At 71.6% G+C, this 56,658-nt stretch carries 54 protein-coding genes (2 of these 54 cut by a window edge); 35 read left to right on the forward strand and 19 right to left on the reverse strand.

Annotated features, from left to right (window positions below):
- Positions 1-195 carry the 3' portion of an MOSC domain-containing protein gene (locus tag ACIF8S_RS10910; protein WP_399998701.1) on the forward strand. It extends 348 nt beyond the left edge of the window, so 195 of the gene's 543 nt are visible here — the last part of the coding sequence; its start codon lies beyond the left edge, outside the window; the stop codon is at positions 193-195.
- Positions 196-337: 142 nt separating this feature from the next.
- On the opposite strand, the gene ACIF8S_RS10915 is transcribed toward ACIF8S_RS10910, so the two are convergent.
- Together ACIF8S_RS10915 and ACIF8S_RS10920 are read right to left on the reverse strand one after the other, a co-directional pair.
- Positions 338-763, reverse strand: a complete 426-nt coding sequence (locus ACIF8S_RS10915) for a hypothetical protein (protein WP_399998702.1) — start codon at positions 761-763, stop codon at positions 338-340.
- Positions 764-845: 82 nt separating this feature from the next.
- Positions 846-2,057 carry a pyridoxal phosphate-dependent aminotransferase gene (locus tag ACIF8S_RS10920; RefSeq protein ID WP_399998704.1) on the reverse strand — a complete coding sequence of 404 codons (1,212 nt, stop codon included), beginning with the start codon at positions 2,055-2,057 and terminating at the stop codon, positions 846-848.
- Positions 2,058-2,447: 390 nt separating this feature from the next.
- Between ACIF8S_RS10920 and ACIF8S_RS10925 the strand changes: the two genes are divergently transcribed.
- On the forward strand, positions 2,448-3,383 hold the full coding sequence (locus ACIF8S_RS10925) for a trypsin-like peptidase domain-containing protein (RefSeq protein WP_399998705.1): 936 nt from the start codon (positions 2,448-2,450) through the stop codon (positions 3,381-3,383).
- A gap of 22 nt (positions 3,384-3,405) precedes the next feature.
- Here the strand turns inward: ACIF8S_RS10925 and ACIF8S_RS10930 are convergent, their stop codons facing one another.
- Positions 3,406-5,016 carry an amidohydrolase family protein gene (locus ACIF8S_RS10930; protein WP_399998706.1) on the reverse strand — a complete coding sequence of 537 codons (1,611 nt, stop codon included), beginning with the start codon at positions 5,014-5,016 and terminating at the stop codon, positions 3,406-3,408.
- Between the two features lie 11 nt (positions 5,017-5,027).
- The gene (locus ACIF8S_RS10935) at positions 5,028-6,293 is read right to left on the reverse strand and encodes an amino acid deaminase (protein ID WP_399998707.1); all 1,266 of its coding nucleotides are present in this window, start codon (positions 6,291-6,293) and stop codon (positions 5,028-5,030) included.
- Positions 6,294-6,427: 134 nt separating this feature from the next.
- On the opposite strand from ACIF8S_RS10935, the gene ACIF8S_RS10940 reads away from it, so the two are divergent.
- The 6 genes from ACIF8S_RS10940 (at position 6,428) to ACIF8S_RS10965 (ending at position 12,470) form a co-directional block, all read left to right on the forward strand.
- Positions 6,428-7,501: a sugar kinase gene (locus ACIF8S_RS10940; RefSeq protein WP_399998708.1), complete on the forward strand. Its 1,074-nt coding sequence runs from the start codon at positions 6,428-6,430 to the stop codon at positions 7,499-7,501.
- The gene (locus ACIF8S_RS10945; RefSeq protein ID WP_399998709.1) at positions 7,498-8,256 is read left to right on the forward strand and encodes an IclR family transcriptional regulator; all 759 of its coding nucleotides are present in this window, start codon (positions 7,498-7,500) and stop codon (positions 8,254-8,256) included. The genes ACIF8S_RS10940 and ACIF8S_RS10945 overlap by 4 nt, the downstream gene beginning before the upstream one ends.
- Positions 8,257-8,269: 13 nt before the next feature.
- Entirely contained in the window at positions 8,270-8,680 is a 411-nt protein-coding gene (locus tag ACIF8S_RS10950; protein WP_024886653.1) for a RidA family protein, read from the forward strand.
- A 123-nt stretch (positions 8,681-8,803) separates the two neighbouring features.
- Entirely contained in the window at positions 8,804-10,291 is a 1,488-nt protein-coding gene (locus ACIF8S_RS10955) for a GntP family permease (RefSeq protein WP_399998710.1), read from the forward strand.
- 101 nt (positions 10,292-10,392) lie between these two features.
- Positions 10,393-10,980: a hypothetical protein gene (locus ACIF8S_RS10960; protein ID WP_399998712.1), complete on the forward strand. Its 588-nt coding sequence runs from the start codon at positions 10,393-10,395 to the stop codon at positions 10,978-10,980.
- A gap of 167 nt (positions 10,981-11,147) precedes the next feature.
- A complete protein-coding gene (locus ACIF8S_RS10965) occupies positions 11,148-12,470 on the forward strand; it encodes an Nramp family divalent metal transporter (protein WP_399998713.1) in 1,323 nt (440 codons plus the stop codon).
- Between the two features lie 39 nt (positions 12,471-12,509).
- On the opposite strand, the gene ACIF8S_RS10970 is transcribed toward ACIF8S_RS10965, so the two are convergent.
- Both ACIF8S_RS10970 and ACIF8S_RS10975 read right to left on the reverse strand, forming a co-directional pair.
- Positions 12,510-13,799, reverse strand: coding sequence for a hypothetical protein (locus ACIF8S_RS10970; RefSeq protein ID WP_399998714.1), 1,290 nt, complete (start codon positions 13,797-13,799; stop codon positions 12,510-12,512).
- Between the two features lie 64 nt (positions 13,800-13,863).
- Entirely contained in the window at positions 13,864-14,373 is a 510-nt protein-coding gene (locus ACIF8S_RS10975) for a SigE family RNA polymerase sigma factor (RefSeq protein ID WP_399998715.1), read from the reverse strand.
- Positions 14,374-14,559: 186 nt separating this feature from the next.
- On the opposite strand from ACIF8S_RS10975, the gene ACIF8S_RS10980 reads away from it, so the two are divergent.
- Positions 14,560-15,201 (forward strand): YfbM family protein, encoded by a 642-nt coding sequence (locus tag ACIF8S_RS10980; protein WP_399999013.1) that lies wholly within the window; start codon positions 14,560-14,562, stop codon positions 15,199-15,201.
- 3 nt (positions 15,202-15,204) lie between these two features.
- Here ACIF8S_RS10980 and ACIF8S_RS10985 read toward each other — a convergent pair whose 3' ends face one another.
- Positions 15,205-16,914, reverse strand: a complete 1,710-nt coding sequence (locus ACIF8S_RS10985; RefSeq protein WP_399998717.1) for a chitinase — start codon at positions 16,912-16,914, stop codon at positions 15,205-15,207.
- Between the two features lie 438 nt (positions 16,915-17,352).
- Between ACIF8S_RS10985 and ACIF8S_RS10990 the strand changes: the two genes are divergently transcribed.
- The 14 genes from ACIF8S_RS10990 (at position 17,353) to ACIF8S_RS11055 (ending at position 28,963) form a co-directional block, all read left to right on the forward strand.
- Positions 17,353-18,186, forward strand: coding sequence for a hypothetical protein (locus ACIF8S_RS10990; RefSeq protein ID WP_349798457.1), 834 nt, complete (start codon positions 17,353-17,355; stop codon positions 18,184-18,186).
- Positions 18,187-18,256: 70 nt separating this feature from the next.
- Entirely contained in the window at positions 18,257-18,964 is a 708-nt protein-coding gene (cpaB, locus tag ACIF8S_RS10995) for a Flp pilus assembly protein CpaB (protein ID WP_399998718.1), read from the forward strand.
- Between the two features lie 9 nt (positions 18,965-18,973).
- Positions 18,974-20,227 (forward strand): CpaE family protein, encoded by a 1,254-nt coding sequence (locus tag ACIF8S_RS11000; protein WP_399998719.1) that lies wholly within the window; start codon positions 18,974-18,976, stop codon positions 20,225-20,227.
- Between the two features lie 209 nt (positions 20,228-20,436).
- Complete coding sequence (locus ACIF8S_RS11005; protein ID WP_399998720.1) at positions 20,437-20,766, forward strand: pilus assembly protein; 330 nt, start codon at positions 20,437-20,439, stop codon at positions 20,764-20,766.
- 1 nt (position 20,767) lies between these two features.
- Positions 20,768-21,151, forward strand: coding sequence for a TadE/TadG family type IV pilus assembly protein (locus tag ACIF8S_RS11010; RefSeq protein WP_399998721.1), 384 nt, complete (start codon positions 20,768-20,770; stop codon positions 21,149-21,151).
- 97 nt (positions 21,152-21,248) lie between these two features.
- Positions 21,249-22,586, forward strand: coding sequence for a CpaF family protein (locus ACIF8S_RS11015; RefSeq protein WP_399998723.1), 1,338 nt, complete (start codon positions 21,249-21,251; stop codon positions 22,584-22,586).
- A gap of 11 nt (positions 22,587-22,597) precedes the next feature.
- Complete coding sequence (locus ACIF8S_RS11020) at positions 22,598-23,542, forward strand: type II secretion system F family protein (protein WP_399998725.1); 945 nt, start codon at positions 22,598-22,600, stop codon at positions 23,540-23,542.
- Between the two features lie 20 nt (positions 23,543-23,562).
- The gene (locus tag ACIF8S_RS11025; protein WP_145827136.1) at positions 23,563-24,450 is read left to right on the forward strand and encodes a DUF5936 domain-containing protein; all 888 of its coding nucleotides are present in this window, start codon (positions 23,563-23,565) and stop codon (positions 24,448-24,450) included.
- A 227-nt stretch (positions 24,451-24,677) separates the two neighbouring features.
- On the forward strand, positions 24,678-25,982 hold the full coding sequence (locus ACIF8S_RS11030; protein ID WP_399998726.1) for a sensor histidine kinase: 1,305 nt from the start codon (positions 24,678-24,680) through the stop codon (positions 25,980-25,982).
- The gene (locus ACIF8S_RS11035; RefSeq protein ID WP_399998728.1) at positions 25,972-26,772 is read left to right on the forward strand and encodes a response regulator; all 801 of its coding nucleotides are present in this window, start codon (positions 25,972-25,974) and stop codon (positions 26,770-26,772) included. The genes ACIF8S_RS11030 and ACIF8S_RS11035 overlap by 11 nt, the downstream gene beginning before the upstream one ends.
- 141 nt (positions 26,773-26,913) lie before the next feature.
- Complete coding sequence (locus tag ACIF8S_RS11040) at positions 26,914-27,111, forward strand: hypothetical protein (protein WP_349798058.1); 198 nt, start codon at positions 26,914-26,916, stop codon at positions 27,109-27,111.
- The gene (locus tag ACIF8S_RS11045; protein ID WP_399999014.1) at positions 27,108-27,722 is read left to right on the forward strand and encodes a pilus assembly protein TadG-related protein; all 615 of its coding nucleotides are present in this window, start codon (positions 27,108-27,110) and stop codon (positions 27,720-27,722) included. Before ACIF8S_RS11040 ends, ACIF8S_RS11045 begins: the two co-directional genes overlap by 4 nt.
- A gap of 33 nt (positions 27,723-27,755) precedes the next feature.
- Positions 27,756-28,340, forward strand: a complete 585-nt coding sequence (locus ACIF8S_RS11050; protein ID WP_399998729.1) for a hypothetical protein — start codon at positions 27,756-27,758, stop codon at positions 28,338-28,340.
- An 8-nt stretch (positions 28,341-28,348) separates the two neighbouring features.
- A complete protein-coding gene (locus ACIF8S_RS11055; protein ID WP_145827140.1) occupies positions 28,349-28,963 on the forward strand; it encodes an OmpA family protein in 615 nt (204 codons plus the stop codon).
- Positions 28,964-28,966: 3 nt separating this feature from the next.
- Here ACIF8S_RS11055 and ACIF8S_RS11060 read toward each other — a convergent pair whose 3' ends face one another.
- Entirely contained in the window at positions 28,967-29,344 is a 378-nt protein-coding gene (locus tag ACIF8S_RS11060) for a DUF192 domain-containing protein (RefSeq protein ID WP_399998731.1), read from the reverse strand.
- Positions 29,345-29,467: 123 nt separating this feature from the next.
- Here ACIF8S_RS11060 and ACIF8S_RS11065 point away from each other — a divergent pair, with 123 nt between their 5' ends.
- The 10 genes from ACIF8S_RS11065 (at position 29,468) to ACIF8S_RS11110 (ending at position 40,349) form a co-directional block, all read left to right on the forward strand.
- The gene (locus ACIF8S_RS11065; protein ID WP_399998733.1) at positions 29,468-30,097 is read left to right on the forward strand and encodes a hypothetical protein; all 630 of its coding nucleotides are present in this window, start codon (positions 29,468-29,470) and stop codon (positions 30,095-30,097) included.
- 46 nt (positions 30,098-30,143) lie between these two features.
- Complete coding sequence (locus ACIF8S_RS11070; protein WP_399998734.1) at positions 30,144-30,779, forward strand: hypothetical protein; 636 nt, start codon at positions 30,144-30,146, stop codon at positions 30,777-30,779.
- Positions 30,780-30,908: 129 nt separating this feature from the next.
- Entirely contained in the window at positions 30,909-31,565 is a 657-nt protein-coding gene (locus tag ACIF8S_RS11075; protein WP_399998735.1) for a hypothetical protein, read from the forward strand.
- Positions 31,553-32,584 carry a hypothetical protein gene (locus tag ACIF8S_RS11080; protein ID WP_399998736.1) on the forward strand — a complete coding sequence of 344 codons (1,032 nt, stop codon included), beginning with the start codon at positions 31,553-31,555 and terminating at the stop codon, positions 32,582-32,584. Before ACIF8S_RS11075 ends, ACIF8S_RS11080 begins: the two co-directional genes overlap by 13 nt.
- A 63-nt stretch (positions 32,585-32,647) precedes the next feature.
- Positions 32,648-33,523: an LLM class flavin-dependent oxidoreductase gene (locus tag ACIF8S_RS11085; RefSeq protein ID WP_399998737.1), complete on the forward strand. Its 876-nt coding sequence runs from the start codon at positions 32,648-32,650 to the stop codon at positions 33,521-33,523.
- Positions 33,524-33,661: 138 nt separating this feature from the next.
- Positions 33,662-34,513 carry a class I SAM-dependent methyltransferase gene (locus tag ACIF8S_RS11090; RefSeq protein ID WP_399998738.1) on the forward strand — a complete coding sequence of 284 codons (852 nt, stop codon included), beginning with the start codon at positions 33,662-33,664 and terminating at the stop codon, positions 34,511-34,513.
- A 758-nt stretch (positions 34,514-35,271) separates the two neighbouring features.
- Positions 35,272-36,045, forward strand: coding sequence for an isoprenyl transferase (locus ACIF8S_RS11095; RefSeq protein WP_399998740.1), 774 nt, complete (start codon positions 35,272-35,274; stop codon positions 36,043-36,045).
- A 335-nt stretch (positions 36,046-36,380) separates the two neighbouring features.
- Complete coding sequence (locus tag ACIF8S_RS11100; protein WP_024886683.1) at positions 36,381-37,706, forward strand: PhoH family protein; 1,326 nt, start codon at positions 36,381-36,383, stop codon at positions 37,704-37,706.
- Between the two features lie 420 nt (positions 37,707-38,126).
- A complete protein-coding gene (locus ACIF8S_RS11105) occupies positions 38,127-38,825 on the forward strand; it encodes a transglycosylase SLT domain-containing protein (protein ID WP_399998742.1) in 699 nt (232 codons plus the stop codon).
- A gap of 147 nt (positions 38,826-38,972) precedes the next feature.
- Positions 38,973-40,349, forward strand: a complete 1,377-nt coding sequence (locus ACIF8S_RS11110) for an AI-2E family transporter (RefSeq protein WP_399998743.1) — start codon at positions 38,973-38,975, stop codon at positions 40,347-40,349.
- A 119-nt stretch (positions 40,350-40,468) separates the two neighbouring features.
- Here the strand turns inward: ACIF8S_RS11110 and ACIF8S_RS11115 are convergent, their stop codons facing one another.
- Both ACIF8S_RS11115 and ACIF8S_RS11120 read right to left on the reverse strand, forming a co-directional pair.
- On the reverse strand, positions 40,469-41,002 hold the full coding sequence (locus ACIF8S_RS11115; protein ID WP_163089316.1) for an alkyl hydroperoxide reductase: 534 nt from the start codon (positions 41,000-41,002) through the stop codon (positions 40,469-40,471).
- Between the two features lie 6 nt (positions 41,003-41,008).
- Positions 41,009-41,563: a peroxiredoxin gene (locus tag ACIF8S_RS11120; RefSeq protein ID WP_399998745.1), complete on the reverse strand. Its 555-nt coding sequence runs from the start codon at positions 41,561-41,563 to the stop codon at positions 41,009-41,011.
- Between the two features lie 133 nt (positions 41,564-41,696).
- Between ACIF8S_RS11120 and ACIF8S_RS11125 the strand changes: the two genes are divergently transcribed.
- On the forward strand, positions 41,697-42,641 hold the full coding sequence (locus ACIF8S_RS11125) for a LysR substrate-binding domain-containing protein (RefSeq protein ID WP_399998746.1): 945 nt from the start codon (positions 41,697-41,699) through the stop codon (positions 42,639-42,641).
- Positions 42,642-42,665: 24 nt separating this feature from the next.
- On the opposite strand, the gene ACIF8S_RS11130 is transcribed toward ACIF8S_RS11125, so the two are convergent.
- The 5 genes from ACIF8S_RS11130 to ACIF8S_RS11150 all read right to left on the reverse strand — a co-directional run bounded on the left by ACIF8S_RS11130 (position 42,666) and on the right by ACIF8S_RS11150 (position 47,678).
- Positions 42,666-45,008, reverse strand: a complete 2,343-nt coding sequence (locus tag ACIF8S_RS11130; protein ID WP_399998748.1) for an ABC transporter permease — start codon at positions 45,006-45,008, stop codon at positions 42,666-42,668.
- A complete protein-coding gene (locus ACIF8S_RS11135; protein ID WP_349798086.1) occupies positions 45,005-45,700 on the reverse strand; it encodes an ABC transporter ATP-binding protein in 696 nt (231 codons plus the stop codon). The genes ACIF8S_RS11130 and ACIF8S_RS11135 overlap by 4 nt, the downstream gene beginning before the upstream one ends.
- Positions 45,697-46,221 carry a PadR family transcriptional regulator gene (locus tag ACIF8S_RS11140; RefSeq protein WP_024886691.1) on the reverse strand — a complete coding sequence of 175 codons (525 nt, stop codon included), beginning with the start codon at positions 46,219-46,221 and terminating at the stop codon, positions 45,697-45,699. The genes ACIF8S_RS11135 and ACIF8S_RS11140 overlap by 4 nt, the downstream gene beginning before the upstream one ends.
- Before the next feature lie 180 nt (positions 46,222-46,401).
- Positions 46,402-46,746, reverse strand: a complete 345-nt coding sequence (locus ACIF8S_RS11145) for a hypothetical protein (protein WP_399998750.1) — start codon at positions 46,744-46,746, stop codon at positions 46,402-46,404.
- On the reverse strand, positions 46,743-47,678 hold the full coding sequence (locus ACIF8S_RS11150; protein ID WP_399998751.1) for an SPFH domain-containing protein: 936 nt from the start codon (positions 47,676-47,678) through the stop codon (positions 46,743-46,745). Before ACIF8S_RS11150 ends, ACIF8S_RS11145 begins: the two co-directional genes overlap by 4 nt.
- Before the next feature lie 295 nt (positions 47,679-47,973).
- Between ACIF8S_RS11150 and ACIF8S_RS11155 the strand changes: the two genes are divergently transcribed.
- Positions 47,974-50,259, forward strand: a complete 2,286-nt coding sequence (locus ACIF8S_RS11155) for a transglycosylase domain-containing protein (RefSeq protein WP_399998752.1) — start codon at positions 47,974-47,976, stop codon at positions 50,257-50,259.
- 411 nt (positions 50,260-50,670) lie between these two features.
- Here the strand turns inward: ACIF8S_RS11155 and ACIF8S_RS11160 are convergent, their stop codons facing one another.
- The 4 genes from ACIF8S_RS11160 to ACIF8S_RS11175 form a co-directional block, all read right to left on the reverse strand.
- On the reverse strand, positions 50,671-52,809 hold the full coding sequence (locus ACIF8S_RS11160) for a SpoIIE family protein phosphatase (protein ID WP_399998753.1): 2,139 nt from the start codon (positions 52,807-52,809) through the stop codon (positions 50,671-50,673).
- 274 nt (positions 52,810-53,083) lie between these two features.
- Complete coding sequence (locus ACIF8S_RS11165) at positions 53,084-53,779, reverse strand: DUF402 domain-containing protein (RefSeq protein ID WP_399998754.1); 696 nt, start codon at positions 53,777-53,779, stop codon at positions 53,084-53,086.
- 72 nt (positions 53,780-53,851) lie between these two features.
- On the reverse strand, positions 53,852-55,255 hold the full coding sequence (locus tag ACIF8S_RS11170) for a class II fumarate hydratase (RefSeq protein ID WP_349798098.1): 1,404 nt from the start codon (positions 55,253-55,255) through the stop codon (positions 53,852-53,854).
- Positions 55,256-55,365: 110 nt separating this feature from the next.
- On the reverse strand, positions 55,366-56,658 hold the 3' portion of the coding sequence (locus ACIF8S_RS11175; RefSeq protein WP_399998756.1) for a M20/M25/M40 family metallo-hydrolase. Its footprint extends 138 nt past the window's final position; 1,293 of the gene's 1,431 nt are visible here — the last part of the coding sequence; its start codon lies off the right edge, out of view; the stop codon is at positions 55,366-55,368.

A 56,658-nucleotide genomic window follows, 5' to 3' on the forward strand; every position in this document is an offset into this window, starting at 1 on the left:
CGCAACCCCTGCGTGCAGATCGACGCCTTCCAGGACGGGCTGCTGAAGCAGGTCGTCGGCCGTGACGCGGAGGGCAACCTGGTGCGCAAGGCCGGGATCATGAGCGTCGTGAAGGTGGGCGGCGTGGTGCGCCCCGGCGACCCGGTCGAGGTGACCCTGCCCAGCGGCCCGCACCGCCGCCTGGACCGGGTCTGACGGGAGCCCCGCGCGGCGGCGGGGTGAGGGGTCACGGCGTGCCGGACACGTGTCCGAGCCGGGACGTGATGTGGCACCCGGTCCGCGCGTCGCTGCGGGTTGCGCGCGGACCGGGGCCGTAGAGGGGAGCCCCCGGAAGGGCTCAGTGGGCGGAGGACGCGAGGGGGCGCGGCTGCTGGGCCGCGGTGTGCGCGTCCATCCGCTCGGCGGCGAGGATCGCCGCCGCCGTGTCCGCCCGGGACGCGGCGACGACCAGGGCGCGTCCGGCGAGCGCGTGCGCCCGCCGGTGCAGGGCCGCGGTGTCGGGCTCGCGGCCCGATGCGGCCGCCGACGCACGGGCCGGCGTACGTCCTCCCCGCAGGCGGGTGATCTCCTGGGTGAGCCGCTCGGCCGCGGTCGCCAGGTCGGCCGAGGGCTCCGCCGCGCGCAGCTCGTCGGTGACGGCGAGCAGGGCGGCGAGGTGACCCGCGAGCTGGATGTCCAGCTCCTCCTCGCGGGACCTGTGGGGGAAGTCGTCAGGGCCGGCCATCGTGCTGTGGACCGACTTGGAGCGGATCGGTTCGTACATGGATGGCCTCCTGGGTGCTGGCAGGAAGCCATCCTAGCTTGGAATCAGTCTAAAGTTAAAGCGATGCTGGAATTGATCAGCCTCAGCGCTGGCTGTAGCCGTCCAGGAAGCGGCCGATACGGCCCACCGCGTCCCGCAGATCGGTCACCGAGGGCAGGGTGACCACCCGGAAGTGGTCCGGCTCCGGCCAGTTGAAGCCGGTGCCCTGCACGACCATGATCTTCTCGCGGCGCAGCAGGTCCAGGACCATCCGCCGGTCGTCCTGGATCTTGAAGACGTCCGGGTCGAGGCGCGGGAAGAGGTAGAGCGCGCCCTTCGGCTTCACACAGCTCACGCCCGGGATCTGGGTCAGCAGCTCGTACGCCACGTCCCGCTGTTCGCGCAGCCGGCCGCCCGGCAGCACCAGGTCGTTGATCGTCTGGCGGCCGCTGAGCGCGGCGACCACGCCGTGCTGGCCCGGCATGTTCGCGCACAGGCGCATGTTCGCCAGGATCGTCAGGCCCTCGATGTAGGAGTCGGCGTGGGCGCGCGGGCCGGAGATCGACATCCAGCCCACCCGGTAGCCGGCCACCCGGTACGCCTTCGACATGCCGTTGAAGGTGAGGGTGAGCAGGTCGGGGGCGACCTTCGCGGTCGGCACGTGCACCGCGTCGTCGTAGAGGATCTTGTCGTAGATCTCGTCCGAGCAGACCAGCAGGTTGTGGCGGCGGGCGATGTCGGTGAGGCCCTTGATGACGGCTTCGTCGTAGACCGCGCCGGTCGGGTTGTTCGGGTTGATGATGACGATGGCCTTGGTGCGGTCGGTGACCTTGCGCTCCACGTCGGCGAGGTCCGGCATCCAGTCGGACTGCTCGTCGCAGCGGTAGTGCACCGCGGTGCCGCCGGACAGCGAGACGGCCGCCGTCCACAGCGGGTAGTCCGGCGCGGGGACCAGCACCTCGTCGCCGTCGTCGAGCAGACCCTGCATCGCCATCACGATCAGCTCGGACACGCCGTTGCCGATGTAGACGTGCTCGACGTCGGTCTCGATGCCGAGCGTCTGGTTGTGCATGACGACGGCGCGGCGCGCGGCCAGCAGGCCCTTGGCGTCGCCGTAGCCGTGCGCCGACGACACGTTGCGCAGTATGTCCTCGAGGATCTCGGGCGGGCACTCGAAGCCGAACGCCGCCGGATTGCCCGTGTTCAGCTTGAGGATGCGATGACCGGCGGCTTCCAGCCGCATCGCCTCCTCGAGCACCGGGCCCCGGATCTCGTAACAGACGTTGGCGAGCTTGGTCGACTGGATCACCTGCATGCTGGGAGCTTACGGCCCGGTATGGCCCTTCGGGCCGTGTCTTCCGCCACGTGAGACGCGTCGGTTCGGGTGGTTTTGTCCCCGTGGTGACGGTCGTGGGTGTGCGCCTCCATCACCTCCGCACCGGGCCTCCCCGCGCCGGGCCTCTTTTTTCGCAGGTCCAGAGGTGAACCTGGAGGCCGTCCCGCGCCCGGCGGCCGGGAGGGCGCGTCGCGCCCGGCGGCCGGGTGGCGCGTGCTGCCCGGCAGGCGTGGGCGCCGGCTGTCCCGCAGCCTGCCGGGGAAAACGCGTCCTTGCCCGCCCGGCGTCCCCGTGCTGACAATGCGCATGACAATTCTGTGGGCGGCTGGAGCGATCCGGCCGCCCGACGCCGCATTAAGGGGACCCCACATGAGAAAACCCCTCGTCGTCGCGCTCTGTGCCCTGGCCCTCGCCGGGGCGGGCGCGACCCCCGCGGTCGCCGCCGCGCCTTCCCCCACGGGCGCGGACACGACCACGGGCACGGCCCCGGCCACGTCGCTGACGGACGTCGTCAACGACACGGTCGGGGCCGTCGCGGACACCCTGTCGGGGCTCACCGCGCCGAAGGCCGCCGCGGTGAACTTCGCGGGCACCGTCTCGCTGAGCAACTGCTCCGGCTCCGTCGTCCGTATGCCGAACTCGGCCGCCTCCGACCCGGCGCTGGTGCTCACCAACGGCCACTGCCTGGAGAGCGGCTTCCCCTCGCCCGGGCAGGTCCTCACCGACCGCGCGTCCAGCCGCACCTTCGGCCTGCTGAACGCCTCCGGCGCCAAGGTCGCCACCCTGCGCGCCAACCGGCTGGTCTACGCGACCATGACCGACACGGACGCCGCGATCTACCGCCTGAGCAGCACGTACGCGCAGATCAAGAGCGCGTACGGGATCGACCCGCTGACCCTTTCCAGCAGTCGCCCGACGGCCGGCACGGCCATCAGCGTGGTCTCCGGCTACTGGAAGCGGATCTACAGCTGCTCCGTGGACGGTTTCGCGTACCGGCTGAAGGAGGGCGACTGGACCTGGAAGGACTCGGTCCGCTACACCTCCGCCTGCGACACCATCGGCGGCACCTCCGGCTCCCCGGTGGTCGACGACGCCACCGGCAAGGTGGTCGCCGTCAACAACACCGGCAACGAGGACGGCGGCCGCTGCACGGTCAACAACCCGTGCGAGGTCGACGCGAACGGCGGTGTCACGGTCCGCCAGGGCATCAACTACGCCCAGCAGACCTACCCCTTCACCGCCTGCTTCACCACCGGCAACCGCCTCGACCTGAGCGCGAGCGGCTGCACCGTGCCCAAGCCCTGACGGGCCCCGGCGGGGCGGGCGGTCAGCGCGGGGTCCCGCGCACCGCCCGCCCCGCCAGCACGTCCGTGCGGCGCCCGTCCTCGATCACGAACCGCCCGTCGACCATGACGTACGGGATGCCCGTGGGCAGCGTGCGCGGCTCGGCGAAGGTCGACCCCGCGCCCACCGTCCGCGGGTCGAACAGCACCAGGTCCGCCTTGTATCCCTCGCGGACCAGCCCCCGGTCCGCCAGCCGCAGCCGCGCGGCCGGGCGCGAGGTCAGATGCGCCACGCACTCCTCCAGCGACAGCACCCCCAGCTCCCGCACGTAGTGGCCGAGGTAGCGGGGGAAGGTCCCGTACGCCCGCGGGTGCGGCTTGGCGCCCTGGAGGATGCCGTCCGAGCCGCCCGTGTGCACCCGGTGGCGCATGATCGCCCGCACGTTCTCCTCGTGGCCCACGTGCTGGAGGATCGTCGGGGCCAGCCTGTCCTTCAGCAGCAGCTCCCGCGCCACCGTCCAGGGCGACTCGCCGCGTGCCCGCGCCGACTCCAGCACCGTGTGACCCACGTACTCGTCCAGCGCCGGGTCGCCGACCCCGGAGATCTCGATGGTCTCCCACTCCACCGGCACGCCGTGGCAGCCGTCCGAGCCGGTGACCTCCAGGCCGTGCCGGATCCGCTCCGCCGTCGCCTCGTCCGCGAGCCGCCGCAGGACCGCCTCCGGGCCGCCCTCGCTCGCCCAGCTCGGCAGCAGCGCCACGAGGGTCGTGCAGCCGGGGGTGTACGGGTACGTGTCCAGGGTGATGTCGGCGCCCGCCTCCAGCGCCTGGTCGAGGAGCGCCAGCAGCTCGGGCGCCCGGCCCTTGTTCACGCCGAAGTTCATGGTGGCGTGGGCCAGGTGCAGCGGGCAGCCCGCCTCCCGGGTCAGCGCCACCATCTCCGCGTACGCCTCCAGCGCGCCGGCGCCGTAGGACCGGTGGTGCGGGCAGTAGTAGCCGCCGTACGACGCCACCACCCGGCACAGCTCGGTCAGTTCGGCGTCCGGGGCGTACATGCCGGGCGTGTACGTCAGCCCCGACGACATGCCGACCGCGCCCTGCTCCATGCCCTCCGCGACCAACTGCCGCATCCGGTCCAGCTCTTCGGACGTGGCCTCCCGGTCCTCCCAGCCGACGGCGAGCGCCCGCACCGTCCCCTGCGGGATCAGGTACGCCGCGTTCACCGCGACGCCCCGGTCCAGCCGGTCCAGGTACTCGCCCACCGACCGCCAGTCGAAGTCGACGTCGTCACCCGGGCCGTTCCACCCGGCGATCGCCCGCCGCACCTCGCCCAGCGTCCGGTCGTCCACCGGCGCGTACGACAGCCCGTCCTGGCCCAGCACTTCGAGGGTGACGCCCTGCGCGGCCTTCGCGCTGTGGCCGGGGTCGCGCAGCAGCGCCAGGTCGCTGTGCGCGTGCATGTCGATGAAGCCCGGGGCCAGCACCAGCCCCTCCGCGTCCAGTTCGCGCCGCGCCTTCGGGCGCTGGCAGCCCGCGTCCGCCGCCTCCTTGACGATGGAGACGATGCGTCCGCCGTCCACCACCACGTCCGCGCGGTAGGAGTGATCACCGGAGCCGTCGACGACGTCCGCGTCCCGGATGACGAGCTCTTCCACGGTCCTGCCTCCTAGAAGAAGGTGCGGATGTAGTCGACGACCGTGCCGTCCGCCTCCGCCACGGGGATGAGGACCCACTTGTCGAAGGACGTGCAGGGATGCGACAGCCCGAGCCCCACCCAGTCTCCCACCTCCAGATCCGCCTCCGAAGAGGTGCGCAGCCACGCGTGCTGGTCGGACAGACCGGTCACCTCGATGCCCGTGGCCGGCCGCTCCACCCCGTCCCGGCGGACCACCCGGGCCACCGGCAGATCCAGGTCGTACGCGGCGTCCCGCTTGCCCGCGTTGGTGAACGCCTGCTCCGCCGACGGCCGGGACACCACCTGCGTCCACAGCCGGAACGCCGGCTTCAGACCGCCCTCGCCCGGCACCCGGTTGAAGGGGGTCAGCCGCTCGTAGTGCCCGTCGTCGTGCGACACGTACGCACCGGACCGCAGCAGCTTCAGCACCGGCGCCGACAGCTCCGGCACCTCCGCGAAGACGTCCGCCACCGCGTCGAACCAGGCGCTGCCGCCCGCGCTCACCACGATCTCGTCCAGTCCCGCGAACCGTCCCGCCTTGTCGAAGTCCACGGCCAGCGCCACCAGCCGGCGCAGCCAGGCCCGCACCCGCTCCGGGTCGGCCTGCGGCACCTCGCCCTCGTACCCGGCGACCCCGACCAGCCGCAGCGCCCGCGCCCCGGCCACGGCGTCGGCGATGGCCGCGCACTCCGCCTCCGTCCGCACCCCGGTGCGCGCGCCCTCGCCGGCGGCCAGCTCGACCACCACGTCCACCGGCCGGGACGCCCCCTCCAGCGCCGCGTCCATCAGCTCGACCCCGCGCACGGAGTCGACATAGCAGACGAACCGGAACGCCGGGTCGGTGTCCAGCTCGGCGGCGACCCAGCGCAGGGCCGCCGCGTCCACCAGTTCGTTCGCCAGGAAGACCCGCTCGATCCCGAACTCCCGCGCCACGCGCACCTGGTGCGGCACCGCGAGCGTGATGCCCCACGCACCGCGCTCGATCTGGCGGTGGAACAACTGCGGAGCCATGGAGGTCTTGCCGTGCGGCGCGAATGCCAGCCCGTGCCGCTCGGCGAACGTCTCCAGCGCCGCCAGGTTGTGCTCCAGCCGCTCGGCGGACAGGGCGAGCACGGGCGTGGTGAAGCCGTCGGTGAAGAGGTTCCGGCGCTGCGCGGCCAGCTCGCCGACGGTGAGGTTCACGGCGTCCGGCGGGAGGCCCTTGAAGCGGTGGCCGACCCGTTCCTCGGCGAGGCGGGCGAGAGCATCGAGGACCATCAAAGCCTCCCTGATCAGCGGTGTTGCACTCACTGCAACACCCATTGCGTATATCGCTCACCGCTGTCTAACATCTCCGCCACACGCGGTCAACGGACACCGCGTCCCCCGCCCCGACGAGGAGCCCCGCCATCGTGACCGTCACCGGAACCGGCAACGCCCCCGACGTCGTGGACGTCGTCGCGCTCGGCGAGTCCATGGTGACGTTCCTGCCCTCCCGGCCCGGCCGCCTCGCCGACGTCCCCTCCTTCGACCGGGCGATCGGCGGCGCCGAGTCCAACGTGGCGTGCGTGCTCGCGGCGGCCGGGCACTCCACCCGGTGGGTCAGCAGGGTCGGCGCGGACGGCTTCGGCGACCACCTCGTCGAGGCGATCGGCGGGTACGGCGTCGACGTGTCGTACGTCCGCCGTGACGCGTCCCGCCCCACCGGCGTCTACTTCCGCACGGCCGGCGACCGCGCGGACGACACCCACGAGGTCGCGTACTACCGGGCGGGCTCGGCCGCGTCGGCGATGTCGCCAACCGGCGTGGACCTGGACGCGGTGCGGGCAGGACGCGTCCTGCACCTCTCGGGCATCACGGCGGCGCTCTCCCCGGACTGCCTGGCCCTCCTCCGCGCCCTGACCGCCCCCCACCCGAACCGCCCGTTGATCTCCTTCGACGTGAACCACCGCCCGGGCCTCTGGGGCGAGGGCCAGGATCCGGATGTGCTCCTGGAGCTGGCCCGCAGGGCGGACATCGTGTTCGTGGGAGAGGACGAGGCGCGCCAGGCATGGGGGCTGCGCGGCGCCCGTGCGGTGCGGGAGGCCCTTCCCGAACCTGGGATCGTGGTCGTCAAGCAGGGCAAGGGCGGAGCGGTCGCCTTCGACAAGGACACCGACGGCCTGTGCGAGGACGCCGACGGCACGGCGACGTTCGTACGCGCCCTGCACGTCGACGTCGTCGCGGCAGTCGGCGCCGGCGACGCCTTCGCCGCCGGTTTCCTCTCGGCCACCCTCCGGGGTCTGCCCGTTCGGGACCGCCTGCGCCACGGCCACCTCGCCGCCGCCGCCACCCTCACCGCCCCCGGTGACCTCGCCCCACCCCCGCCCCGCCCCCTCGCCGACCGCCTCGCCGCCCTCGACACCCCCGCATGGGAGACACTGCGTCTCGGCCCCGGCTGGACAGACGCCGACGCAGAGGCCGCAGAGGAGGCACGCACCCCATGAGCCAGACCGTAGACCGCGCCCTGAGCATCCTGCCGCTGCTCGCGGAGGGCCCCGCCGACCTCGGCCAGGTCGCCGACCGCCTCGGCGTGCACAAGTCCACGGCCCTGCGCCTGCTGCGCACCCTCCACGAGCACGGCCTGGTCTACCGCCAGTCCGACCAGCGCTACCGCCTCGGCGCCCGCCTCTTCGCCCTCGCCCAGGAGGCGATGGAGAACCTCGACGTCCGCGAGATCGCCCACGCGCATCTCGTACGCCTCAACGAGAGGTGCGGACACACCGTCCACCTCGCCGTGTACGAGGAGAACGAGGTCCTCTACATCGACAAGGTGGAGAGCCGCTACCCGGTGCGGATGTACTCCCGGATCGGCAAGCCCGTCGCCATCACCGTCGCCGCCGTGGCCAAGCTGCTCCTCGCCGACCTGCCCGAACACGAGCGCCGCGCCCTTGCGGAGAAGCTCGACTATCCCATGTACACGCCCCGTTCGACGCCCCACGCGGCCGCGTTCCTCCAGGAGCTGGCCACGGTGCGCGAACAGGGCTGGGCCACCGACCTCGGCGGCCACGAGGAGTCCATCAACTGTGTCGCCGCGCCGATCCGCGGCGCCGACGGCCGCGTGGTCGCCGCGATGTCGGTCTCCGCGCCGAACGTCGTCGTCACCGCCGACGAACTCCTCACCCTGCTCCCGCTGGTGCGCCGTACGGCGGACGCCATCAGCGGCGAGTACTCCGGCCGGACCCCGGCAGAACCGAAGTGAAGGACACCCCCGCATGACCGAGAAAGTCGCGCTGACCCCGAAGACCCACACCACCCCGCCCGCGAAGTTCTCGCACGGCGTCCGCAAGGGCAACATCCTCCAGGTCGCCGGGCAGGTGGGCTTCCTCCCGCACGAGGAGGGCAAGGCTCCGACCCCCGCCGGTCCGACCCTGCGCGAGCAGACCCTCCAGACCCTCGCCAACGTCAAGGCGATCCTCGAGGAGGGCGGCGCGAGCTGGGACGACGTGATGATGATCCGCGTCTACCTCACGGACGTGGACCACTTCGCGGAGATGAACGAGCTCTACAACGCCTACTTCGAGGAGCAGGGCCTCACTCAGCCGCCCGCCGCCCGCACGACCGTCTACGTCGGTCTGCCCGCCGGCCTCCTCATCGAGATCGACGCGCTCGCCGTCCTCGGCTGATCTCCCTCCTCCACCCCCGCCGCACACCGCACGTCGTCACGGCACGGCGTCCCGCACCCCGGGACGCCGTGCCGCGATCCCCCCTGCCCGAAAGCCCCATGCCCTTACCCAGAGGACCCCCCGATGTCCCATCCGTCCCTCTCGCTCGCCGCCTCCGCGCCCGCGGAGACACCACCGCACACCGGAGGCTTCCTCCTCCTCGTCGACGGCACCGCGGGCCTGCTCACCGTCGCCGCCATCGGTATCGCGCTGCTGCTCTTCCTGATCATCAAGGTGCGGCTCCAGCCGTTCGTCGCGCTGCTCGCCGTCTCCATAGCCGTCGGCCTGCTGGCGGGCCTGTCGGTCACCGAACTCTTCGGCACGGTCCAGCGCTCGGACGCGGTGTCCACCATCGAGTCCGGGATGGGCGGCATCCTCGGCCATGTCGCGATCATCATCGGCCTGGGCACCATGCTCGGCGCGATCCTCGAAGTCAGCGGCGGCGCCGAGGTGCTGGCGAGCCGGCTGCTCGGACTGTTCGGCGAGAAGCGGGCGCCCCTCGCGATGGGCCTGACGGGCCTCATCTTCGGCATCCCCGTCTTCTTCGACGTCGGCATCTTCGTCCTCGCCCCGATCGTCTACGCCGCCGCCAAGCGTTCCGGCAAGTCGATCCTGCTCTACTGCCTCCCCCTCCTCGCCGGACTCTCCGTCACCCATGCCTTCCTGCCCCCGCACCCGGGTCCGGTGGCCGCCGCCGGACTGCTCCGCGTGGACCTCGGCTGGGTCATCCTCATGGGTGTCGTCTGCGGTCTGCCGGCCGTCGCCGCCGCGTGGGTCTACTCCGCCTGGATCGGCAGGCGCATCTTCGTCGCCGTGCCGCAGGACATGGTCGAGGCCGCGCAGGAGGCCAAGGACGCCGTCGCCGCCGAACAGCGCGCGTCGGGCGTCCAGCCGCGCGAGACCCCGGTGCCGCTCGGCACGGTCCTCGGCATCATCGGCACGCCGCTGCTGCTGATCCTCGCGGCGACCTTCTCCTCCATCGCGCTGGACGAGTCCACCCTGCGCTCGGTGATCGAGTTCTTCGGCCACCCGTTCGTGGCTCTCACCCTCGCGCTGTTCCTCGCGTACTACCTGCTGGGCATCCGGCGCGGCTGGTCCCGCAAGTCCCTGGAGACCGTGTCCACCTCCTCCCTCAAGCCGGTCGGCAACATCCTGCTGGTGGTCGGCGCGGGCGGCGTCTTCGGCGCGGTCCTCAAGGGCAGCGGGGTCGCGCAGGCGCTGTCGGACACCTTCAACGACGTCGGCCTGCCGGTGATCGTGCTGTCGTACCTGATCTCCGTGGTGCTGCGGGTCGCGCAGGGCTCGGCGACGGTGGCGATCGTGACGACGGCCGGCATCGTGGCGCCGCTGCTGTCCGAGGGCGACCACTCGCAGGCGTTCGTGGCGCTGGTCATCATGGCCATCTCGGCGGGCTCCATCTTCGCCTCGCACGTCAACGACGGCGGGTTCTGGATGGTCGCCAAGTACTTCGGCATCAGCGAACGGGACACGCTCAAGACGTGGACGGTACTGGAAAGCGTCCTGTCCGTAGCCGGGTTCGTCGTCGCGGCGGCGCTGAGCCTGGTGGTGTGACCCCGGCCGGCCCGGTGCGCCGTGGTGCCCGTGTAGGCGTCTGATAACGAAGTCGGGGCTGGCTGTGACGCGCACAGGATCGTCGACCATACTCCTGCGGTGTGGAGCAGCGCATAGGTTCGAGCAGCCAGCCCCTGGAAGGCGCCGGGTTCGACCCGGCATTCATCCCCGGGCTCACCTCGCCCGCGACCGGCCGCGAGGAGGACGTGGACGAGACCGCGGATGCGGTCCCGGAGGCCGAAGAGGCCACGGGGAGCGGGGAGTCCGCGCAGACCGTGGCCGCCCCGGCGTCCGAGGACACCGGGGACGAGCCGGAGCCCGTCCCCGACGGCCCCGTCTTCGAGGCGTCCGACCGCCGTGCCGCCATCGTCGCCGACCACCGCGGCGTGCGGCTGAAGCTGGACGACCAGGAGTGCGAGTTCCGCTGGGACGAGATCGGCGCGGTGGAGACGGAGACGGCCCGCTTCGGCAAGCGGTACACCGTCACCGTCCACACCCCCGACCGGCGTTGGTACCCCCTCGAGATCGACGCCGACTCCCGGAGCCGGTTCGCCGAGTGGGACACCGCCCTGGACGCCGTCCTCGACCGGTACTTCGACGACGGCGCCGAGGAGCCGGCCGGGTCCGACGAGCAGGCCGAGCCCGAGGAAACCACCGCGGACAAGCCGGAGACGGCGGACCGCGCCTGACGGCGGGACCGGCGCTCCCTGCCGATCACCGACGGGCGGGGAGCGGTCCGGTGCCGCGACGAGCGGCGTGACCGGGCGAGCGAGAGGGCGTCCGCCGCGGGGGGCATCCGGTGAAGATCCCGGCACGCCCTCTTGCCGGACCGGCACCCGTCCGCTTACTTGACCCCATGGCGGACACCACGGGAAACACCCAGGACACCGGGAGCGCGACCGCGCCCGGCCCCCACCCGCGCAAGTCCAGTTGGCGTCACATCGGCCCCGGCATCGTCGTCGCCGCGACCGGCGTGGGCGCCGGCGACCTCGTGGCCACCCTCATCGCGGGCAGCAACTTCGGCTACACCCTGCTGTGGGCGGCGGTTGTCGGCTGCCTGGTGAAGATCTCCCTCGCGGAGGCCTGCGGACGGTGGCACCTGTCCACCGGACGCACCCTGTTCGACGGCTGGGCCAGTCTGGGCCGCTGGACCACCTGGTTCTTCGCCGTCTACGCCGTCATCTGGGGCTTCGTCTACGGCGCGGCCGCCATGTCCTCCAGCGCCCTGCCGCTCCAGGCGCTCTTCCCGGACGTGATGGACCTCGAGTACTGGGGCATTGCCTGCGGACTGGTGGGCCTGGTCTTCGTCTGGTTCAACAAGTACGCGGTGTTCGAGAAGGTCATGACGGTCCTGGTGGGCGTCATGTTCGTGGTGACCGTCTACCTGGCCTTCCGGGTCACGCCCAACCTGGGCGACGCGTTCGCCGGCCTCCTCCCGGTGCTGCCCGACGAGAAGGACTCCGTCCTCAACACCCTCGGTCTGATCGGCGGCGTCGGCGGCACCATCACGCTGGCCGCCTACGGCTACTGGGTCAACGCCAAGGGCTGGACCGGCACCGGCTGGATGAAGGTCATGCGGCTGGACAACCGGGTCGCCTACATCACCACCGGCGTCTTCGTCGTGGCGATGCTCTTCGTCGGCGCGGAGCTGCTGCACTCGGCGAACATCGCCATCTCCGGCGGCGACCAGGGCCTCATCCAGCTCGGCGACGTCCTGGAGGACCGGTACGGGGCGACCACCGGCACGCTGTTCCTGGTCGGCTTCTTCGCCGCCTCCTTCACCTCCCTGATCGGCGTCTGGCACGGCGTCAGTCTGATGTTCGCCGACTTCCTGGCCCGGCAGCGCGGCGAGCGGCAGGCACGCGTCGACGAGCTGGCCTCCGGACGCCGGGAACGCTCCTGGACGTTCCGCGCGTACCTGCTGTGGCTCACCTTCCCGCCCATGATCCTGCTGTTCCAGGACGAGCCGTTCCGCCTGATCATCATCTACGGCGTGCTGGGCGCGGCCTTCATGCCGTTCCTCGCCCTCACCCTGCTGTGGCTGCTCAACTCCTCCCGCACCCCGCGCGAATGGCGCAACGGCGCCCTGAGCAACGGCATGCTGGCGGTCGCGGGCCTGCTGTTCCTAGTCCTGGCGGTCAAGCAGATCTGGGACCAGCCGTGGTCGGAGTTCTTCTGACGGCCGGAGTCCTTCCGGCGGAACGGCCGCCGGCCCGCCTCACGCCCCCGCGTCCCACTCCGTGCTCAGCGCGATCTCCCGCAGCTGCTCCATGGTGAGCGCGGGGGTGTCGCGTGTGGCGTCCTGGTGCTGCGCGGGGGTGTTGAAGGCGCTGATGACGACGCGCAGTCCGTCGGGGCGCAGGGTGTCCACCGTCCACATGACGACGCCCTCGGCGCCCTTCTCCCCGGGCGACTGCCGGGTCGTGATCATGGTGCCGTTGGGCAGCGTCTCGGCGTCCCCGAAGAGGTCGCCGGCCAGGTCGCCACTGCCGGGCTGCACGTTGACCTGGACAAGGCTCCCGCCCTGGCCGTCGTCGACGACGAGGTAGGCGTACTCGGTGTCCGCTCCGCCCTCGCTGATCACCTTCAGCTCCTCGGGCAGCAGACCGGCGAGCGTGTCGGCGATCGTCTTGCCCCGCATCCCCGCCGGGGGCTCCTCAACGGTGGCGGACGGCTTCGGGCTCTCCGGCATGGCGTCCACGACCCGTCGCCACACGTCGGCGGTGACGACCTGCTTCAGTTTCTCGACGGACAGCGGGGGCTTCGGCCGGGACACCGGGGCGTCCTTCTGCGCGGGCGCGTTCCACTCGCTCAGCGACACGTGCTGTCCCTCAGGGGTGACCAGTTCGGCGTTCCACCACTTGGTCTCCACCCGGCGGTCCGGGTACTCGTAGCCCTGGAACAGCATGAGCAGGGAGCCGTCGGGCAGCCGGCCGGAGGTGCAGTCGTCGTGGTCGACCAGCGTCCTGTCCGGGCAGGTCGTCACCTGGCGGGCCTGCTCGCTGCCGGGCTCCACGCGGCCGAGACTCAGGCCGATGGCCGCCGCGCCCCTGCCGTCGTCGAACACCACGTGCGCGGTCGGGGGCATCGGCGAATCCGTGCCCTGCGCGGCCTCCTCGCTGAAGGTGCCCTGCGGGAGCAGTGCCTTGAGCGAACGGAGGATGTCGTCGCCCGAGAAGGCCCCGTCGCCCGAGGCGGACCCCGCGGACGAGGAGGACGAGGTCCCGGCGGACGAGGAGCCCGGGGACGGGGAGCTCGCCGCCGCGGAGGTCTGCCGGGGGTCGGACGAGGCGCCCGGCAAAAGCAGCGCACCGCCCACCCCGACGAGGGCGACACCGGCCGCTCCCCCCAGCACGGCGGTCCGCCGCAGCAGCTGGGCCCGGCGTCCGCGCACCCGGCCCCCGGCGACGAGGGCGGCCGGGTCGTCGGTGTGGATGCTGTGGCCGGTGTCGCGCAGCACGGCGGCGAACCGGTCCTCGAAGGGGTCCTGGTCCATGTTCTCGGGCATGACGAACCACCCTTTCCGCGGGGTGTGAGAAGTATGAGGTCGAGGAAGGGGACGGAGGCGGGCGTCAGGAGCGGGAGTACTCCTGGATGTCCTCGCCGAGCAGCTCGCGCAGCCGGCCGAGCGCGCGTACGCACCGCGTCCGCACAGCGGCCGAGCTGACGTTCAGCACGTCGGCGGTCTGCTCCACCGAGCGGTCCTCCCAGTAGCGCAGGACGACGACGGCGCGGTCCTTGGCGGGCAGCCGGGCGAGCGCGGCCATCAGCGTCAGCCGCAGCGGCGCGTCCCCGTCGGCGGCGCCCGGCAGGTCGGGGAACGTGTCGGTCGCCCGCTCCCGGCTGCTGCGCAGTCTCCGGTGGGCGAGGAAGGTCCGGGTGAGCACGGTCTGCGCGTACGCGGCCGGGTTCTCCGCCCGCGACACGCGCCCCCAGCGGACGTACAGCCGCCCGAAGGTCTCCTGCACGAGGTCCTCGGCGAGGTGCGTGTCCCCGGCGGTGAGCAGGCACGCGGACCGGTACAGGTGCCCCGCCCGGGCGGAGGCGAACTCCGCGTAGTCCGCGCTGCGCTGCTGTCCCATTCCGTCCCCCGTCGTACTCCCCGAAACGCTCTCACCTCATTGATGCGGTGGACCCGGAGAAATGTTTCATGTGGCGGCGGACACAGCGCGCGCGGTCCGTTGTCAGTGGCCGCTGTCAGGATGACCGCGTTCTTCACCGGCGCACACGAGCGCCGGCCGTCGACCTGTGGGGGAGCCACCGTGGGCATGATCGGGGAGTACGCGCGCCTGACGGCCGCCGAGTTCGAGCGCGCGGTCGGCGACCCGGACTGGGCGTACGCGCGTGTCCGGGAGTTGGGCGAACAGGAGTGGGACGCGGGGCTGCCGTGGGACCAGGCGCGCTGCTACGACACCGACAAGATGTGGCACGCCCTGGACTTCCTGCTGCGGCGTGTCGGCTTCCCCGTGGACGTCGTCTTCGGCGAGGAGGAGATACCCGGGGCGGACGACTGGAGCTACGGGCCGCCCCGCTGCCTCACCCCGGACCAGGTCCGCACCGCCGCCGGGGCCTTCGCCGCCACGCCCCCCGCCCGGCTCACCGAGGGCGTCACCCCGGCCGACCTGGCCGCGGCGGAGATCTACCCGGCGATCGTCTGGGAGCGCGGTGAGCCGCTGGACGAGGTGACCGCCCACTACGAGGCCCTGGTGCCGTACTTCCGCGCGGCGGCCGGGGACGGGGACGGGGGGGGGGGGGGGGGGGGGGGGGGGGGCGGGGGGGGGGGGCGCGGGGGGGGGGGGGGGGGGGGGGGGGGGGGGGGGGGGGGGGGGGGGGGGGGGGGGGGGGGGCGCCCGCCCCCCCCCCCCCCCCCCCCCCCCCCCCCCCCCCGGCGTGGGGGGAGAGGGACGTGACGGTTACGGCAGCGCGTGGACGTGCGGGCCGACCGCGTTGGACCAGGCGTTGCCCGCGGTCGCGTCCCAGTTGGTGGACCAGGTCATGGCGCCGCGCAGATCCGGGTAGGTCTTCGACGGCTTGAAGGAGCCGCAGTTGGTGCCGCGGGTCAGGCAGTCCAGGGCGGCGTTCACCACGGACGGGGCGACGTAGCCGCTGCCCGCGCCCCGGGTGGAGGCCGGCAGCCCCAGGCCCACCTGGGACGGGTCGAGGCCGTTCTCCAGCTGGATGCAGGCGAGCGCGGTCAGGAAGTCCACCGTGCCCTGGCTGTAGACCTTGCCGTCACAGCCGAGCATGGAACCGCTGTTGTAGTACTGCATGTTGACGACCGTGAGGATGTCCTTCACGTTCAGCGCGGTCCGGAAGTACGAGCCGGACGTCGACTGCATGTCGATGGTCTGCGGCGCCATCGTCAGGATCATCGACGGGCCCGCCTTCGCGGACAGCGACCGCAGCGCCTGCGTCATCCAGGTCGGGTTGAGGCCGTTCTCCAGGTCGATGTCGACGCCGTCGAAGCCGTACTCCTGCATCAGGGCGTACACCGAGTTGGCGAAGTTCGTCGCGGAGGCCTGGTCGTTCACCGAGACGGTGCCCTTCTCGCCGCCCACCGAGATGATGACCTTCTTGCCGGCCGCCTGCTTGGCCCGTACGTCCGCCTTGAACTGGTCCACGGTGTAGCCGTTCAGGCCGGCCGAGTCCAGGTTGAAGGTGACGGCGCCCGGGGTGCCGGTGGCGTCGGCGAAGGACACCGCGATGATGTCGTACTGCGACGGCACGTCGGAGATCTTCTGCACGGCCGCGCCGTTGTTAAAGTTCTGCCAGTAGCCGGTCACCGCGTGCCGGGGCAGGTCACCGCCCCCGCCCCCGCCGTTCTCCCGGGTGCGTACGCTCACCGCCGCCGACTTCGGCGACTCGCCCGCCGCGTTGGCCGCCGCCACCTGGAAGGAGTACGACGTCGAGGCCGCGAGCCCGGTCACCGTCGCCGACGTGCCGGACACGGCCGTCACCCGGGTGCCGTCGCGGTAGACGGTGTAACCGGTCGCCCCCGACACCGCGTTCCACGCCAGCGTCACCGAGGTCGCCGTCGTGCCGGAGACGGTCAGCCCGCCCGGCGTGCCCGGCACGGTCGGCTCCGGGTCGCCCCCGCCGCCCCCGTCGGGGCCGAGGACGGACACGTCGTCCACGTAGTAGGGCTGCTGGCCGTACCAGCCGTGGGTGTAGACCGTCACGGAGGTGGTGTTCGCGCCCGTGGAGAAGCTGGTGGACAGCTGCTTCCAGCTGCCCGAGTCCGGGGTCCAGGTGGACACGTCGGTGGTACCGGTGCCGGTCACGCCCAGGTAGGCGTAGCCGCCCTGCACCCATCCGGTCAGCCGGTACGTCGAGCCCGGTCGCACCGCGACCGTCTGGGAGCAGCGGGCGTTGTCCTGCCCGGCGGGCGTGGCCTTCAGCGCGGCCGAGCCGCCGTGCACCGGGGAGGGGACGACGCTGCCGCTGTTCGCCGAACAGGTCCAGTTGCTCAGGCCCGACTCGAAGCCTGCGTTCTTCGCGTTGTTGACGTCCGCGGCGGACGCCTGGCCGGCGCCGGCCAGGGGGAGGACGAGGGACAGGGCGGAGACGAGGGCTGCCGACCAGGCGCGTCTGCCGCGGCCGGGCGTGCGTGGTGCGCGGTCCACTTGGGGCCTCCGGTGGGGGAGTTGGGGAGGAGGAAGCGACGGTGGCCACCGTTGATGTGCACACCGTGGTCCAGACCAATCTCCTTGTCAATAGGTCCAGACCGGAAACGGCGGCGCCCGCACGGGAGTAGGGCGGGGGGCGGGTGGGAAGCGTGGCCCGGAGGACCCGGGGCGGGTCCCGCGTCAAGCCGGTGCACAGGACCCACACCGTCGGTGCCGGATCGAGACCGGCGAGATGATCGACCTGCCCCGTTTTGGCGCACCTTGTGTACCAGGAGTTGCTGTTCGGCTGCTCAAAGGCTGTTCTCCGGTCACGGACCCGTGGATACAGTGCTGAGGTAGTCACGCAGTGAAGTCACCAGGGTGCATCGGAGTAACGCCCGGTGGACCGACGGGCATGGGGAGAACGGGGAGCCGCGCGTGCCAACTGCCATTGCCGTGACCGGCGCCGACATGGCGCTGCCGGCGCAGGACGAACGGACCCTGCCCGCCGTGGTGCTGCGGGACGTCGACACCCGCCCGCTCGACCAGGTGCTGGCCGAGCTGCAGCTGACCGTCGAGCAGTACGGCCATGTCGTCGTCGTGTGCTCCAAGGCCACCCCGACCGCCGTCCTGCGGCGGCTGCACACCCTGCGCTCCCTGCTGGAGAGCGACCGGATAGCCCTCTTCCGCCCCGACCTGCCGCCGCTCGCCGTCGCGGTGCTGGCCCGCCAGTTACGCCAGCTCGCCTCCTGCGACATCGGACCCGGCGTGCTGGCCTCGGCCGGCCGCCTGCTCACCCACTACCTCCACGCCGGGGCGCTGCTCGGCTCCGTCGCCCGCCTCGACCGGGTGCCCGTCGACCTGAAGCAGCACGCCAAGTCCTGGATGCCCGGCAGCCAGTTCGCCGTCCTCGCCCATCCACAGCCGCACCTCGTCCGGCTCGGCCCCGACACCACGCTGGACGGCCCCGAGTTCGGCACCTGGATGCTCGTCGCCCGGGGCCAGCTCCAGTCCGACTGGGTCACCACCACCCTGGCGCCCGCCTGGCGGGTACAGGGCCTGCGCGAGGCGCCACTGCCCGCGGAGTCGGGCGACTGGTGGGGCACCGGCAAGCTCGTCGAGTTCTGCACCTACCTGCCCGACCTGTCCGTGCTCTACCAACTGGTCACGTCCGTGCGGCGCGGCACCTGCCACTGGTGCGGCATCGACGTCATCGGCGACCGCTGCGTGTTCTGTTCGGCCACCCCGCCCGCCCCCGAGGCCAGACCGGCCCTCACCCGGGGCTCCTGACCCGTACGCCCACCGCACGAGCCCGCCCGATCCCGCTCGACCGCTACCCCCCAACGAGGTTGCACGGTTCATGAACTCCCGTCAGCGCCGCGGCGTGATACTCCTGCTCCTGTCGGTCCTGTGCGCCCTCGGCGCGTTCGCCGGCGTGCTCTCCGTCATCAACGACGTGCGCTCCAAGGTCGGCCCCGAGGTCCCGGCGTACCGCCTGAAGGCCGACATCGCGCCCTACACCACGCTCGGCGCCGACCAGTTCGAGCGGATCGAGATGCCCGAGCGGTGGCTGTCGGACAACGCCGTCACCGACCTCGACGACCTCCGCGGCAAGATCGCCGTGACGACCCTGCGCGAGGGCTCCCTGCTGCAGAGCGACATGATCGTGGACCGGCCGGCCCTGCAGCCCGGGCAGCAGGAGGTCGCCATCATGATCGACGCGGCGACGGGCGTGGCCGGCAAGATCACCCCGGGCTCCACGGTCAACGTCTACGCCACCTTCGAAGGACGGCGCGAGGGCGACCCCGACCAGTCGAAGATCATCGTCACGGGCGCCAAGGTCCTCGACGTGGGGCGGCTCACCGCCCTCCAGCCGGACGAGAGCGACCGCGGGCGGCAGCCCACCGACGCCGTCCCGATCACCTTCGCGCTGTCCACGCTCGACGCCCAGCGCATCACCTACGCCGAGTCCTTCGCCCAGCGGGTCCGCCTCGCGCTGGTCGCCCCCGGGGGCGACGCCGGCGTCCCCGAGAAGGACCGGACGTACGAACTCGCGCAGGACAAGTGAGAGGCCCGCATGTCCACCAGGATCCTCCCGGCAAGCGGTGACGCGGACGCGGTCCGGTCCCTGACCACCCTGCTCAGCCAGCTCCCCGACGCCGAGCCGCTCGCCCCGGTCACCGACTCCACGCAGCTCGTCGACGCCCTCTCCCGGCTGGCCGCCGAGTCCCTCGACGAACTGCCCGAGGTGGTCGTCGTCCACGAACGCATCGGCCCCGTCCCGGCGCTGGAACTGATCCGCGAGGTCGCCCTGCGCTTCCCCGCCGTGGGCGTCATCCTCGTCACCTCCGACGCGAGCCCCGGCCTCTTCCAGGCCGCCATGGACCACGGCGCCCGCGGCCTGGTCGCCCTCCCCGTCGGCTACGAGGAACTCGCCGTCCGGGTCGCGGCGGTCGCCCAGTGGTCGGCCGGCGTACGGCGCCACCTGGGCGCCGGAAGCGACCTGCTCCCCGGTGCGGGCGGCACCGTCGTCACCGTCAGCGGGGCCAAGGGCGGGGTCGGCGCCACCCTGACCGCCGTCCAGCTGGCGCTCGCCGCCCAGACGTCCGGACGGACCACCGCCCTGGTCGACATGGACCTGCAGACCGGCGACGTCGCCTCCTACCTCGACGTCCAGTTCCGCCGGTCCGTCGTCGACCTCGCCGCGATCAACGACATCTCCCCGCGGGTCCTCGCCGACGCCGTCTTCCGCCACGACAGCGGACTCGCCCTGCTGCTCGCCCCCGCCGAGGGCGAACGGGGCGAGGAGGTCACCGACCGCGCCGCCCGCCACATCCTCGCCGCCCTGCGCTCCCGCTACGAGATCGTCGTCGTCGACTGCGGCGCGCAGCTCGGCGGCGCCGGCGCGGCGGCGGTCGAGATGGCCGACCGGGCCCTGCTGGTCACCACCCCCGACGTCATCGCCGTACGCGGTGCCAAGCGGGCGGTGCGGATGTGGGACCGGCTGCAGATCCGCAAGGCGGAGGAGACCACGGTCGTCGTCAACCGGCACAACCGGTCCACGGAGATCCAGCCGCCGCTCATCGCCCGGATCACCGGCACCCCTGTCGCCGCCACCACGATCCCCGCCCACTTCAAGGAGCTCCAGGGTGTGGTGGACGCCGGACGCGTCCACGAACTGGAGGCCAAGAGCACCGTGAAGCAGGCGATGTGGGCGCTGGCCGGCGAACTCGGCCTGGTCCGGGCGGCGGAGGGCGGCCACAAGGGCGGCCGGCCGCGCGGCGACCGGGGCGCGGTGAGCTTCCGGCGACGTCGGGACGGTACGGGATGAGCGGTGAGCGGAGGGCAAGGGCGACGGGGGCCGGTCGGCGGCGTGCGGCCACCGGGCAGGGGTGGTCGTGCGACGTCCAGGGGCGGTCATGCGGCCACGGCGTCCCGAGTCGGCCGTGCGGCCACGACGCCCCGGGGCGGTCGTGCGGCTACGGCGTCCGCAGGCGGCCGTCCGGTGACCAGGGGCAGGTCACCGTCGAGTTCCTCGGCATGACCCCGACCATCCTGGTGACGCTGATCGTGCTGTGGCAGCTCGTGCTGGTCGGCTACACCTTCACCCTCGCCGGGAACGCAGCCGACGAGGCGGCGCGGGCCGGCACCGCGGCGTCCCCCGGCGCACGCCAGGGCGCCTGCCAGGCGGCCGGGCAGGACAAGCTGTCGGGGGCCTGGGGGAGCGGCGCGACGGTGACCTGCGCGACCGGCGGCGGCATGGTCACCGCCGACGTGAGGATCAGGGTGCCGGTCCTCTTCCCCGGCACCGTGTCGTTCCCGTTCGACGTGACCGGTCACGCGGGCGCGGTCGAGGAGGAGACGGACTGAGATGCCCGAGGTGCCCGAGGTGCCGTACCGACGCGAGGCCGGCCGCCGCCGCGACCGCGGACAGGTGGCGCTCGAATACCTGGGCTTCCTGCCCGTCCTGATCCTCGTGGCGATGGCCGGCGTCCAGCTCGGACTGATCGCCTACACCGCCCAGCAGGCGGGCACCGCCGCCCGCGCGGGCGCCCGCAGTGCCTCCCTGGACCAGGGTGCCCAGGCGGCCTGCGCGGCGGCCGTCAGCTCCTGGCTGGCCGGCGGCACCTCCTGCGGCACGTCGGGGGGCGGCGACGAGGTCACCGTCACCGCCCGGATCGACATCCCGTCGATCGTGCCCGGCTGGGACTTCGGGACGGCGGGGAGGAGCGCCACGATGCCCGTCGACCACTGACCCACCACCGGGCCGGCACGGCCCACGACGAGGACCGGTGAGCGGACGAGGACCGGACGAGGACGAGGACCGGACGAGGACGAGGAGCGAGCCACTCATGAGCCTGCGGGCACGTATCAACTCCCCCGAGGAGAGGACCGGGCGGGGCGAGGACGGCCACCTCGTCGCGTCCTACCGCGCCAAGCTCCTGGAGGAGATCGACCTCGCGGAGATGAGCGCGCTCGCCCCCGCCGAGCGCCGGGCCCGGCTGGAACGCGTCCTCGGCCACATCATCAGCCGCGAGGGCCCCGTCCTGTCGACGGTCGAACGCTCCCAGCTGATCCGCCGCGTCGTCGACGAAGCCCTCGGCCTCGGCATCCTGGAGCCGCTGCTGGAGGACCCGTCCGTCACCGAGATCATGGTGAACGGCCCGGACGCCATCTTCGTCGAGCGCGGCGGCCGGGTGGAGCAACTGCCGCTGCGCTTCGCCTCCGACGACCAGCTGATGCAGACCATCGAGCGCATCGTCTCCACCGTCAACCGGCGCGTGGACGAGTCCAACCCGATGGTCGACGCCCGGCTGCCGTCCGGTGAGCGCGTCAACGTCATCATCCCGCCGCTGTCCCTGACCGGGGCGGTCCTCACCATCCGCCGCTTCCCGCGCTCCTTCACCCTCCACGAGCTGATCGGCCTCGGCTCGCTCGACGAGCCCATGCTGTACCTGCTGGCCGGACTGGTACAGGCCCGCTTCAACGTCATCGTCTCCGGAGCCACGGGCACCGGAAAGACCACCCTGCTCAACGCCCTGTCCGGACTGATCCCCGAGGGCGAACGCATCATCACCATCGAGGACTCCGCCGAACTCCAGCTCCAGCAGCCGCACGTCATCCGCCTGGAGTCCCGCCCGCCCAACGTCGAGGGCAAGGGCCGGGTCACCATCCGCGACCTGGTGCGCAACTCCCTGCGCATGCGGCCCGACCGCATCGTCGTCGGCGAGGTCCGCGGCGGGGAGTCCCTGGACATGCTCCAGGCGATGTCGACCGGCCACGACGGCTCCCTCGCCACCGTCCACGCCAACAGCGCCGAGGACGCCCTGACCCGGCTGCAGACCCTCGCCTCCATGTCCGACGTGGAGATCCCCTTCGTCGCCCTGCACGACCAGATCAACAGCGCCGTCGACGTGATCGTCCAGCTCACCCGCTTCGCCGACGGCGCCCGCCGCATCACCGAGATCGCCCTGCTGGAGAGCCACGGCGGGGAGCCGTACCGGCTGGCGACGGTCGCCCGCTTCGACGCGCTGCCGATGACCCACGACGGCCGCGTCCATGGTTCCTTCGTCCACCATCCCCTGCCCCGGCGGACCGCCGACCGCCTGTACATGGCCGGCCAGCCCGTCCCGCAGGCGTTCGGCATCGCCCACACCGCCGACCAGCTCGCCACCCGAGAAGCCAGGTAGGTACCGCCCCCATGGAGCTGCAGAACCTCATCACGCTGACCACCGGTGTCGCCCTGCTGACCTGCGTCCTCGGAGTCGTCGGGGTGCACTCCTACGCGGCCGGCCGGGCGCAGCGGCAGGCTCTGGTGGACCGGCTGACGGCCACCGGGCAGCTGCCGGACGCCGGACGCCGGCGCCGCTTCCCCACGCTGGACCGCCGCCTGCGCCGCACCCACCTCGGCCGCAAGCTGGAGCTGCGCCTGGTGGCCACCGGCCTCGACGTCACCCCCGGCGAGTTCTTCGTGGCGATGCTCGTCACCGTCGCCGGACTGTGGCTGGTCGGGCAGGCCGCGCTCGCCCCCTTCTTCGGCCCGATCGCCGGGCTCCTCGGCGTGTGGGCGGCCGTGCAGTTCCTCAACTGGCAGCGGCAGAAGCGCATCGAGAAGTTCATCAACCAGCTGCCCGAGCTCGCCCGCATCCTGGCCAACGCCACCCAGGCGGGCCTGGCGCTGCGCACCGCCGTCGGCATCGCGGCGGAGGAACTGGAGGCCCCGGCCGGCGAGGAACTGGGCAAGGTGGCCAACCAGCTGGCGATGGGCGCCTCCATGGACGACGCCCTCGGCGAGCTCGCCGACCGCCTGCCCTCCCGCGAGCTGGTCGTCCTCGTCACCACGCTGGTGCTGGCCAACCGGGCGGGCGGCCAGGTGGTGGGCGCGCTGCGCAACCTCACCGAGACGCTGGAGGAGCGCAAGGAGACCCGGCGCGAGATCCGCACCCAGCTCTCCCAGGTCAGCATGACCTCGTACGCCGTGCCGGTCCTCGGCGTCGGCTCGCTGTTCCTGATGAACGGCGTGAAGGACGGCGCCCTGGAACGCATGACCGGCTCCCCCGGCGGCCAGATCGCGGTCCTCGTCGCCTTCGGCCTGTACGCCGTCGGCTTCCTCCTCATCCGCCGACTGTCCCGCATCGACGTCTGAGCCGGAGAGGAGACGACGACATGGCACTCGCGCTCGCCGCCCTCATGGCCCTCGCCGTGTGCGGCATCTTCGCCGGCATCCGCATGTACCGGGCGGAGGCGAAACTCCCCGGCGACCTGATGCTGGCCCTGGAGGTCGGCTCCACCCGCACCGGCGCCGTCGACTCCCTCGTCGACCGCATGGGCATGCGCTACGCCCCCGCCGTACTGCGCCTCATGGGGCCCAAGCAGGTCGCCAAGTACCGCCGCAAGATCGACCTCGCGGGCAACCCCGGCGGTCTCACCATCCACCGCTACGCCGCCCGCCGCGCCGTCTACGGCGCCCTCGGCGGCACCGGCTTCCTGGTGTTCCTGATGCGCGGCCAGCTCCTGGTGGCGCTGCTGCTGCTCGCGTTCGGCGCGTTCTGGACGGAGGTCGGCATCTGGTCGGCGATCCGCATCCGCAAGGACGTCATCGAACGGACCCTGCCCGACTTCCTCGACGTGCTCGCGGTCGTGGTCGGCGCCGGCCTCGGCTTCCGGCAGGCCCTGGACCGCGTCTCGTCCCGGTACGAGGGTCCCTGGGCGGACGAACTGCGCATCACCCTGCGCCAGATGGACCTGGGGATGAGCCGCAGACAGGCCTTCGCGGAGCTGCGCCGCCGCAACGACTCCGAGCAGGTGGCCATGTTCGTCACGGCGCTGCAGCAGGGGGAGGAGCTGGGCGCGCCCATCGTGGACACGCTGGTCGCGCTCGCCAAGGACATGCGCCGCACGGACGCGCAGAACGCCCGCCGCAAGGCGGCCCGTGCCGTCCCCAAGGCCACCATGATGATCACGACCTTCATGGTCCCGGCCACCATGATCCTGCTCGGCGCGGGCCTGATCCTCGGCTCCGGCACCGACTTCGGCTCCCTCACGGGCGAGTGACGGGGAGGGACGCGATGACGACGATCAGGCACCGCACGTGGCGACGCCGCCGGCCGGCCGGGCGGCGGGCGGCGGCGGTCTCGGCCTGCGCCCGTTCCCCGCAGGGCCTCACGGCCGCTCCGGCCCGGGACGGGAGCGGGGGCGGTGAGAACCGTACGGAGGCTGAGGGACGTACGGCCGCCGAGGACCTCTCGGCGGCTGAGGGGCATAGGGCGGCCGGGGGGCTCATGGCGGCTGAGGGCCCCCCGGCAGCCCCGGCCCCGCGGGAGCCGGACACCCAGCTCCAGGTGAACGCCCTCCAGGCCCTGTGCCGGCAGGCGTTCGGCTTCCGGCTGGCGATGATCGCCGTCGCCGCCCCCTCCGCCCTCCTCAACGCCGGCCCCGGCTGGGGCACCCGCCTGGTCGGCATCGCGGTCGTCGTCACCTTCATGGTGTCGTACGCCCTCTTCCGCGACTGGGAACGCTTCGGCCCCCTCCTCCTGCGCCACCCCACCCTTCTCGCGGCGGACACCCTCTTCGGCGCCCTGCTGCTGATCTCGGCCGGCCCCGACACCACACTCGCCTACGTCAGCGTCTGCACGCCCCTGCTCGCGGGCCTCATCTACGGCTGGCGCGGCGCCGCCGTCTTCGCGTCGCTGCAGGCGCTGATCCTGCTGCTGGTCCACGCGGCGCTGGACGAGCCGCACACGGAGCCCGCCGAGATCCTGATCCTGCCCGGACTGTGCGTCATCGCCGGCGCCGTCGGCTCCAGCCTGCGCAAGCTGATGCTCCACCTCGGCGAGGCGACCCGCGCCCTGGCCGCGGTCCGCGCCCGCCTCGCCGTCACCGAGGCGGTAGACGCCGAACGGGCGCGCCTGGCACGGGAGATGCACGACTCCGTGGCCAAGACGCTGCACGGGGTGGCCCTGGCGGCGGACGGCCTGGCCTGTTCGGCGGGCGCCGCCCGGATGGACCCGGACCTGGTCAGACGGCAGGCGGAACTGGTGGCCCGGTCCGCCCGCAGGGCCGCCGCCGAGTCGCGTGAACTGCTGACGGACCTGCGGAGGGAGGGCGATCCGGGGCGAGCGGTGGACGTGCTGGGTGAACTCGCCTGTTGCGTCCGGCTTTTCGCTGCGCGCGGCGAGGTGCCGGTGACGTACACGAGGACGGGTGAGGCGCCCGCCCCGCCCGTCCCACCGGCGGTCGCCCGTCAGCTGCTCTCCATCACCTCGGAGGCCCTGGAGAACGCCCACCGCCATGCCCGGCCGACCCGGGTCGACGTCCACGCCGGAGTCCACACCGGCGTCCACGGCGACGTGCTGCGCGTCAGCGTCCGCGACGACGGCACGGGCCTGCCCGCCGGCACCGACCTCGCGGACCTGCGCCGCTCCGGCCACTTCGGCCTGGTCGGGATGGCCGAACGGGCCGCATCGGTGGGCGCCCGCATCCACTTCGGACGGGTCGAGGGCGCCCGTGGCACGGAGGTCCGCCTGGAGCTGCCGCTCGCGGCGGTGACGACGACGAGTCCGACGGAGGTGCACCATGACCGGTGAGCCGAACCCCTTCGGGGAGGCGCCGCCCCCCGCCCCCCTCCGCGTGGTCGTGGCCGACGACAACCCCGTGGTCCGCGCGGGCCTGACCGCCCTCCTCGACGGACGCGAGGACCTCACGGTGGTGGCGGAGGCGGCGGACGGCAAGGAGGCGTACGAGGCCGCCCGCGCCCACCGCCCCGACGTGGTCCTGCTGGACGTCCGCATGCCGGGGGTCGACGGCATCGCGGCCCTCCCGCACCTGGTGCCGCTCACCGCGGTGCTGATGCTGACGTACAGCGGGGAGAAGGAGACCGTCCAGGAGGCTCTGCGCCGGGGCGCCAACGGCTACCTGGTGCACGGCGAGTTCACGGCGGACGAACTGGTGACGGCGGTGCGGGACACCAGGCGGGGGAGACCGCATGTCACGCCGACGGCGGCGGGGGCGTTGCTCGCGCAATTGAGGGAGGGGAGTCCCGGAAGTACGGCCTCCGGCCCTCCGCCTGAAGGGCGTTGGCGCGGGGAAGGTCCTACTTCTACGGAAAACCTTTCGCAACTGCAACCGGATGTGGCACAGTCGGTGTCTGACAGGTCGGCATACGGGCTGAGCGGGAGGGAGGCGGAGATCATGGACCTCATCGCGTCCGGCATGAACAACCAGCAGATCGCCGCCACCTGCTTCATCAGCGAGAAGACGGTGAAGAACCACATCAACCGCATCTTCGCCAAGCTGCACAGCACGAGCCGTTCCGAGGCCACGGCGAAGTGGCTGGGCAAGGTACCGGGTTCCGGCCGGGAGTGGGGTGACCTGTGATGACCACGCGGTGGGCCCGGAAGTGGGCCCGGAATTGGGTCCCGGGACCCTTCACCACCCCGGCCGACGGCCCGTACGGTGCCGACGTCGACGGCGGCCTCATGACCCGGGCCGCCACCGCGTCCGCCGGAGGGGAACACCATGGGCAACTGGATCAACACGACGGTCAGGCACCTCCAGTCCCGCACGGCCCGTCGCGACGACCGGGGCCAGACGGCGGTGGAGTACCTGGGCATCATCGCGGTGGTGGTGGCCATCGTGCTGGCGATCACGGGGACGAGCATCGGGCAGACGATTTACGACGCCATCGTGAACAAGATCGACGAGCTGGTCGGCTGATCCGTCGAAGACTTCCCGCCGACTCAGGGCAGGCATTCCCCATCTACATCATGGTGGTGGGGGGCCTGCTCTTTCTCGCGTTCGCCTATCTCGCTGTCGGCCAAGCCGCGGCGAACAGGAACGGTGCCCAGACCGCCGCCGACGCGGCGGCGCTCGCTGCTGCGCAGGAGAGGCGTGACCAGCTCTCAGGGGCATGGGTAGAACATCTTCTAGAGCCCGAGAAGTGGCATGAGATTTTCGACGGCATGGCGGAGGGGCTCACTCCGGCCTGCTGGCGGGCCGAGCAACTGGCGGCCAACAACGACGCCACGGTACTGAACTGCAGCGCGGACGGGCTCCTCGGTCACACAGTTGAAGTGCAGACGAACAAGACGGTTGGGGACTCCATCGTGCCTGGCACCGAGACTAAGAGGTCAAGGGCGACGGCCACCGCCGTGATCGAGCCGCGTTGCAGCTTCCAGCTCCTCGGTACGGACGAGGACGCAGACGTGGAGCATGAACTCCCCACGCTCAACTGCGAAGGCGGGTTCGACTGGGAACTTGACCCGGAGACGCCCAAAGATTCGCTGCCCAAGCCCGAAGATCTCTTCGACGTGCACCTGGCCGACTGACAAGCAAACGACAAGTGACTGAGGATGCAGGGTATGAGTGTTCGGTTCACAACGAAGGCCCGGGCAAAGGCCGTCGCGCTGGTTGTTACCGCCGGACTTGCCCTCGGCGTCACCGGGTGCAGTGGAGGCGGCGACGGTGAGGACGGTAAGCCAAAGGCGTCGGCCCCTGCCTCGAAGGGCAACGGCGGCCCGGGCCCGAGCACTCAGGAGGGGACCGACGAGGTTCTGACGGAACTCCGCGGTGAGGGAGGTCTGATTCTCAAGATCACGTCGGCGATGAGAGATGCGGGTGGCTTTGTTACGTTGAACGGGGAGTTGAAGAACGACAGTGCCCAGCCCGCGCGTGTGTCGCTCCGGGCCGCAGGGGTCGAGACGGAGATCCTCAGGCACGGACCGTCGCTCGGCGGCGCCACGCTCGTCGACAGTGCGAGCAAGAAGCGGTACTACGTTCTGCGGGACACCGAAGGGCGTCCACTGACCACGACGAACATGCCGCGGCTCAAGGCCGGTGAGTCGATTCCCGTGTTCATGCAGTTCCCCGCTCCACCGGCGGACACGTCCGAGGTCACCTTCCAGTTGCCGTCGTTCGCCAGCGGCACCATCCAGATCTCTGGGTGAGGCAGAGGATGACACACACACGCCTCCTCCTCATCGGCACCCTCGCCACGCTCCTGGCCACAGGCCCGGCCGTGGCCCACGCCGACGACGGCCCGAGCGTTCCGCCCGGCACGGAAGCCAGCGCCTCCGCGCCCGTGGAACTGGACGCGAACGACCCCGACCTGAAGCTCCCGGACGGGGCCACGCTCGCCGAACCCAAAGTCCTCGACATCAAGTCCGTCGTGGAGGACCAGAGCGGTGACGAACGCCGCGAGGACACCAACACGGACGTGAAGTTCGCCCTCCAGGCGGAGGTCCTCTTCGGCAAGGACAGCGCCAAGATCGGCGCACAGGCGAGGGCTCGCATCGCCGACATCGCGGAGGAGATCAAGGTCCAGAACGCGACCCGTATCCGCGTCTTCGGCTTCACGGACAACCTCGGCTCGTCCGCCCACGGTGACGTCCTCTCCCGCAAGCGGGCCAACGCCGTCCACGGCATCCTCGTCCAGGAGCTGAGCGACGCGAACCTCACGTACGAGGTGCGCGGCTACGGAGAGGACTACCCGATCGCCGACAACTCGACGGAGGCCGGCCGCAAGAAGAACCGAAGGGTGGAGATCTCCTTCCCGCGAGGAGAGAACTGAAGGTCAGTCCTCTCCTCGCATCACTTCCACCACCGCTCCGGCCTTGAGTCCCCACCCCTCCATGGTCCCCGCCCCGGCCTCGACCACATGGCGGGCCCGGAGGCGTGGCCGCCCCAGCCGTCCGGGGGGCATGGTGCGCACGGAGATGACCCGGAGACGGCGGTCCAGATAGGCGACGTCGATGGGCATGCGCATACGGAAGGTGTGGATGCTGTTGGCGGGGGAGAGCAGCAGGGCGCCGTCCAGGGAGTCCCGGCCGAGCAGCCCTTTGGTGCGGGCGCGGTAAGAGGTCGCGATCTCCAGTGGGACACGCGCCCTCATGCCACCGTCCCGCGCCCGCACGACCAGCTCGCCGAACCCGTCGCTCCACCGTGCCGCCATCGGCCACCCTTCCATCGCCCCCACGAACGTACGCCCCAATGGATAACGTGGGCGAGCCGATGTGAACCCCCGCCCCACCGGGAGCCGCCCGTGAACCCCCGTCCCACCTTGCTCGCAGCGCTCGTGCTGACTGCCACTGCTGCGTTGACGCTGTCCGCGTGCGGAAGCGAGGACGACAATCCGTCCCAGGGTGAGGACAAGGCCGTAGGCACCACCGACACCGGACGCCTGAAGTCGGCGTCCCCGGCCGAGTCCGCTGCCACGGGGGCGGACCGCCCCGACATCGAGCTGCCGGCGGATCTGAAGCTGACGTTCGAGGGCGCTGCGACCGGAGACCCCGTCAAGGAAGCCGTTCTCGCGGACAGCGCGGAACGCATGCGGGCGGTCGACGCCGCGATCACGGGGACCGATCCCGAGAAGAAGGCGCTCGCCTTCTACAACACGGGCAAGGCCCTGAAGGCCGCTCAGGACTGGGTTACCCAGTTCGAGAGGGCAGGGGCCACCCTGACGGGCGAGGCCCGCTACTACGACCGGGAGGTGACCCTTCGGGACGAGAACTCCGCCGCCCTGGTCTTCTGCGCGGACGAGAGCAAGGGCTTCAGCAAGGACAAGAAGACCGGCGAGATCCACAAGACACCGGTCACCGCGAACAGTTACGTGCTGTACGACACCACGCTCGACATGAACGACGAAGGCATCTGGCAGACGTCTCAGATCATTTCCACACGCGGGGCGACCGAATGCCGGCCGTAGAGAACCTGCCCCGCCACACCGACGCCTCGCCCCACCGGGAGTCTCCTTGAACCGCCGTCCCGCCCTCCTGACAGTCCTGACCCTGACCGTAGCCCTGTCACTCACCGCGTGCGGCAGCGACGACTCCGACGCGCCCGCTGAGGGCAGCGGTGAGGCGTCCGAAGTCCAGACGCCGTCGCCCTCCGCTTCCGCCACGAGCGGCCGCCCGGTGGTCGAGCTGCCCTCCGACGTCACCTACGTCTTCGACTGGGGCAGCACGGACGACCCGGTCAAGGACGCCGTGCTCAACGACGCCGAGCAGCGGATCAAGGCGGTGGACATGGCCATCGCGGAGCAGGACCCGCTCCACGAGGCCTACCGCTTCTACTTCGAGGGGACAGCCGCCGCGGGAAGTCAGCGGTACATCCAGGAATTCGTCGATCACAAGGCCCGTACGACGGGTGTGACCCGCTTCTACGACGCGAGCGTGACGGTCCATGAGGACGGAACGGCCGCTCTGGTGTATTGCGAGGACCAAAGTAAGGCTTTCAACAAGTTCCTCGAGACCGGCAAGACGGATGTCACTTCGGTGACCAAGGACTCCTATGTCGTCTACGCCAGCACACTGCGCAAGAACGCGACCGGGGTGTGGGTCACGGAGCGACTGACATCGCAGCGAGGAAGCGACAGGTGCCGGCCGTGATGTAGAGCGCCTGCGTCCCAGTTCGGTATTAGCTGTGTTGCAGTTGCCCCATCCGCTCTGGTGCCGCACTGGGCGCGATGGATAGCGTTGGCGCGCTGATGTGACGCCTCGCCCCACCGGGAGCCGACTGTGAACCGCCGTCCCACCCTGCTCGCAGCGCTCGCGCTGACCGCCACCGCGGCGTTGACGCTGTCCGCGTGCGGAAACGACGACTCCCCCGCGAAGGACAACGACAAGATCGCGGGATCCGACACCGGCGAAAAGAAGTCGGCCTTGCCGACACCGAGTGAGTCCGCTTCCGACGGACGCCCGAAGATCACCTTCCCGGCCGACGCGAAGAACGTCTTCGAGGGCGGGGAAACGGGCGACCCGACGAAGGACGAGGTTCTCGCCGACAGCGCCGCGAGCATCGACGCGGTCGACGAAGCCATCTTCAAGGGCAGCACGGGCACGGAGGCGCTCGGCTTCTACCACGCCGACAAGTCGTTGAGCTCGGCCATCACCTACGTGCAGCGCTACATCGACGCCAACGACACCTGGACTGGCGAGACGCGGTACTTCGACCGTAAGGCGACACTGAACGGCGCCAAGAAGGCGTACGTCACTTATTGCTCGGATGAGAGCAAGTCGTACATCAAGAACAAGAAGACCGGGAAGGTCGACAAGTCACCGGCGACCTCGAACAGCTACGTGCTCTACAACGCGGCGCTCACCAGAAACGCGCAGGGCGTCTGGCAGACCACCGACATTGTTTCGAAGAGGGGGGCCAAGGAGTGTCAGCCGTAAGGAATGCGGGCAGGGTGACGACGATTCTGGCGGTCGTCTGCGCCTCCCTCTTCACCGCCCAGGCAGCCTTCGCCGAACGGGACAAGCACGGAAGCCACGGCGAAACTGAACAAGACGCCAACCTCGACGGTGACGGGAATCTTTCCGTCACCGCCGGTGGTGTCGTCTTCGATCACTCGAAGAACGGCAAGGGCGGCAAGGTCGGCGGCCTCACCTCGACCACCTCGTGGTCGCCGCCCCCCTGCTGGTACGCCCCCAAGTACACCCCGGAGCAGCTGCAGAACTACCTGGAGCCGATCTGGGAGGCCGGGTCGACGGGTCACGAGTGGGACGCCGAGCAGCGCAAGAAGTACACGAACCCGGACGACCCCGAGAAGGACTTCAACAAGCACAAGTCCGGCGAGGGCTACTGGTGGGACGCCTACGTCGACAGGAGCTACCCGCCCGGCTGGGACTCCTGCGACGAGGACTACTTCTGGGTGGACGAGGGTGACGCCCCGCCCGCGAACATCGAGAACGCCGTCACCCCGGAGATCCTCGCCCAGCTCGCCTACGCGGAGATCCGTGTCCCCGGCACCGAGGTCACGCTCGCTCCCGCCCAGGCGACCAAGGTGAACCTGCCGACCTGGTCGTGGCTGGACGGCGCGCAGTTCCAGCCGGTCTCGGTGACCGCGTCCGTACCGGCGATCGGCATCGAGGCGACCGCCACGGCCGAACCGGTCTCGCTGAAGATCGAACCAGGCACCCCGGACGCCGAGACGTACCCCGCCTCCGGTGTCTGCGAGATCGACAACGGCCATATCGGCGAGCCCTACGCGGCGGGCAAGGCGAACCGGACGCCGCCGTGCGGAGTGAAGTACCTCCGTTCCTCCGGCGACGGCACCTTCCCGCTGCAGGCGACGGTCACGTGGGAGATCCACTGGACCGGCTCCGGCGGCGCGGGCGGCGACCTGCCCGAAGGTGAGTTCGGAGCGACGCAGGACGTTGTCGTCCAGGAGATCCAGGCCGTCAACCGTTAGGACGTACCCGTTCGCCCCGGCAAGGGTGTGCCGGGGCGGACGCGTGTGGGTAGGTACAGCCCCATGACGACACTCGGCGCTGTGTTCCGGCCCCAGCTCGCCCCCGAGCGGCTCCGCTCCGTCGTGCGGGCGGCCGACGCGGCCGGACTCGAGGAGCTCTGGCTGTGGGAGGACTGTTTCCGGGAGGGCGGCATCTCCACCGGTGCGGCCGCCCTCGCGTGGAGCGAACGCGTCCGCGTCGGCATCGGTCTGCTTCCCGTGCCCCTGCGGAACGTCGCCGTCACCGCCATGGAGGCCGCCTCCCTGCACCGGATGTTCCCCGGCCGCGTGATCCTCGGCGTCGGGCACGGCGTGCAGGACTGGATGGGACAGGTCGGGGCGCGGGCCGAATCGCCCCTCACCCTGCTCCGTGAGCATCTCCTCGCGCTGCGCGCCCTGTTGGCCGGGGAACGGGTCACCACCAAGGGCCGGTACGTCACCCTCGACGACGTCGCCCTCGACTGGCCCCCGCCCGGTCCCGTCGACGTCCTGGCCGGCGGCATGGGGCCCCGGACCGTACGGCTGACCGGTGAGGCCGCCGACGGCACCATCCTCACCGCCGACACCTCGGCCGACGGTGTGCGGCAGGCGCGCCGGCTCATCGAGGAGGGGCGTGTCGCGGCGGGGCGTGACGGCGCGGACCACCGGGTCGTCGTCTATCTGCTGACCGCGACCGGGGACGGGGCGCGCGAGCGGCTGCGGGCCGAGCTGGTCGCCGAGGGCCACGGCGCGGACGACGGCCTCGGGGTCGCCGGGGACGCCCGCGCAGTCGCCGACGCCGTGCGGCGGCTGGCCGAGGCCGGCGCCGACACGGTCGTCCTCCAGCCCACCGGCGACGAGCCCGACCCGGAGGGCTTCGTCCGCTTCGCCGGCGAGGAGGTAGGGCCTCTCCTCACGTGAACCCTCGGCCGCCGAGCGCGCATGAAGGAACGGCCGCCCAGCGCGCCCGACCCCACGGTCGCCCCGCGCGCCCGGCCCCACGGCCGCCGGGCGGAAAACCCCGCGACGGACCGACCGACGCTCGGGCATCCTCGCCGCATGACCCGTCCCCGTCCCCGTCCCCAGACGCCTTGCCGGCCCCAACCCCCGAGCCGTGCCTTCGACGAACTCCTCGCCGAAGGCGCCTCCGTGCCCACCGAGGGGTGGGACTTCTCGTGGTTCGAGGGGCGCGCCACCGAGGCCCGGCCTTCCTGGGGGTACGCGACCCTGAAGGCCGGCCGGCTGGGCATGGCGGACGGGCCCGTGCTCGACGTCCAGACCGGGGGAGGGGAGGTCCTCGACTTCGCCCTCGCCCTGGCATCCCGCCGGCCCCCGCTCGTCGTCGCCACCGAGGGCTGGCCGCCCAACGTCCGCAGGGCCGCCGCCCTGCTGCGGCCCCGCGGCGCCACCGTCGTCGCGGCGGCCGAGGACGCGCCGCTGCCCTTCGCCGACGGGTCCTTCGCGCTCGTCGTCAGCCGGCACCCCGTGAAGCCGCACTGGAGCGAGATCGCCCGCGTCCTCAGGCCCGGCGGCACCTACTTCGCCCAGCACGTCGGACCCGACAGCGCCTATGAGGTCGTCGAGTACTTCCTCGGACCGCAGCCGCCGGAACGACGGCAGGCGCGGCACCCCGACCGTGAGCGGCGGGCGGCCGAGGCGGCCGGGCTGGAGATCGTCGACCTGCGGGCCGAGCGGCTGCGCATGGAGTTCCACGACGTCGCCGCGGTGGTCCACTTCCTGCGCAAGGTGATCTGGATGGTCCCCGGCTTCACCGTCGAGGCCCACCGGTCCCGGCTGCGGGCGCTGCACGAGCGGATCGAGGCCGAGGGGCCCTTCGTCGCCCACAGCACGCGGCACCTCGTCGAGGCCCGCCGGACCGGCTCCGCCGTCCACCACACCCCACGCCGGTAGTTTCCGCATCGTTATGGGACGAGCCTGGCCTCCACGGCAGCGGATCACTTAGGTTCGGACCAAGTTGATTCGCGCGAGCAAAGCTGCGCGGCGAGGTCACCGCGCAGTGGAGGGGGCTGCGCGGTGCCCATCGACTCCCTCGGCCGGGTCGGCAGGTCAAGCCTGAGCCACCCCGGGGGTCACCCGTCGGGGGGACGGCCGAAAGAGTGGCCGGAATGGTGCAGGGTTGGTGTCACACCGTGCACAGAGTCCCCTCAACGCACGTTTTTCGCGCGATTTCGCTGGGTTCCGGCCATCGAAAGCCGGTGAATCGGCCCCTCCGGGGCCTTCCGGGCGTCGCCGGACGGTTTCGGAGAGTAGTTGTGCCGCGCCGATGCACGCGGCATCACTCACGAAGGGTTATGGTGGAAACCCCCCCTCGGGCCGGTCCGTCTCCCCCCCACGGACCGGCCCGTTTTCTGTGCCCGGGTTTCCGCGCCGGTCCGCCCCCGTCCGCGACGCCTCCGGATGCCCTGCTCCGCCAGAACACCGCGAAGCAGTGGGTTCGGCGGCACTCCCCAAACGGCGTGCCGCCGCAGTACAGCTGACAAATCCGGGTCACCCCGGACGTTGGGGACCCCCGCCCCGGCGGGGGTACGCTTCGCCTTCGGGGACCGCCATCCGGGCAGGGACCGCCCGCGGCCGAGACCGGGCCGCTTGCCGCGCGACGCGGCGGGGTGCCGTGCCTGTCCGATCCGCACGGAGGGGCTGACGATCACGTGAACCTGCGCGACAAGCTGCGGAGCCTGCTGGTCAGGCTGTACGCACGCCGGGTGGAAGGCCACCTGGACACCGCTCAGGTGCCCAAGCACATCGGCGTCATCATGGATGGCAACCGCCGCTGGGCGAAGGCCGCGGGTTCCAGCACCGTGCACGGACACCGGGCCGGCGCCGACAAGATCGGGGAGTTCCTCGGCTGGTGCTCCGAGACGGACGTCGAAGTGGTCACCCTGTGGCTGCTGTCGACGGACAACTTCGACCGGCCCAAGGACGAGCTCGTCCCGCTCTTCGGCATCATCGAGGACGTGGTGCGCACCCTCGCCGCCGACGGACGCTGGCGGGTCCACCACGTCGGCACCCTCGACCTGCTGCCCTCCGGGATGCAGACGGTCCTGAAGGAGGCCGAGGCGGCCACCGCGCACGTCGACGGCATAGTGGTCAACGTGGCCATCGGGTACGGCGGTCGCCAGGAGATCGCCGACGCCGTGCGTTCCATGCTGCTCGACGCCCACGACCAGGGCGTCGCGATGGACGAGCTCGCCGAGTCCGTGGACGTCGACATGATCGGACGTCACCTCTACACCAAGGCCCAGCCCGACCCGGACCTCGTCATCCGCACCAGCGGCGAGCAGCGGCTGTCCGGATTCATGCTGTGGCAGACCGCCCACTCGGAGTACTACTTCTGCGACGTCTTCTGGCCGGCCTTCCGCAAGGTGGACTTCTTGCGCGCGCTGCGTGACTACGCCGCCCGCCACCGGCGCTACGGCGGCTGAACACCCGCGTCCGGCCCCACACCACTCCCGCTCCACCCCTGCGTCACCGCGTGTCACGCCTCGTTCACCGGCGCGCCGTGACGGTCCGTGGCATGGCGGCGCACGTTCGAGGGCATAACTGAGTCAGGCCGACGCCCGAACCACGGGTGTCGGATCTCAGCGGACGGCATGGGAGCCGTCCGCCCGGGAGGCCCTTTGCACCAGCCCGCCCGTGCGGTCACGGCACGGAAGAAGCGGCGGAGGGCCGGTTCTCGGCCCGCCGTGCAAGGCGGCCGTCGACCGGTCCAGCTCCGCCTCGTCGCTCCCCGACCTCATCCGAGGGGGTTCGTCCTTCCGTGGTGACCAGCGCAAAGCGCCACAAGCCCGACCGGCGCACCTACGTTCTCGACACCAGCGTCCTGCTGGCCGACCCCCATGCCCCGAGCCGCTTCGACGAGCACGAGGTCGTGCTCCCCGTCGTCGTGGTGACGGAGCTGGAGGCCAAGCGGAACCATCCCGAGCTCGGCTACTTCGCCCGGCAGGCACTGCGCCTGCTGGACGACTACCGGGTGCGGTACGGCCGCCTCGACGCCCCCATTCCGACCGGGGACCTCGGCGGAACCCTGCGGGTCGAGCTCAACCACTCGGACCCCAGCGTGCTGCCCAGCGGCTACCGCCTGGGGGACAACGACTCCCGCATCCTCGCGGTCGCCCGGAACCTGCAGGCCGAGGGGTTCGACGTCACCGTCGTGTCGAAGGACCTCCCGCTCAGGATCAAGGCGTCCTCCGTCGGTCTCCTCGCCGAGGAGTACCGTGCGGAGCTCGCCATCACGGACACCTCCGGCTGGACCGGGATGTCCGAACTGACCCTGCCAGGCGAGCAGGTGGACGTCCTCTTCGAGGAAGGACACGTGTACGTGCCCGAGGCGGCCGAGCTGCCCGTGCACACCGGCCTGACCATCCAGTCCGAGCGCGGCAAGGCGCTCGGCCGGGTCACCGCCGAGGGCAACGTCCGCCTGGTGCGCGGCGACCGGGAGGCGTTCGGCGTCAAGGGCCGCAGCGCCGAGCAGCGGATCGCGCTCGACCTGCTGCTCGACCCGGACGTCGGGATCGTGTCCATGGGTGGCCGGGCCGGCACCGGCAAGTCCGCGCTCGCGCTGTGCGCGGGCCTGGAGGCCGTGCTCGAGCGCCGGCAGCACCAGAAGGTGATGGTCTTCCGTCCGCTGTACGCGGTGGGCGGGCAGGAGCTCGGTTATCTGCCCGGTTCCGAGGCGGAGAAGATGAGCCCCTGGGCCCAGGCCGTGTTCGACACGCTGTCGGCGGTCACCAGCCGGGAGGTCATCGAGGAGGTCACGGCGCGCGGCATGCTGGAGGTGCTGCCGCTCACCCACATCCGGGGCCGCTCGCTGCACGACGCGTTCGTCATCGTGGACGAGGCCCAGTCCCTCGAGCGGAACGTCCTGTTGACCGTTCTGTCCCGGATCGGGGCCAATTCCCGGGTCGTCCTGACGCACGACGTGGCGCAGCGGGACAATCTGAGGGTCGGCCGGTACGACGGTGTGGTCGCCGTCGTCGAGAAGTTGAAGGGGCATCCGCTGTTCGCCCATGTGACCCTGAACCGGTCCGAGAGGTCCCAGATCGCGGCCCTTGTGACCGAAATGCTCGAAGACGGTCACATCTGACCTTCGCGTCCCAACGCGGGCCGGTTACGCAGTAGTTGGCGCCGTCCGGAAAAGGCCAAGAGCCTAGCCGGGCGGCGTCGGCGCGTGTGTGGCTTTCCGGGAATCCCCAGGGGCAAACTGCATGTGAGCTTTCACACGCAACAGGGAATTGCCTTGCGCCGCCCGGTTACGGCAGAGTCTCACTCCTGTCAGGCCCCGCATACGACACAGCTGCACCCCCAGCGGTGCAGAACCACACGAGAACACCGTTCCAACTCCATAGCGTCGTCGTATGCCGCCCGAGCACCACGCGGCACTCCTGTCGAAGGAGTTGCCCACCGGGCCCGTGCCTCCCGTGACCCGTAGTTGGGGAGGCCAGTGTCAGGGGCACGATTGCGTCCGCGAGGGTCACCGAAGCGGGCGATGCTGGAAGGAAACCGTGTGAGCCGGATCTCGGTCCGGGGATTCGCAGTGGCCTCGGCCACGGCGGTCACCGCCGTCGGAAGCGTCGTCGGCGTTGCCTCGGGCAGCACCGCAGCGCAGAACAACGACGCCGAAGCGACGGCAGCCGGCACCACGCTGCTCGCGGACATCCCCGCAGGGCAGCAGGCGCAGGTGCAGACCGCGTCGCTGACGCAGCAGGCCGAAACGATGGCCATCGCCGCGGACGCGACCGCCAAGAAGGACGCGGAGGAGGCAGCCCGCAAGGCCGCCGCCGACACCGCGATCGCGAAGAAGAAGGAAGCCGAGAAGGCCGCACAGGAGGCCAAGGAACGCGAGGAGGCCGAGAAGGCCGCCAGCCGTTCCGCCTCCCGGGACGCGTCCTCCTTCGCGGTCCAGGCCTCCTACTCGGTCTCCGAGGTCCAGGCCATCGCCCGCCAGATGGTGCCGGCCGACCAGTTCCAGTGCTTCAGCAACATCGTGGACCACGAGTCCAGCTGGAACTACACGGCCTCCAACCCCTCCTCCGGCGCCTACGGCCTGGTGCAGGCCCTGCCGGGCTCCAAGATGGCCTCCGCCGGCGCCGACTGGCAGACCAACCCGGCCACCCAGATCAAGTGGGGCCTCAACTACATGGACAGCCGCTACGGCAGCCCGTGCGGCGCCTGGGAGTTCTGGCAGGCCAACAACTGGTACTAGGCCCGCGGACCCGCCCCGTCACCGACGGGCGCGCGCGACCTCGGCAAAGCCCCGCACCGTCCTACGGTGCGGGGCTTTCGCCATGTACCGTCTGACCGACGGCTCCAGGGGTGACTGGCGGGCGGAAACGGGGGAAGAGGACGGATCATGTCGCAACTGCCAGGGTGGCTCGGCCGGGTCGGAGCCGGACTGACGAAGGTCGGCAAGAAGCTCGAGGAGCGCCGCGCCGAAGTGCAGGGCGAGCAGGGGCCCGACGACGGCCCCGGGCGCCACACCACCGACCCCGACCGGCCGTCCGCGCCCCCCGAGTACACCCAGGTCGTCCTCCCCGCGCGACCCGACCCGGCACAGGCCGTGCCGTGGGGCGTACGGGTGGCCGCCGAGGCCGGCTGGCGCCTGCTGGTGCTGGCGGGCACCGTCTGGGTGCTGATGCGCATCATCAGCGCCGTCCAGCTGGTGGTGCTCGCGTTCGTCGCCTCGCTGCTGATCACCGCGCTGCTCCAGCCCACGGTGTCGCGGCTGACGCGGCTCGGGGTGCCGCGCGGACCGGCCACCGTGCTGACGGCGCTGTTCGGCTTCGTCGTCATGGGGCTCATCGGCTGGTTCGTGACCTGGCAGGTCATGGAGAACATCGACACCCTCGCCGACCAGATCCAGGACGGCATCGACGAGCTGCGCAACTGGCTGCTCAACAGCCCCTTCCACGTCACCGACAAGCAGATCAACGAGATCGCGAAGAATCTGCGGGAGGCGGTCGGCGCCAACACCGAGCAGATCACCTCGGCGGGCCTGGAGGGCGTGACGGTCGTCGTCGAGGCCCTCACCGGCATCCTGCTGGCGGTCTTCTCGACACTGTTCCTGCTCTACGACGGCAAGCGGATCTGGCGCTGGTCGCTCAAGCTGGTCCCGGCCGCCGCCCGTCCGGGCGTCGCCGGTGCCGGCCCGGTCGCCTGGCGCACGCTGACCGCCTACGTGCGCGGCACGGTGGTGGTGGCGCTGATCGACGCCATCTTCATCGGCCTCGGCATCTACTTCCTCGACGTGCCGCTGGCGGTGCCGCTCGCCGTCTTCATCTTCCTGTTCTCGTTCATCCCGCTCGTCGGCGCGGTGGTGTCGGGCGCGCTGGCCGTGGTCGTCGGCCTCGTCACCCAGGGCGTGTTCACCGGTGTGATGGTGCTCGTGGTGGTGCTGGCGGTCCAGCAGATCGAGGGGCACATCCTCCAGCCGTTCATCCTCGGCCGCGCGGTGCGGGTCCATCCGCTCGCGGTGGTGCTGGCGGTGGCCACCGGCGGCATCGTGGCCGGCATCGGCGGCGCGGTGGTCGCCGTACCGCTGGTCGCGGTCGCCAACACCGTCGTCGGCTATCTGCGGGCCTACTCCCACGAGGCGGCCCTCGCGCAGTCGCCCCGGCCACGGGGCGCGACGGCGATGTCCGCGCCGGACGCCCCGGCCCCGGCGGCCCCCGAACCGCGGCCCCCGGCGACGGAGACCGACCGGCCCTCGGAGCCCACGGACGAACGCTGACGCCGGCGGGCGCGCGGAAACACGGACGAACGCTGACGCCGGCGGGCGCGCGGAAACGGTGACGGGCCCGTCCACCGCGGCGGGTGGACGGGCCCGTACGTGACGGGGCGGGCGCGGAGTTACTCCGCGAGGGCCGCCTCGGCGTCGAGGGTCGCGGCGACGGCCTGGACCACCGCGGCGATCTTGAATGCCTCCTGGATGACGTCACGGTCCACGCCGGCCTTGCGCAGCACCTGCTCGTGCGAGTCGAGGCACATGCCGCAGCCGTTGATGGCGGAGACGGCGAAGGACCAGTACTCGAAGTCGACCTTGTCGACGCCGGGGTTGCCGATGACGTTCATCCGCAGACCGGCCCGCAGGTTGCCGTACTCGTGGTCCGACAGCAGGTGGCGGGTGCGGTAGAAGACGTTGTTCATCGCCATCACGGCGGCGGCGGCCTTGGCGGCCGTGTACGCCTCCGGCGACAGGTTCGCCTTGGCCTCCGGCTCCAGCTCGCGCAGCACGATCGGCGAGCGCGACGCGATGGCCGTCGCCAGCACCGTGCCCCACAGCTGCTGGGCCGGCAGGTCGGAGTTGCCGATGACCGAACCCAGGTTGAGCTTCAGGTCCTTGGCGTAGTCCGGTATGCGGGACTTCAGGGAGTCGAGGGACATGTCAGGTCACTCCCCGGCCAGCAGCGCGACCGGGTCCAGGGTGTCCTCGCCCTTGGTCCAGTTGCACGGGCAGAGCTCGTCGGTCTGCAGGGCGTCCAGGACCCGCAGGACCTCCTTGGGGTTCCGGCCGACGGAGCCGGCGGTCACCATGGAGAACTGGATCTCGTTGTTCTGGTCCACGATGAACACCGCGCGCTTGGCGAAGCCGTCCTCGCCCTCGATGCCGAGGTCGCGCATCAGCTCGTGCCTGGAGTCCGCCATCATCGGGAACGGCAGGTCGCGCAGGTCGTCGTGGTCCTTGCGCCAGGCGTGGTGGACGAACTCCGAGTCACCGGAGAAGCCGAGCACCTGGGCGTCGCGGTCGGCGAACTCGTCGTTCAGCTTGCCGAACGCCGCGATCTCGGTCGGGCACACGAAGGTGAAGTCCTTGGGCCACGCGAACACGACCTTCCACTTGCCCTCGTAGGTCTTGTGGTTGATCGTCTCGAACTCCTTGCCCTTCTCCAGCGAGACACAGGCGGTCAGTTCGAACTCGGGGAACTTGTCACCGACAGTGAGCACAGGCTCTCCTTGCAGCGAAGAAACACCCCAATTTCGGGTGTTTCCCATGGGTTGGACCTGGTTGATGTTGGCACAGAGTGCATTGATCAGTGAAATAGCTACACTCGGTCGGGTTGATCGGAGGGACCTATCAGTGACCGTGGGTGACCGGCGCAGGCAGCCCAGCCTCGCGCAGCTCCGGGCGTTCGCCGCGGTGGCGGAGCACCTGCACTTCAGGGACGCCGCCGCGTTCCTGGGGATGAGTCAGCCGGCGCTGTCCGGCGCCCTGTCGGCGCTGGAGGAGACCCTCGGCGTCACGCTGGTGGAGCGTACGACGCGCAAGGTGCTGCTCACCCCGGCAGGGGAGCGGCTCGCCGCCCGGGCCAAGGGCGTGCTCGCGGAGGTCGCCTCGCTGATGGAGGAGGCGGACGCGGTGCGGGCGCCGTTCACCGGGGTGCTGCGCCTCGGTGTGATCCCGACCGTCGCCCCCTACCTGCTGCCGACGGTCCTGAGGCTGGTCCACGACCGCTACCCCCGCCTCGACCTCCAGGTGCACGAGGAGCACACCGCCAGCCTGCTCGACGGACTGGCCGCCGGGCGCCTCGACCTGCTGCTGCTCGCCGTGCCGCTGGGCGTCGGCGGCGTGACCGAACTTCCCCTGTTCGACGAGGACTTCGTACTGGTCACCCCGCCCGGCCACCGGCTCGGCGGCCGCCGGGGCATACCCCGTACGGTGCTGCGCGAGCTGAACCTGCTGCTGCTCGACGAGGGGCACTGCCTGCGCGACCAGGCCCTCGACATCTGCCGCGAGGCCGGCAGCGCGGGGGTGGCGGCCACCACCACCGCGGCCGGACTGTCCACGCTGGTGCAGCTGGTGGCGGGCGGCCTCGGGGTGACGCTGCTGCCGCGCACCGCCGTCGAGGTGGAGACGAGCCGCGCCGACCGCCTGCTCACCGCGTGCTTCGCCGACCCGGCCCCGAAACGCCGCATCGCCCTCGCCATGCGCACGGGCGCGGCGAGGGCGGCGGAGTACGGGGAACTGGCGGCGGCGCTGCGCGAGGCGATGCGCGTTCTGCCGGTCCGGCCGGTGGAGGACTGAGCGCCCTCCCCGGCCGGAGGCGGGTCACTCGGTGCGCAGACCGTCCGGGCGCATCATCCGCAGCAGCGGCGGCAGGCTCAGCAGGGTGACCAGGGCGACCACGCCCGCGCCGACTCCCGTCATCCCGAGCACGCTCCCCCAGTCCACGTGCACCGGAGTCGCGGTCATCCGCAGCAGCACCACACCGAGGGTCGTACCCACCACCGCGGCGAGCGCCAGCCCCAGGCCGATCGGGATCGCCGTCTGCCACAGCACCGACAGGCTCAGCGTGCGGCGCCGGGTACCGAAGGCGACCAGGGCCGACAGCAGCTTCCGGCGCTCCCGCAGCTGCTCCAGCTGGGAGACCAGCAGGCTCGCCCCGATGAGGAACAGCACGGCGGTGGCGCCGACGAACAGGCCGGTGCGGATGGAGTCGAACCGGGTGGTGCGCTCGGTGGCGGACCAGGTCGTCGTGTGGGCCAGCGGGTCGACGGCGGCGGCCGCGTTGCGCACGAGCTCCTGGACGTCGGGCACCGAGTCGTCGATGGAGAGGTACAGCCGCGCGGTGACCGACTCCGCGACCTCCGGGGACATCGCGCCGGGCGTCAGCAGGAACCCGCTCTGCATCATCCCGGTGGGATCCATGACGGAGACGGCGGTCTTCACGTCCCGCGGCACGGTCCAGAGGTTGTCCGGTGCGTCGGGCGCGTAGCCGTTGGGCTCCAGGTGCAGCTTGCGCCCCGGCTTGTTCATGGCGGGCGTGTCGGTGTCGTAGTCGGCTCCGGTGACCGCGAAGACGTCACCGTCCTCGCAGTCGGACAGCTTCGCGACCAGGCGCAGGGCCTTGCAGTCGCCCACGGTCAGCTGTGCTCCGAGGCCCGTGTCCTCCGCCTTCCAGGAGTGCTCGTAGAGGTACCCGTGGGACAGCGCGTCGACCTCACGCACGCCCCGGGTGTCCTCCAGCTTCGCCGCGGCGGGCGCGTACGGGACGCCGTCCGGGAGGTTGACCTCCATCTGTGCCCGGGACACGTCCTGCCCGGTCGTACGGGTGTACTGGTCGTCGACGCCCGCGAACAGCATCTGCAGGGCGATCGCACCGGCCACCGCCACGGCGATGCCGTTGACCATGCGGGCGGCCGTGCCGCTGCTCAGCTGGAGCCGGCGCACGGCCAGCTGCCAGGCCAGGCCGCCCGATCCGAGCCGGGAGACGACCGTCTCGACGACCCACGGCAGCAGGGCGGTGACCCCGACGAGGAGGCACAGCACACCGCCGACGACCAGGTACTGGTTGAAGTCGCCGTTGTCGCGGCCCTGTCCGATCATCGGCACGAGCATGGCCACACCGGCGAGCGGCAGCAGCAGCCGCCACCACAGCCGGCGGCGGGCGGGCCGCGTCGTGCGGACCACACCCAGCGGTTCGATGACCACGCCGCGCAGCGCGGCCAGGGTGACCAGCACCGCGGCGGCCGGGACCGCGACGGCGACCAGCAGGGCCAGCACCGGCGAGGGGTTGAGGTCGCTCGGGAAGACACTGAGGCGGAACAGCTCCACGGACGCCGCGAACTCACGCCCGGCCAGGAAGAACAGCGTGCCGAAGCCCAGCCCGAGCACCGCCCCGGCCAGCGCCTCGCCCGCGGCGATGCGCCGGGTCATGCGGCTGTCGGAGCCGACCAGCCGCAGCGCGGCGAGCCTCCGGTCGCGCCGCTCGCCGCCGAACCGCACGGCCGTGGCGATGAACACCGCGACCGGCACCAGCAGCACCACGAAGATGACCAGCACCAGCATCACGAGGACGGGATCCAGCGGCTCGCTGGAGTTGGGCTGCGTCTCGCCGAAGGCCTTGATCCGCATGACGGTCGGGCCGGAGAGCCGCTCGGCCAGGCCCGTGGAGCCCGCGTAGAAGGCGAGTTCCTGGGAGCCGACCAGCCCCTGGTCGCCGATGATGCCCACGATGTCGTACGGCATCCGGTCCCGCGCCAGCCTGCCCTCGTCGGAGGCGAGGAGCTTCTTCAGCGCGGGGGAGACCACCATCGTGCCGGGCGCCGGGAGTTCGCTCACGCCGGGCGGCACCGGGGCCTTCGGCCCCTCGGGCTCCACCAGACGGCCGCGGATGTCGCTGTCCCGGAAGTCGCTGTTGACGTGCGCGATGAGCAGGGTGTCGTCCGCCGGGCGCAGGGTGTCCTCGCTGTAGGCGTTGTCCTGGCGCGCGGCCTCCCGCCGGTCCCGTCCGTCGAGCAGGTTCGGCACGGCGGTGGTGAGCAGCAGCAGCGCCACGCCCAGGCCGACGCCGACCGCGGTGAGCAGGGCCCTGATCCATCCCTCCCGGCCGCCGGTGAGGGCGAAGCGGACGCCGAGACCGAGGTCCCGCGCCCACTGGCGGGCGCTCATACGACCCGCTCCATGTCACGGGACTTGCCGTCGCGGACGACGATCTCGCGGTCGGAGTACGCGGCGACGCGCGCCTCGTGGGTGACGAGGACGACGGCGGCGTTGGTGGAGCGGGCGGCCTCGGTGAGGAGCTCCATCACCCGCTCGCCGTTGAGGGAGTCGAGCGCGCCGGTCGGCTCGTCGGCGAACACCACCCGCGGGCTGGTGACCAGGGCGCGGGCGACGGCGACGCGCTGGCCCTGACCGCCGGACACCTCGCCGGGGCGCTTCCCGCCGACGTCCGCGACCTCCAGGCGCTCCAGCCAGGACAGCGCGGCCCGCTCGGCCTCCTTGCGGGGGGTGCCGTTCAGCCGCAGCGGCAGGGCGACGTTCTCCACGCAGGTGAGTTCGGGGACGAGCTGGCCGAACTGGAAGACGAAGCCGAACTCGGAGCGGCGCAGCGCGCTGCGCTCGGAGTCGTTCATCGCGGTCAGCTCGCGCCCGTTGTACGTGATCGACCCGGAGTCCGGGGTCACGATGCCGGCGAGGCAGTGCAGGAGGGTCGACTTGCCGGAGCCGGAGGGCCCCATCACGGCGACGACCTCACCGGGGTGGATCGAGAAGCCGGCCCCGTCGAGGGCCTTGGTCGGGCCGTAGATCTTGTGCAGGTCCTGCGCGGCGAGCAGGGAACCGGCGGGTGCGGACGTGGTCATCGGGCCACCGCCTCACGGAGTTTGTCGAGGCGGGCCGCGGTGAGCTCAAGCCAGCGCAGGTCGGCCTCGAGGTGGAAGAGGGCATGGTCACAGATCAGCTGGTCGGCGAGATCGCCCGTGCGCTTGCGGTCGGTGAGGATGCGCATGCTGCGCAGGTGCTCCGAACGCTGCGTGTCCAGGACGTCGGCCGCGTCGCGCTCGGTGAGGAGGGCGAGGACGACCTTGGTGTAGAGCGTCGACTGGAGGTACGGCTCGGGCTTCTCCGGCGTGGCGAGCCAGCGGGCGACATCGGTGATGCCGGCCTCCGTGATGGCGTACCGCTTGCGCTCCGGGCCGCCGCCGGCCTCGATGCCGTCGACTTCGACGAGACCGTTCTTCAGCAGGCGGGACATCGTCGAGTAGACCTGGCCGTAGTGCAGCGGCCGGTCGTGACCGAACTTCTCGTCGAAGGCGCGCTTCAGGTCGTAGCCGTGACGCGGGCCGGACTCCAGGAGCCCCAGAAGGGTGTGACCGATGGACATGGGGAGCACTCTACACACGGTGTATACGCACGATGTATACCCCCGGTGCGGAGTCCGTGCCGGTGCGTGGTCCGCCGCTGGTGGGGCCGCATTGTCACGGTTCTGTCACCGGCTCTCGGGCGCCCGCGGACATGCGTCCGGCCCCCGCCTCGTGCGGCGGGGGCCGGTGCAGGGGCCGGTTCAGCCGGCGGGCGTGGTTCCGCCTCCCGGAGGCGTGGTCCCGCCTCCCGGGGGTGCGCTCCCGCCTCCGGGGGGTGCGCTCCCGCCCGAGGGCGGGCGGGCGCCCGGTGGCGGTCCGGCGGCCGGTGGGCGGCCGCGGCGGGGGAGGGGGCCGGCCTCGCCGGGGAGGCGGCCCGCCTCGGCGAGGGCCCGGCGCAGCAGGAACTCGATCTGCGCGTTGGCGGACCGCAACTCGTCACCCGCCCAGCGGGCCAGCGCCTCGTACACCGCCGGGTCCAGTCGCAGCAGCACCTGCTTGCGCTGCTGCCGGCGCTGCGGGGCAGGACCCCCGGACGGTGCGGTCACTGGTAGAGCGTCCCGGTGTTGAGGACCGGCTGCGCCGAGCGGTCACCGCACAGCACGACCATCAGGTTGGACACCATCGCCGCCTTCCGCTCGGGGTCGAGCTCCACGATGTCCTGCTCCTGGATGCGGGCCAGGGCCGTCTCGACCATGCCCACGGCGCCCTCCACGATCAGCTGCCGGGCCGCGACGACCGCGCCCGCCTGCTGCCGCTGGAGCATCGCCGAGGCGATCTCGGGGGCGTAGGCCAGGTGCGTGAAGCGGGACTCGATGATCTGGACACCGGCCGCCTCGACGCGCGCGTGCAGTTCGACGGCCAGCTTCTCGGTGATCTCCTCGGCGTTGCCGCGCAGCGAGAGGCCGTCCTCGTCGTGGGCGTCGTAGGGGTACTCGATGGCGATGTGCCGCACGGCCGCCTCGGTCTGGGTGGAGACGAACTCGACGTAGTCGTCCACCTCGAAGGTGGCCTGCGCGGTGTCCTCGACCCGCCACACCACGACCGCGGCCAGCTCGATCGGGTTGCCGTAGGCGTCGTTCACCTTCAGCACCGCGGTCTCGTGGTTGCGGACCCGGGTGGAAATCTTGGTGCGGGAGGTGAAGGGGTTCACCCAGCGCAGGCCGTCCTCGCGGATGGTGCCCCGGTAGCGGCCGAACAGCTGCACCACCCGGGCCTCGCCCGGCGCCACCATGTTCAGTCCGCACATCGCGAGGAACGCGGCGAGCGCGACCAGGATGCCGCCGACGATGAGGACGGCCTTGGCGGCGGTGCCGGCCACCGCCGTGGCGACGACGATCATCGCGACGCCGGCCGCCAGGCCGACGAGTCCCAGCAGCAGGGCGAGACCGCCGCCGATGCTGTGCGCCTTGACCTCCCGGACGCGCGGGGCCGGCATCTCGGGTACGTCGGCCGTGACCTGCGGGTCGTGCGTGGGCATGGTTGCTCCCCCGTATCTCCGTGCGACTGCGCACGGCGCTGTTCGTGCGGTGGTGTCGTCGACCGGTGTCGCCTATCGACTTTCTATCTAAGTGATAGCACATTACCCGTCCACGGCAACCTCCTGCGCGTTTCGTACGTCGGTTCCTTTGGAGTGGGTGCTGATTGTCACGTCCGTAAAGGCCGGATCGGCAGCCCTTTGTCATAGCTCCCGGTGCTAGCTTGCTGAGCTGACCTGAGCGGCGAACGCGTGTGCCTGATGAGCACACAGACACGAAGCGGAGCGGAACGGGCGTATGGGACGAGCGGAAGAAAGACGCGCACGACAGCGCGGCGGGCGCCGTGCGGCACCCAAGGGCCGCCGCGCTGACGGTGCGGCCGGCCGCACCGGCATACGCCGCCTCTTCACCTGGAAGAAGATCGTCGGCACCTTCTTCACCCTGTGCCTGCTCGGCATGGGCGCCTTCATCGTGCTGTACATGATGATCGACATCCCCGAGGGGAACGCCGACGCCGAGCTGCAGAGCAACGTCTACGAGTACAGCGACGGCAGCATCATGGCCCGCGACGGCGACCGCAACCGCGAGATCGTCGACCTGGCCCGGGTCCCCAAGGACGTCCAGCGCGCCTTCGTCGCCGCCGAGAACAAGACCTTCTACAAGGACGGCGGCGTCGACCTGAAGGGCACCGCCCGCGGTGTCCTCAACACCCTGTCCGGCAAGGGCGCGCAGGGCGGATCGACGATCACCCAGCAGTACGTCAAGAACTACTACCTGACCCAGGACCAGACCGTCAGCCGCAAGCTCAAGGAGCTGGTCATCTCCCTGAAGCTGGACCGGGAGAAGTCCAAGGACTACATCCTCGCCGGGTACATCAACACCAGCTACTACGGCCGCGGCGCCTACGGCATCCAGGCCGCCGCCCAGGCCTACTACCGGGTCGACGCCGAGGACCTCACCGTCGAGCAGGGCGCCTACCTCGCCGCGCTGCTCCAGGCGCCCAACCAGTACGACTGGGCCATCGCCAGCGACACCGGCAAGAAGCTTGTCCAGGAGCGCTGGAACTACGTCCTGGACAACATGGTCGAGCAGAAGTGGCTGGACGCGGGCGAGCGCGGCGCCATGAGGTTCCCCGTGCCGAAGGAGCCCAAGGCGGCCCCCGGCATGGAGGGCCAGACCGGCTACCTGGTCGAGGCGGCCAACACGGCCGTCAAGAAGCAGCTCGTCGAGCAGGGCGTCGCCGAGGACCTGGAGCAGGCCAAGGCGCTGCTGGACCGCGGCGGCTACACCATCACGCTCAACATCGACAAGAAGAAGCAGAAGGCGCTGGAGAAGGCGGTCAAGGACCGGCTCACCAGCAAGCTCGACCCGAAGAAGCGCAAGGTCGACGCGAACGTCCAGGCCGGCGCCGTCTCCGTGGACCCGAAGACCGGCAAGGTCGTGGCGATGTACGGCGGCGTGGACTACGTGAAGCACTACACCAACAACGCCACCCGCCAGGACTACCAGCCGGCCTCCACCTTCAAGCCGGTGATCCTCGCCGCGGCCGTCGAGAAGGGCGCCGAGACGCAGGACGGCGTTCCGATCACGGCCGACACGCTCTACGACGGCGACAGCGAGCACCCCGTCACGGACGACGGCAAGGAGGTCGGCTTCGCGCCGCCCAACGAGGACGACACCAACTACGGCGAGATCCCCGTCCAGGAGGCGATGAACAAGTCCGTCAACTCGGTGTTCGCGCAGATGGGCGTCGACGTCGGCATGACCGAGGTGATGCGGGTCGCGGGCGAGCTCGGCATGTCCGAGGACCTGGACCCGTTCCCGGCGCAGACCCTGGGCAGCATGGGTGCCAGCCCGATGCAGATGGCAGGCGTCTACGCCACCCTCGCCAACCACGGCAAGAAGGTCACGCCGACGATCGTGAAGACGGTCGAGCACAAGGACCGCACCCTGGAGATGCCCGACCCGGTCGGTCAGTCGGTGATCAGCCGCCGGGCCGCCGACACCGTCACCTCGGTGCTCACCGGAGTGGTCGACGACGGCACCGCCAAGGCCTCCGTGCGCGACAACCCGCTGCGCGACGGCCAGCAGGTGGCGGGCAAGACCGGTACGTCCGACAACAACAAGTCGGCGTGGTTCACCGGGTACACGCCCGGCCTGGTCACCTCCGTCGGCCTGTTCGGCGAGGACGCCGAGAACGGCAAGCAGGTCCCGATGTACAGGGCCGGCGGCGTCGACTACCGCGTCAACGGCGGTGGCTTCCCCGCCGAGATCTGGGCGGCGTACACCTTCGGGGTGATGGACGAGGTCAAGAAGTTCGACCTGGAGACCGAACAGGGCGCGGGCGTCAGGCCGACCAAGAGCCCGACCCAGTCGGAGACGCAATCGGAGACGCCGTCGCAGACGCCGACGACGGAGGAGCCGACGACCTCGGCCCCGCCGACGACCACGTCCCCGCCGGCGACGACGGAACCCCCGTCCCAGACCCCGACGACCCCGCCCCCGTCCCAGACCCCGCCGACCCAGAGCCCCACCTTCGACCTACCGGGCGGCCCGGACGACCCCTTCAACGACCGCGAATAGCGCCGCCTCGAAGGGGCGCGGGGAACTGCGCGAGCGACGCACGACAGCCCGCACCCGCCAAAGGCGAGAAGCCCCCACGGCGGGTCGGGCCTTTCAGGGGCGCGGGGAACTGCGCGAGCAACGCACGACAGCCCGCACCCGCCACAGGCGAGAAGCCCCCACGGCGGGTCGGGCCTTTCAGGGGCGCGGGGAACGGCGCGAGCGACGCACGACAGCCCGCACCCGCCAAAGGCGAGAAGCCCCCACGGCGGGTCGGGCCCTTCAGGGGCGCGGGGAACGGCGCGACCAGCCCCCAACAACCCGCACCCGGCACCAGTGCCGCATGCCGCACCCCCCGCGGCAGCACCCCGCACACCCAAGAGGGGCGCCCGGTGACCTCACCGGACGCCCCTCTCACGCGTCAGCGAACCACTAGCCGTGGTTCAGCTCGAACCACACCACCTTGCCGGTGCTCAGCCGCGTCGCCCCCCACCGCCGGGCCAGCCGGTTGACGAGATACAACCCGCGCCCGCCCTCGTCCGTCGCCCGAGCCTGCCGCAGCCGCGGCAACTGCGGCACGTCGTCCCCGACCTCGCACCGCAGCACATCCGTCCGCAGCAACCGCAGCGTCACCGGCCGGGTCGCGTACCGCACGGCGTTGGTCACGACCTCGCTGACCAGCAGCTCCACCGAGTCACTCAGCTCGTCCATGCCCCAGCGGGACAGCTGCCGCCGGGCCAGCCGACGGGCCCGGCCGGGCGCCGCGTCCTCCGGCTCCAGGAACCAGTACGCCACGTCGCTCGGCGCGATCCCGTCGAAGCGGGCGGCGAGCAACGCGATGTCGTCGTCCCGGTCGCCCGGCCCGAGCATGTCGAGCACCTCGTCGCACAGTGCCTCAAGGGGCGGCGGATGATCGGGCCCGGTCAACTGCGCGGTCGCGGCCAGCTTCTCGCGCAGCTGCTCGATGCCGGTCCACACGTCCCGCAGCCGGGACTCCACCAGGCCGTCGGTGTAGAGCAGCAGGGTCGCCCCCGCGGGCGCCTCCAGCTCCACGGCCTCGAAGTCCACCCCGCCCACGCCGATCGGGGCGCCCGCGGGCACCCGCAGCACCTCCGCCCGCCCGCCCAGGTGCAGCAGCACGGGCGGCGGATGGCCGGCGTTGGCGATGGTGATCCGGTGCGCGACCGGGTCGTACACCGCGTAGAGGCAGGTCGCCATGCGGTCCACGCCGAGCCGCTGGGCCTGCTCGTCGAGGTGGTGCAGCACCTCCTGCGGCGGCAGGTCGAGCCCGGCGAGGGTCTGCGCGGTCGTGCGCAGCTGTCCCATGATCGCCGCCGACGTCATGGAGTGGCCCATCACGTCGCCGACCACCAGCGCCACCCGGCTGCCCGGCAACGGGATCGCGTCGTACCAGTCGCCGCCGACCCGAGCGGTCTCCGCGGCCGGCAGGTAACGCGACGCCAGCCGTACGCCGGTGCAGCGCGGCAGGGTCTCCGGCAGCATCGTGCGCTGCAGCTCGTCCGCGATGTACGCCTCGCGCCCGTACAGCACGGCCTTGTCGATGCCCAGCGCGCTGTGCGTGGCGAGCTGCGCCGCGACCAGCAGGTCGTCGGCCTCGAACGGGATGCGCTCGGGGCGGCGCAGGAACAGCGCGGCGCCGATCACCCGGCGGCGGCCGCGCAGCGGGGCGAGGATCGCCCGCTGGCCGTCCGGGACGGCCGACGCACCCTCCTCGCCGAGGAGTTCGGGCAGCGCCGCGCGGGCGGCGGGCGCGTCCGTGAACACCGGGCGCACCCCGCGCAGCACCTCGGCGAGCGCACTGCCGGGCCGTACCGTGCACAGCTCCTCGCCGACCGAGTCCAGCTCGGACGGCTCCGGCGGCGCGGCCGGCAGGAAGCCGCCGCCCTCGGTGTCCCGCTCGGCCGGGATCCGGTCGGTGCGGCGCAGCCGCAGCACCAGCGGACCGGTGGGCCGCTCGTCACCGACCGGCAGCGGATCGCGCAGGTACACCAGGATCGCGTCGGAGAAGGTCGGCACGGTGGCCCGGCACAGCCCCATCACGATCTCGTCCAGGTCGATGCCGCGGGCGATCCGCCGGGTGGCCGCGCCGACGAAGCGCAGCCGGTCGCCGTCCCGCCGCATCGGGGTGGGCCGGCCCGGCCGCGTCACCTGGCCGGTGCGGCGCTCCTTGCCCTCCGGCGGCCGGGTCACCCGGCCCTGCCCGTCGGCGGGCTGCACCGGGATGCCGTCCGGCGCGGGACGCGGACGGTGGGCGTCCGGCTCCGCGTCCGGGCCGGTGCCCGGCTGGGAGTGCTCGGAACCCGGGCCGTCCGCGGGGCCGGGGGCGGAGCCGCCGGGCGTGACCGTGCCGGGCGCGCCGGCTCCCGGCGCCGCTCCGGGCGCGGGAGGCTCACCGGCGGCGCGGCCCTGTACCGGTAAGGCGGCCCCGGTGCCGGCCGCCCGCTCCGGTGTCGGGGTACACGGGAACGCCCCGCGGGGATCCGCGGGGTCCACGCCCGGCTGGGGGCGCTCGAAGGAGGTCGGCTGCTCCGTCACGCGTGTCGAGTCCATCCGTCCGGCGCACGCCGTGCGCGCGGTTCGCTCCGCCGAAACTCCGATACCCGGAACACGTGCCCCCGGAACGGATTTCGCGTGTGGTCAGAGGTTGTTCCTGCGACGCCGGCCGGCCGTCCCTGGCCGCTTCCGGTGTTTCCGTACCCCTCGCTCACGTCCTGCCGCCCCTCGGTGACGTCTGGTCAAGCCTCGCGCGCGCTCCGGTGGTTGCTGCTCCGCGCCCTTGCGGACGACGATCCTACGTTTCGTGCCCGGGGGCGCAGCAAGGGTCTCACGGGGACGCGTGCGCCGGTGTGCGGTCCCAATCCTGTGGCAGTGACGGTACCGCCCAGGACGGATCCGGACGCCAGTTCTCCCAGCCGTCCGCGAACGGCGGCCCCCAGGCGTCGATCACCGCGACCGCGGCGCGCCCGGCCTCCCGGACCCGTCCGGCCAGCGCGGAATCCATCAGACCGTCCCGCTGGGCCTGCGCGAACTCGTCCTCGTCGCGCCAGTGCCAGCCCCCGTCCGGCTGCACGGAGATGTCCAGGAAGTGGTCCTCGGAGTCCACCCCGCCCGCCCAGCGGACGAGCGGCTCCTCCAGGTTCACGTACCAGTTCTTGAACCGCCAGCCCGGCTCCCAGAACAACCACACCGACCAGGGCTCCCCGGGCCGGGCCAGCTTCAGCACGCCGGTGCCGAACCAGCGGTCCCGCTGCACCGTGCGCGGCTTGGTGTAGCGCGTGGCGAGCGGTTCCTGGTGCACCGGGGTGCCGTCGGCGAGCACGGGCTTGACGCACTCGGTACCGGGCGCCATCCATACGGCCAGCAGTTCCGAGTCGTCGCGCACGACCGTGACGGGGCGCGCGATGTGGATGCGCGCGCCGCCGTTCGCCCGGTACCGCCACAGGATCTGCGTCCCGGGAGCCCAGTAGGGGCGGGCCGCCCCGCCCGCCGCGCCGCGCATCGTGGTTCCACCCTCTGTCATGCGCAGATATTAGGTGGCCGGACCACACAGCGCTGCGGCCCCCGTCACGGTTCACCCCCGGCGCGCCAGGCTTTACGGCCGTGTCATCCGCAGGACATCCAGGGCCTCGTCGAGCTGTTCCTCCGTCAGGTCTCCGCGCTCCACGTAGCCGCCCTCCAGTACCACCTGGCGGATGGTCTTGCGCTCCGCGAGGGACTTCTTGGCGACCTTGGCGGCCTCCTCGTAGCCGATGTACTTGTTGAGCGGGGTGACCACGGACGGCGAGGACTCGGCGTACTCCCGGGCCCGGTCGCGGTGCGCGACGATCCCGTCGACCGTGCGGTCGGCGAGCAGCCGGGAGACGTTGGCGAGCAGCCGCACCGACTCCAGCACGTTCTTGGCGATCACCGGCAGCATCACGTTCAGCTCGAAGTTGCCGGACGCGCCGGCCGCCGCGACGGTCGCGTCGTTGCCCGTGACCTGGGCGCAGACCATCAGCACGGCCTCCGGAATCACCGGGTTGACCTTGCCGGGCATGATCGAGGAGCCGGGCTGCAGGTCGGGCAGGGCGATCTCGGCGAGGCCGGTGCGCGGTCCGGACGCCATCCACCGCAGATCGTTCGCGATCTTCGTCAGGCCCACGGCGACGGTCCGCAGCTGCCCGCTGGTCTCCACCACGCCGTCCCGGGCGCCCTGCGCCTCGAAGTGGTCGCGCGCCTCGGTCAGCGGCAGCCCGGTCGCCCGCGCCACCTCCTCGATGACCGCTGCCGAGAACCCGGGCGGGGTGTTGATGCCGGTGCCTACGGCGGTCCCGCCCAGCGGCAGCTCGGCCAGCCGGGGCAGCGAGGCGTTCAGCCGCTCGACGCCGTACCGCACCTGGGCGGCGTACCCGCCGAACTCCTGGCCCAGGGTGACGGGCGTGGCGTCCATCAGGTGGGTACGCCCGGACTTCACCACGTCCGCGAACTCCTCCGCCTTGCGCTCCAGGGCGGCGGCGAGGTGCTCCAGGGCCGGGATCAGGTCCCGGGTGACCGCGGCGGTGGCGGCGATGTGCAGCGACGAGGGGAAGACGTCGTTGGACGACTGCGAGGCGTTGACGTGGTCGTTGGGGTGCACGTCCCGGCCGAGGCGCTCGGTGGCGAGGGTCGCGATCACCTCGTTGGTGTTCATGTTGGACGAGGTCCCCGACCCGGTCTGGAACACGTCCACCGGGAAGTGCTCGTCCCACCGGCCCCCGGCGACCTCCGCGGCCGCCTCCTGGATCGCCTCGGCGATGTCCTCGTCCAGCACCCCGAGCCGGGCGTTCACCTTCGCCGCGGCGCCCTTGATCCGGGCCAGCGCCTCGATGTGGGCGCGCTCCAGCCGCTGCCCGGAGACCGGGAAGTTCTCCACCGCCCGCTGGGTCTGCGCCCGCCACTTGGCGTCGGCGGGGACTCTCACCTCACCCATGGAGTCGTGCTCGACGCGATAGTTCCGGTCGTCGTCCGTGGTCGTCATCGTGTACCTCCGTGATCCACAGCAGCGGTCCCGGACGAGCGTATTCCCCGAGGGAGCCGTCCGCCCCGCCGCGGCCTCGCGCGGCGGGGCGGAGCACCCGTGGGGGGGTGTCAGCCGCTCTGCAGGGTCACGTCGTCCAGCAGGAAGCCGGTCTGCAGGCTGTAGTCCTCGGTGGCGGTGAACGTCAGGGTGACGGTCTGCCCGGCGTACGCCGACAGGTCGGCCGACCGCTGCACGTAGCCGCTGCCCGCGTTCACGTTGGACAGGGTGGCCAGTGTGGCGCCGTTCACCCGGACGGTGAAGGTGTCGTACGCACGCGAGCCGGACTCGGCGGTCTCGATGCGCAGCCAGTAGCCGAGGGACGCGCGCGTGCAGCCGGCCGGCACGGTCACCGTCTGGCTGATCGACTCGGTGCTCGTGGAGCCGTTGCCGCCGAGCCAGGCGAAGCGGGTGCCGCCGTGGGCCGGCCGGGAGGTGTGGGCGGCGATGGCCGCGGTGGTCCCGGTCCACGGCGCGGTGCCGCTCTCGAACCCGCCGTTGCCGACGACGCCGGCCGGGTCGCAGGTGCCGCCGCCACCGGTGCCCACGGCCTGCTGCCACAGGGTGTACGCGATGCCGTCGGCCGCGCGGTCGAGGCCGGTGGTGTTGATGTTGGTGAGGGTGTCGCACGCCCGGTGGTAGCAGGGGTCGTACGACGCGCCGGAGGTGCCGCCCCACTTGGCGGCCTGCGCGGAGGTCTTCCGGGCGCTCGCGCCCATCGCGTAGCCGGAGGTGGGGATGGAGTACCGCTCGAAGGAGTAGTCGTCGCTGCGGCCGGCGCCCTCGGTGTTCTCCTCGGGCTGGAGACCGAGGGAGTCCCAGTACGCCTTCATCGGTGCGGCGGCCGCGGAGGTGATGTGGTTGACGAAGTAGCCGCCGTTGGTGGAGGCGACCATGTCGAAGTTGTAGTACGCCTTGATCCGGGCGCGTTCCGTCGACGACAGCGAACGGACGTAGAAGTAGGAGCCGTTGAGGCCCTGCTCCTCGTCGGTCCACCAGGCGAAGCGGACCCGGTTGCGCATCTCCGGGTTCTGCCGGGCGAGCGTCAGGGCGTTCTCGAGCAGGGCGGCGGAGCCGGAACCGTTGTCGTTCATGCCGGGCCCGGCGGAGACGCCGTCGAGGTGCGCGCCGAACATGTAGACGTTGTTCGCGTCGCCCTGGGGCCACTCGGCGATCAGGTTGGGGCCGGCGCCGCTGGTGCAGCCGGACGTGCAGGGCTGCTCGGTGACGGTGTATCCGGCGGCCTGGAGCTTGCCCTTCACGTAGGCGACGGAGTCGCGGTAGCCCTGGGTGGTGGAGCGGCGGTTGCCGCCGTTGCGGGCGGCGACGGCGCTGAGCTCGTCGAGGTGGGCCCGCACCGCGGT

It is taken from the genome of Streptomyces sp. NPDC085937 (genome assembly GCF_044540535.1).
Lineage (GTDB): Bacteria > Actinomycetota > Actinomycetes > Streptomycetales > Streptomycetaceae > Streptomyces.

Excerpts from the sequence above, each read along its gene's own strand:
- ACIF8S_RS10915 (WP_399998702.1), bottom strand. The coding sequence starts at position 763 with ATGTACGAACCGATCCGCTCCAAGTCGGTCCACAGCACGATGGCCGGC.
- ACIF8S_RS10920 (WP_399998704.1), bottom strand. The coding sequence starts at position 2,057 with ATGCAGGTGATCCAGTCGACCAAGCTCGCCAACGTCTGTTACGAGATC.
- ACIF8S_RS10925 (WP_399998705.1), top strand. The coding sequence starts at position 2,448 with ATGAGAAAACCCCTCGTCGTCGCGCTCTGTGCCCTGGCCCTCGCCGGG.
- ACIF8S_RS10935 (WP_399998707.1), bottom strand. The coding sequence starts at position 6,293 with ATGGTCCTCGATGCTCTCGCCCGCCTCGCCGAGGAACGGGTCGGCCAC.
- ACIF8S_RS10945 (WP_399998709.1), top strand. The coding sequence starts at position 7,498 with ATGAGCCAGACCGTAGACCGCGCCCTGAGCATCCTGCCGCTGCTCGCG.
- ACIF8S_RS10950 (WP_024886653.1), top strand. The coding sequence starts at position 8,270 with ATGACCGAGAAAGTCGCGCTGACCCCGAAGACCCACACCACCCCGCCC.
- ACIF8S_RS10955 (WP_399998710.1), top strand. The coding sequence starts at position 8,804 with ATGTCCCATCCGTCCCTCTCGCTCGCCGCCTCCGCGCCCGCGGAGACA.
- ACIF8S_RS10965 (WP_399998713.1), top strand. The coding sequence starts at position 11,148 with ATGGCGGACACCACGGGAAACACCCAGGACACCGGGAGCGCGACCGCG.
- ACIF8S_RS10970 (WP_399998714.1), bottom strand. The coding sequence starts at position 13,799 with ATGCCCGAGAACATGGACCAGGACCCCTTCGAGGACCGGTTCGCCGCC.
- ACIF8S_RS10975 (WP_399998715.1), bottom strand. The coding sequence starts at position 14,373 with ATGGGACAGCAGCGCAGCGCGGACTACGCGGAGTTCGCCTCCGCCCGG.
- ACIF8S_RS10980 (WP_399999013.1), top strand. The coding sequence starts at position 14,560 with ATGATCGGGGAGTACGCGCGCCTGACGGCCGCCGAGTTCGAGCGCGCG.
- cpaB (WP_399998718.1), top strand. The coding sequence starts at position 18,257 with ATGAACTCCCGTCAGCGCCGCGGCGTGATACTCCTGCTCCTGTCGGTC.
- ACIF8S_RS11000 (WP_399998719.1), top strand. The coding sequence starts at position 18,974 with ATGTCCACCAGGATCCTCCCGGCAAGCGGTGACGCGGACGCGGTCCGG.
- ACIF8S_RS11005 (WP_399998720.1), top strand. The coding sequence starts at position 20,437 with ATGACCCCGACCATCCTGGTGACGCTGATCGTGCTGTGGCAGCTCGTG.
- ACIF8S_RS11010 (WP_399998721.1), top strand. The coding sequence starts at position 20,768 with ATGCCCGAGGTGCCCGAGGTGCCGTACCGACGCGAGGCCGGCCGCCGC.
- ACIF8S_RS11015 (WP_399998723.1), top strand. The coding sequence starts at position 21,249 with ATGAGCCTGCGGGCACGTATCAACTCCCCCGAGGAGAGGACCGGGCGG.
- ACIF8S_RS11020 (WP_399998725.1), top strand. The coding sequence starts at position 22,598 with ATGGAGCTGCAGAACCTCATCACGCTGACCACCGGTGTCGCCCTGCTG.
- ACIF8S_RS11025 (WP_145827136.1), top strand. The coding sequence starts at position 23,563 with ATGGCACTCGCGCTCGCCGCCCTCATGGCCCTCGCCGTGTGCGGCATC.
- ACIF8S_RS11030 (WP_399998726.1), top strand. The coding sequence starts at position 24,678 with ATGGCGGCTGAGGGCCCCCCGGCAGCCCCGGCCCCGCGGGAGCCGGAC.
- ACIF8S_RS11035 (WP_399998728.1), top strand. The coding sequence starts at position 25,972 with ATGACCGGTGAGCCGAACCCCTTCGGGGAGGCGCCGCCCCCCGCCCCC.
- ACIF8S_RS11040 (WP_349798058.1), top strand. The coding sequence starts at position 26,914 with ATGGGCAACTGGATCAACACGACGGTCAGGCACCTCCAGTCCCGCACG.
- ACIF8S_RS11050 (WP_399998729.1), top strand. The coding sequence starts at position 27,756 with ATGAGTGTTCGGTTCACAACGAAGGCCCGGGCAAAGGCCGTCGCGCTG.
- ACIF8S_RS11055 (WP_145827140.1), top strand. The coding sequence starts at position 28,349 with ATGACACACACACGCCTCCTCCTCATCGGCACCCTCGCCACGCTCCTG.
- ACIF8S_RS11060 (WP_399998731.1), bottom strand. The coding sequence starts at position 29,344 with ATGGCGGCACGGTGGAGCGACGGGTTCGGCGAGCTGGTCGTGCGGGCG.
- ACIF8S_RS11085 (WP_399998737.1), top strand. The coding sequence starts at position 32,648 with ATGACGACACTCGGCGCTGTGTTCCGGCCCCAGCTCGCCCCCGAGCGG.
- ACIF8S_RS11090 (WP_399998738.1), top strand. The coding sequence starts at position 33,662 with ATGACCCGTCCCCGTCCCCGTCCCCAGACGCCTTGCCGGCCCCAACCC.
- ACIF8S_RS11110 (WP_399998743.1), top strand. The coding sequence starts at position 38,973 with ATGTCGCAACTGCCAGGGTGGCTCGGCCGGGTCGGAGCCGGACTGACG.
- ACIF8S_RS11115 (WP_163089316.1), bottom strand. The coding sequence starts at position 41,002 with ATGTCCCTCGACTCCCTGAAGTCCCGCATACCGGACTACGCCAAGGAC.
- ACIF8S_RS11130 (WP_399998748.1), bottom strand. The coding sequence starts at position 45,008 with ATGAGCGCCCGCCAGTGGGCGCGGGACCTCGGTCTCGGCGTCCGCTTC.
- ACIF8S_RS11135 (WP_349798086.1), bottom strand. The coding sequence starts at position 45,700 with ATGACCACGTCCGCACCCGCCGGTTCCCTGCTCGCCGCGCAGGACCTG.
- ACIF8S_RS11140 (WP_024886691.1), bottom strand. The coding sequence starts at position 46,221 with ATGTCCATCGGTCACACCCTTCTGGGGCTCCTGGAGTCCGGCCCGCGT.
- ACIF8S_RS11150 (WP_399998751.1), bottom strand. The coding sequence starts at position 47,678 with ATGCCCACGCACGACCCGCAGGTCACGGCCGACGTACCCGAGATGCCG.
- ACIF8S_RS11155 (WP_399998752.1), top strand. The coding sequence starts at position 47,974 with ATGGGACGAGCGGAAGAAAGACGCGCACGACAGCGCGGCGGGCGCCGT.
- ACIF8S_RS11160 (WP_399998753.1), bottom strand. The coding sequence starts at position 52,809 with ATGGACTCGACACGCGTGACGGAGCAGCCGACCTCCTTCGAGCGCCCC.
- ACIF8S_RS11165 (WP_399998754.1), bottom strand. The coding sequence starts at position 53,779 with ATGACAGAGGGTGGAACCACGATGCGCGGCGCGGCGGGCGGGGCGGCC.
- ACIF8S_RS11170 (WP_349798098.1), bottom strand. The coding sequence starts at position 55,255 with ATGACGACCACGGACGACGACCGGAACTATCGCGTCGAGCACGACTCC.